Source organism: Kitasatospora sp. NPDC056327 (genome assembly GCF_042261735.1).
In the GTDB taxonomy this organism is placed as follows: Bacteria; Actinomycetota; Actinomycetes; order Streptomycetales; family Streptomycetaceae; genus Kitasatospora.
Genome location: NZ_JBHJRC010000035.1, coordinates 1 through 40,524, shown reverse-complemented (window position 1 = coordinate 40,524; position 40,524 = coordinate 1). Strand labels below are relative to the sequence as shown.

36 protein-coding genes are annotated in these 40,524 nt (G+C 71.7%); 27 read left to right on the top strand and 9 right to left on the bottom strand.

What is annotated here, in order from left to right:
* Nucleotides 1-60: 60 nt before the first annotated feature.
* Both ACFCX4_RS08160 and ACFCX4_RS08155 read right to left on the bottom strand, forming a co-directional pair.
* Entirely contained in the window at nt 61-1,572 is a 1,512-nt protein-coding gene (locus ACFCX4_RS08160) for an MDR family MFS transporter (protein WP_376139803.1), read from the bottom strand.
* Nucleotides 1,573-1,720: 148 nt separating this feature from the next.
* Nucleotides 1,721-2,317, bottom strand: coding sequence for an NADPH-dependent FMN reductase (locus ACFCX4_RS08155; RefSeq protein ID WP_376139802.1), 597 nt, complete (start codon nt 2,315-2,317; stop codon nt 1,721-1,723).
* 116 nt (nt 2,318-2,433) lie between these two features.
* Here ACFCX4_RS08155 and ACFCX4_RS08150 point away from each other — a divergent pair, with 116 nt between their 5' ends.
* The 22 genes from ACFCX4_RS08150 to ACFCX4_RS08045 all read left to right on the top strand — a co-directional run bounded on the left by ACFCX4_RS08150 (nt 2,434) and on the right by ACFCX4_RS08045 (nt 26,690).
* Nucleotides 2,434-3,213: a TetR/AcrR family transcriptional regulator gene (locus ACFCX4_RS08150; protein WP_376139801.1), complete on the top strand. Its 780-nt coding sequence runs from the start codon at nt 2,434-2,436 to the stop codon at nt 3,211-3,213.
* 264 nt (nt 3,214-3,477) lie between these two features.
* The gene (locus tag ACFCX4_RS08145) at nt 3,478-4,263 is read left to right on the top strand and encodes a hypothetical protein (protein ID WP_376139800.1); all 786 of its coding nucleotides are present in this window, start codon (nt 3,478-3,480) and stop codon (nt 4,261-4,263) included.
* Nucleotides 4,264-4,648: 385 nt separating this feature from the next.
* Nucleotides 4,649-6,130 carry an FAD-dependent monooxygenase gene (locus ACFCX4_RS08140; protein ID WP_376139804.1) on the top strand — a complete coding sequence of 494 codons (1,482 nt, stop codon included), beginning with the start codon at nt 4,649-4,651 and terminating at the stop codon, nt 6,128-6,130.
* A gap of 19 nt (nt 6,131-6,149) precedes the next feature.
* Entirely contained in the window at nt 6,150-6,476 is a 327-nt protein-coding gene (locus ACFCX4_RS08135) for a TcmI family type II polyketide cyclase (RefSeq protein WP_376139799.1), read from the top strand.
* Nucleotides 6,473-7,753 (top strand): beta-ketoacyl-[acyl-carrier-protein] synthase family protein, encoded by a 1,281-nt coding sequence (locus ACFCX4_RS08130; RefSeq protein ID WP_376139798.1) that lies wholly within the window; start codon nt 6,473-6,475, stop codon nt 7,751-7,753. Before ACFCX4_RS08135 ends, ACFCX4_RS08130 begins: the two co-directional genes overlap by 4 nt.
* Nucleotides 7,750-8,970: a ketosynthase chain-length factor gene (locus tag ACFCX4_RS08125; protein ID WP_376139797.1), complete on the top strand. Its 1,221-nt coding sequence runs from the start codon at nt 7,750-7,752 to the stop codon at nt 8,968-8,970. The genes ACFCX4_RS08130 and ACFCX4_RS08125 overlap by 4 nt, the downstream gene beginning before the upstream one ends.
* Nucleotides 8,971-9,053: 83 nt before the next feature.
* On the top strand, nt 9,054-9,323 hold the full coding sequence (locus tag ACFCX4_RS08120; RefSeq protein ID WP_376139796.1) for an acyl carrier protein: 270 nt from the start codon (nt 9,054-9,056) through the stop codon (nt 9,321-9,323).
* 96 nt (nt 9,324-9,419) lie between these two features.
* Nucleotides 9,420-10,205: a 3-oxoacyl-ACP reductase FabG gene (gene fabG, locus ACFCX4_RS08115; protein ID WP_376139795.1), complete on the top strand. Its 786-nt coding sequence runs from the start codon at nt 9,420-9,422 to the stop codon at nt 10,203-10,205.
* Between the two features lie 19 nt (nt 10,206-10,224).
* Complete coding sequence (locus ACFCX4_RS08110) at nt 10,225-11,160, top strand: aromatase/cyclase (RefSeq protein WP_376139794.1); 936 nt, start codon at nt 10,225-10,227, stop codon at nt 11,158-11,160.
* Nucleotides 11,161-11,162: 2 nt separating this feature from the next.
* A complete protein-coding gene (locus ACFCX4_RS08105; protein WP_376139793.1) occupies nt 11,163-13,211 on the top strand; it encodes an SDR family oxidoreductase in 2,049 nt (682 codons plus the stop codon).
* Between the two features lie 4 nt (nt 13,212-13,215).
* Complete coding sequence (locus ACFCX4_RS08100; RefSeq protein ID WP_376139792.1) at nt 13,216-14,448, top strand: MFS transporter; 1,233 nt, start codon at nt 13,216-13,218, stop codon at nt 14,446-14,448.
* 91 nt (nt 14,449-14,539) lie between these two features.
* Nucleotides 14,540-15,112 carry a dTDP-4-dehydrorhamnose 3,5-epimerase family protein gene (locus ACFCX4_RS08095; protein WP_376139791.1) on the top strand — a complete coding sequence of 191 codons (573 nt, stop codon included), beginning with the start codon at nt 14,540-14,542 and terminating at the stop codon, nt 15,110-15,112.
* 81 nt (nt 15,113-15,193) lie between these two features.
* Complete coding sequence (locus tag ACFCX4_RS08090; RefSeq protein WP_376139790.1) at nt 15,194-16,330, top strand: nucleotide disphospho-sugar-binding domain-containing protein; 1,137 nt, start codon at nt 15,194-15,196, stop codon at nt 16,328-16,330.
* Nucleotides 16,331-16,354: 24 nt separating this feature from the next.
* Nucleotides 16,355-17,422 carry a glucose-1-phosphate thymidylyltransferase gene (locus ACFCX4_RS08085; RefSeq protein WP_376139789.1) on the top strand — a complete coding sequence of 356 codons (1,068 nt, stop codon included), beginning with the start codon at nt 16,355-16,357 and terminating at the stop codon, nt 17,420-17,422.
* Complete coding sequence (gene rfbB, locus ACFCX4_RS08080) at nt 17,419-18,405, top strand: dTDP-glucose 4,6-dehydratase (protein ID WP_376139788.1); 987 nt, start codon at nt 17,419-17,421, stop codon at nt 18,403-18,405. The genes ACFCX4_RS08085 and rfbB overlap by 4 nt, the downstream gene beginning before the upstream one ends.
* Nucleotides 18,392-19,444, top strand: a complete 1,053-nt coding sequence (locus ACFCX4_RS08075) for an NAD-dependent epimerase/dehydratase family protein (protein ID WP_376139787.1) — start codon at nt 18,392-18,394, stop codon at nt 19,442-19,444. Before rfbB ends, ACFCX4_RS08075 begins: the two co-directional genes overlap by 14 nt.
* Nucleotides 19,441-20,745, top strand: a complete 1,305-nt coding sequence (gene rfbH / locus ACFCX4_RS08070) for a lipopolysaccharide biosynthesis protein RfbH (protein WP_376139786.1) — start codon at nt 19,441-19,443, stop codon at nt 20,743-20,745. The genes ACFCX4_RS08075 and rfbH overlap by 4 nt, the downstream gene beginning before the upstream one ends.
* Nucleotides 20,746-20,777: 32 nt before the next feature.
* A complete protein-coding gene (locus tag ACFCX4_RS08065) occupies nt 20,778-21,560 on the top strand; it encodes an NAD-dependent epimerase/dehydratase family protein (RefSeq protein ID WP_376139785.1) in 783 nt (260 codons plus the stop codon).
* Complete coding sequence (locus tag ACFCX4_RS08060) at nt 21,560-22,969, top strand: NDP-hexose 2,3-dehydratase family protein (protein WP_376139784.1); 1,410 nt, start codon at nt 21,560-21,562, stop codon at nt 22,967-22,969. The genes ACFCX4_RS08065 and ACFCX4_RS08060 overlap by 1 nt, the downstream gene beginning before the upstream one ends.
* Nucleotides 22,966-23,925: a Gfo/Idh/MocA family protein gene (locus ACFCX4_RS08055; protein WP_376139783.1), complete on the top strand. Its 960-nt coding sequence runs from the start codon at nt 22,966-22,968 to the stop codon at nt 23,923-23,925. Before ACFCX4_RS08060 ends, ACFCX4_RS08055 begins: the two co-directional genes overlap by 4 nt.
* 111 nt (nt 23,926-24,036) lie before the next feature.
* A complete protein-coding gene (locus tag ACFCX4_RS08050) occupies nt 24,037-25,197 on the top strand; it encodes a nucleotide disphospho-sugar-binding domain-containing protein (RefSeq protein ID WP_376139782.1) in 1,161 nt (386 codons plus the stop codon).
* Nucleotides 25,198-25,409: 212 nt separating this feature from the next.
* Complete coding sequence (locus ACFCX4_RS08045) at nt 25,410-26,690, top strand: activator-dependent family glycosyltransferase (protein ID WP_376139781.1); 1,281 nt, start codon at nt 25,410-25,412, stop codon at nt 26,688-26,690.
* An 80-nt stretch (nt 26,691-26,770) separates the two neighbouring features.
* Here ACFCX4_RS08045 and ACFCX4_RS08040 read toward each other — a convergent pair whose 3' ends face one another.
* Complete coding sequence (locus ACFCX4_RS08040) at nt 26,771-27,574, bottom strand: response regulator transcription factor (RefSeq protein ID WP_376139780.1); 804 nt, start codon at nt 27,572-27,574, stop codon at nt 26,771-26,773.
* Nucleotides 27,575-28,807: 1,233 nt separating this feature from the next.
* On the opposite strand from ACFCX4_RS08040, the gene ACFCX4_RS08035 reads away from it, so the two are divergent.
* The 3 genes from ACFCX4_RS08035 to ACFCX4_RS08025 all read left to right on the top strand — a co-directional run bounded on the left by ACFCX4_RS08035 (nt 28,808) and on the right by ACFCX4_RS08025 (nt 32,689).
* Nucleotides 28,808-29,704, top strand: coding sequence for an NgoMIV family type II restriction endonuclease (locus ACFCX4_RS08035; protein ID WP_376139779.1), 897 nt, complete (start codon nt 28,808-28,810; stop codon nt 29,702-29,704).
* Nucleotides 29,705-29,866: 162 nt separating this feature from the next.
* Nucleotides 29,867-30,883: a DNA cytosine methyltransferase gene (locus ACFCX4_RS08030; RefSeq protein ID WP_376139778.1), complete on the top strand. Its 1,017-nt coding sequence runs from the start codon at nt 29,867-29,869 to the stop codon at nt 30,881-30,883.
* Between the two features lie 528 nt (nt 30,884-31,411).
* Nucleotides 31,412-32,689 carry a DNA cytosine methyltransferase gene (locus tag ACFCX4_RS08025; RefSeq protein ID WP_376139777.1) on the top strand — a complete coding sequence of 426 codons (1,278 nt, stop codon included), beginning with the start codon at nt 31,412-31,414 and terminating at the stop codon, nt 32,687-32,689.
* A gap of 58 nt (nt 32,690-32,747) precedes the next feature.
* On the opposite strand, the gene ACFCX4_RS08020 is transcribed toward ACFCX4_RS08025, so the two are convergent.
* From ACFCX4_RS08020 to ACFCX4_RS08005, 4 genes are all read right to left on the bottom strand, one after another.
* Nucleotides 32,748-33,164: a very short patch repair endonuclease gene (locus tag ACFCX4_RS08020; RefSeq protein ID WP_376139776.1), complete on the bottom strand. Its 417-nt coding sequence runs from the start codon at nt 33,162-33,164 to the stop codon at nt 32,748-32,750.
* Between the two features lie 387 nt (nt 33,165-33,551).
* Nucleotides 33,552-35,393 carry a DEAD/DEAH box helicase gene (locus tag ACFCX4_RS08015; protein WP_376139775.1) on the bottom strand — a complete coding sequence of 614 codons (1,842 nt, stop codon included), beginning with the start codon at nt 35,391-35,393 and terminating at the stop codon, nt 33,552-33,554.
* A complete protein-coding gene (locus ACFCX4_RS08010; protein ID WP_376139774.1) occupies nt 35,390-36,805 on the bottom strand; it encodes a transcriptional regulator in 1,416 nt (471 codons plus the stop codon). The genes ACFCX4_RS08015 and ACFCX4_RS08010 overlap by 4 nt, the downstream gene beginning before the upstream one ends.
* A gap of 98 nt (nt 36,806-36,903) precedes the next feature.
* Nucleotides 36,904-37,584 carry a hypothetical protein gene (locus ACFCX4_RS08005; protein ID WP_376139773.1) on the bottom strand — a complete coding sequence of 227 codons (681 nt, stop codon included), beginning with the start codon at nt 37,582-37,584 and terminating at the stop codon, nt 36,904-36,906.
* A 313-nt stretch (nt 37,585-37,897) separates the two neighbouring features.
* On the opposite strand from ACFCX4_RS08005, the gene ACFCX4_RS08000 reads away from it, so the two are divergent.
* On the top strand, nt 37,898-38,587 hold the full coding sequence (locus ACFCX4_RS08000; RefSeq protein ID WP_376139772.1) for a hypothetical protein: 690 nt from the start codon (nt 37,898-37,900) through the stop codon (nt 38,585-38,587).
* Here the strand turns inward: ACFCX4_RS08000 and ACFCX4_RS07995 are convergent.
* Nucleotides 38,550-38,687 carry a hypothetical protein gene (locus tag ACFCX4_RS07995; RefSeq protein ID WP_376139771.1) on the bottom strand — a complete coding sequence of 46 codons (138 nt, stop codon included), beginning with the start codon at nt 38,685-38,687 and terminating at the stop codon, nt 38,550-38,552. The genes ACFCX4_RS08000 and ACFCX4_RS07995 overlap by 38 nt on opposite strands.
* A 3-nt stretch (nt 38,688-38,690) precedes the next feature.
* Nucleotides 38,691-39,203, bottom strand: a complete 513-nt coding sequence (locus ACFCX4_RS07990; protein WP_376139770.1) for an FkbM family methyltransferase — start codon at nt 39,201-39,203, stop codon at nt 38,691-38,693.
* A 567-nt stretch (nt 39,204-39,770) separates the two neighbouring features.
* Between ACFCX4_RS07990 and ACFCX4_RS07985 the strand changes: the two genes are divergently transcribed.
* Nucleotides 39,771-40,490, top strand: coding sequence for a GPR1/FUN34/YaaH family transporter (locus tag ACFCX4_RS07985; RefSeq protein ID WP_376139769.1), 720 nt, complete (start codon nt 39,771-39,773; stop codon nt 40,488-40,490).
* Nucleotides 40,491-40,524 lie beyond the last annotated feature (34 nt).

The window sequence follows — 40,524 nt, the reverse complement described above, 5'->3', positions numbered from 1 at the left end:
GGGCCGGACAGTGTCCGGCCCGGGCCCGTCGGTTGCCGCCGCCGTTCGCGGGGGAGGTGCTCAGCCGGCGGGCGGGGTTCGTGCGGGCGCCGTTCCTGCCGGGGCCGGGTCCGGCGTGTCGTCCACTGCGGCGGGCGGGGCGGCCCGGACGAACAGGGCGACGACGAAGGTGAGGACGGCCAGCACCGAGGCGCTGACGACGACCCCGTGCAGCCCGCTGGTGACGGCCGCCTCGACGGCGTCCCGCACGGACGCCGTCATGTCCTTCAGCATCGCGGGGGTGAGCTGCCCGCCCGAGGTGAGGCCCCGCTCGGCGTCGGCCCCGAGCCGGTCGGCGAGCACCGCGCTCATCCGGTCGGCCTGCACCGCCCCGAGGACGGCGACGCCGAGCGAGCCGCCGATGGTGCGGGCGAGGGTGACCGTTCCGGTGGCGGCACCCATGTGGCGTTTCGGGGCGTTGTTCATCGTGGTGAGCATGGTGCTCTGCATCAGGACGCCGACGCCCAGACCCATGACGAGGGTGAGGCCCGAGGCGAGGGCGACCGGCGTCCCGGTGCCGAGCAGGAGGAGCACCAGCGCACCGATGAGCGTGACGGCGCTGCCCGCGATCGGCACCACCCGGTCGAGGCCGCCGCGGTCGATCAGACGCCCGGTCAGCAACTGGGCGGACAGCATCCCGATCATCATCGGGAGGATCAGCATGCCGCTCGTCATGGGCGAGGCGCCCTGGACGAACTGCATGTACTGCGGGAGGTAGTTGAGTACCGAGACCATGGTGGCGCCGACCAGGAAGCTGATCACCTGGGCGAGGCCGAACTCCCGGTTGCGGAACAGTACGAGCGGCGTGATCGGTTCGGCCGCCCGCCGTTCCACCCGGAGGAACCAGGCGAGCGCGAGCACAGCCAGCGCACCGAGCCCGAGGACCTGGGGCGACAGCCAGGCGTAGCTGTTGCCGGCCCAGGTGCCCACCAGCGTGATCGCCAGGATGCCGGTGGTCAGCAGGATCGTGCCGAGGTAGTCGATGCGGCCGCCTGCGCCGCCCGTGCCGCGCTCGCGGCCCGCCCGTACGCCGCCGGCGACGGCCAGCAGGGCGACCAGGCCGACGGGGATGTTCACGTAGAACGTCCACCGCCAGTGCAGGTAGTCGGTGAGAAAGCCGCCGAGCAGGGGGCCTCCGACGAAGGCCACCGGGAGCATCACGCCGATCAGCGACTGGATGCGTCCGCGTTCCTCGGCGGCGGCCAGGGCGCCGATGATCGAGAGCGCCCCGACCATCAGGCCGCCCGCGCCGAGGCCCTGGAGGGCGCGGAAGGCGATGAGCTGTGCCATGTCCTGGGCCGTGCCGCACAGGACCGACCCGAGCAGGAACAGTCCCACGGACGCCATGAAGGCGCCCTTGCGGTTGTAGAGGTCTCCCAGCTTGCCCCAGATCGGGGTGGCGGCGGACATCGCCAGGAGGTACGCCGTCACCACCCAGGAGAAGTGGTTCAGGCCGCCGAGGTCGCCCACGATGGTGGGCAGGGCGGTACTGACGATCTGTCCGTCGAGCGTCGCCAGTACGATCCCGAGCATCAGCCCGAAGAGCCCGGGCCGTGACAACGGTCGGTCGGCGGAGCCGGCCGGCTCCGCCGGTCCTGCGGTTCCTGCCGGTCCTGCAGGTCGGGCCGGTCCGGCCCGGTGGTCCTTCATCGCTGCCCCCCAAGGCACGCGTGGTGGTGCGTCAGACGGTGTACGGGTTGGTGACCTTGGCGTCCCGCAGGATCCCGCCCCACCAGGACAGCTGGTCGAGCAGGCCCTTGGCGGCGATGTCGGCTCCGGGGTCGGTCGGCCGGCCCTCGCCGTCGAAGACCTGGCCGAAGTTGTGGAAGCTCACGGTGTTGCGGACGGTGACCGAGTGCACCTCGGCGAGCACGACCCGCAGGTGCTCGACGGCGCGCAGACCGCCGGAGAGGCCGCCGTAGGAGACGAAGCCGACCGGCTTGGCGTGCCACTGCTCGTTGTGCCAGTCGATCAGGTTCTTCAGCGAGGCCGGGAAGCTGTGGTTGTACTCCGGGGTCACAATGACGAAGGCGTCCGCGGCCGCGAGCCGGGTGGCCACCGCTCCGACCTGGGTGGCGACCTCCTCGGGCAGCGGCTTGGTGAAGTCCGGGAAAACCGCCGGAAGGGGGGTTTCGACGAGGTCGACGCGGTCCGCCGCCATGTCGTCGCGCCGGGCGATGTGCGAGATCACCCAGTCCGCGACGACGGGCCCGAACCGCCCGCCCCGGGTGCTGCCGATGATCACCGCGACCTGCAGGGGGTTGTTCTGTGCACTCATGGACCTCTCCCTGGTGTTGTGTGCGTCACGCCGGTAACGTACAACGTACACAACGAGCTGTACGCTGTCTACCCAAGATACGACGTACACCAGTACTGACTGTGAGGAGCCTGCCGATGTCTGCTGGGGACAGGGTGGAACGGAGCAAGGCCAAGGAGAGGGAGAAGGGCAAGGAGAACCTCACTCTGTGGGAGCGGCTCGAACGGCCGTCACCGACGGCCCGCACCCCGTTGAACCCGCGGCGCATCGCCGAGGCTGCGGTGGAGATCGCCGACCAGGAGGGGCTCGACGCCGTCACCATGCGCCGTCTGGCCACCGCGCTCGGTGTGGCGCCGATGGCCGCGTACCGGTACGTCTCCTCCAAGGACGAACTCCTGGAGCTGATGGTCGACCACGTGTACGGAGAGGTGGACCTCTCCCCGGCGCGCTCCGGTTGGCGACAGGTCATGCGGGAACTCGCCGTGCACCTGCTGGAGGTCGGACGCAGGCACCCGTGGGTCACCCGGGTCGGCTGGTTCGGCCTGACCCCCAACCAGATCGCAGTACCGGAGGCCGCGCTCGCCGCGCTCGGCGCCGAGGACCTCGACGCCGACACCGCGATGGCCGTCTACAGCACCGTCACCTCGTACGTCTCGGGTGCCCTCGACGCGGAGATCGGCCTGACCCGGATGCTGGAGTCGCGGGGCTGGGCCAGCTACGACGAGGCCCGCTCCGGTCTCGCCCCGCAGATGGCCTGGCTGGTGAGCACCGGCCGCTACCCGATGTACGCCCGCTACCTCGGCGAGGCCACCCGCAAGGGCGACCTGCAGTGGCAGTTCGAGATCGGCCTCGACTGCGTCCTCGACGGTGTCGCCACCCGGCTGAAGATCGCCGACGGAGCGACGGAGGACCAATAGGATCCGCGGGACCGGCCGGTCCCGCGGGCCCTGTTGGCGGCTCCCGGAAAAATTCGTCAGAAGAACTGAAGCGCCACTACAGATAAATTACACGGACCCGCCCCTTCCTTGTCCCCGAAGAATTCGCGAAATACATTGGCCACCTCCGAGGCGGTGGGGAATATGACACGCGAATCCAGTGGTGCGAATCGGACGGTCGGCCCGTCGGCGGGCCCCGTGAGATGCGAGGGCGCCGGGTGCCGCGCCCGTGAGGCGGCGGGCGGCGTGAGAGGCCGCGCCGTGGCCGGGGCCAGGCTCTGTCCGCTCTGCCGCCGCCGGCTCGTCGACGGCCTGACGCGGTTGCCCCGGCTGTACCACGACTGCGCTCTGCTGCTGGTCGGGGCCGACCGGCCACGTGACCGGGTGTCCGGCGGCGCGCTGCCCGGAATGCCGTTCAACACGGCGGTGGCCGAGGTCCGTTCCCTGATCCTCGGGATGCTGCGGGCCTGGTCGGGACTGGTGGTCGGGCAGCGGTTCTGTGCCGCTCCGCGCGGCACCGCGGCCGGCACGGCGGAGTTCCTGCTGCGCCACGCCGGGTGGCTGGCCGCCCACGAGGCCGCGGGCGAGTTGTCGCGGGAGGTGGCGCTCGCGGAGCGGCGGGCCCGCCGGGTGATCGATCCGGACCGGCGTTCCCGGGTGCGGGTCGGGGCCTGCCGTGAGGCGGACTGTGCGGGGACCCTGACGGCCGAGGTGCCCGCGGACCGGCCGCGGCGGGCCGTGGAGGTCGCCTGCGACGCGGATCCCGCGCATCGTTGGTCCGCCCAGGAGTGGATGTGGTCGGGCCAGGCGGCGCCGACGGGCAGGCCCGCGCAGTCCGGGGCGCAGTCCGGGCAGGCGGCCGTGCAGTGGCTGGGGGTCCAGGACGTCGCCCTGCTCTGGGGGATCGCCGCCGGGAGCGTCTACCGGTACGCCAGCCAGCACGGATGGCGGCGCCGTACCGACGGCGGGCGGGTCTCCTACTGCGCGGCGGACGTCCGGCGCTCGCTCGGCGCGCGGCGCGGTGGCGGCTGACCGGCGCAGTCGGGAGGGTGGCACGGCGGGCGCGGCCACGGGGCCGCGCCCGCCTCGTTTCCCCGTACCGGGCGCGGCCCCGTGCCGGGGTCCGGGGCGCCGCCTGATCTGCGGGAACGCCGCGCCCGCCCGCCCGGTCTGACAATTCCCTGACCCGCTCCTGTCGTTCCTGCGGAAAACTGACGTTGACATCCCGGGCTTCCTCGAAGAAGCTTCTGGATAACTTCCTCAGTTCTGTGCCGACCGGCCGCCGGGTGTTCCGCAAAAAAGGAGTCCCTGGTTGGTTCGGTACGAACTCCCTATTCCGTGACGGTGCGCCGGTGAGATGTCCCGGCGCACCGTTCGCACGTCCATCCCCATGTCGAAGTCCTCGGAGGGCCTGTCCATGGACGCACCCGTCATCGTCGCCGGAGCCGGTCCCACCGGCCTCATGCTCGCCGGGGAGCTGCGACTCGCCGGCGTGGACGTCATCGTGCTGGAGCGGTTGGCGAGACCGACCGGCGAATCCCGTGGACTGGGTTTCACCACCCGGACGATGGAGGTCTTCGACCAGCGCGGCCTGCTCCCGCGGTTCGGCGGGATCGGCACCAGCAACGCCGGCCACTTCGGCGGCCTGCCGGTGGACTTCGGTGTCCTCGACAGCGTCCACCAGGCGGCGAAGACCGTGCCGCAGTCCGACACCGAGGCGGTGCTCGACGGCTGGGCCCGAGAGCTGGGTGCCGATCTGCGGCGGGACCACGAGCTGCTCTCCCTGCAGGACCGGGGGGAGCACGTCGAGGTCACGGTGCGGATGCCGGGGGGCCGGGAGACCCGCTTGACGGCCTCCTACCTGATCGGCTGCGACGGGGGCCGCAGCGTGGTGCGCAAGGCGGCCGGCTTCGACTTCCCCGGCACCGCCGCCACCCTGGAGATGTACCTGGCCGACATCAAGGGGGTGGACCTCGAACCGCGGCTGATCGGTGAGACCTTCCCCGGTGGCATGGTCATGTGCGGCCCGCTCGGCGACCGCGGTGTCACCCGCATCATCGTCTGCGAACTCGGGACCCCGCCCCGCCGCCGCACCGAGCCGCCGTCCTACGCCGAGGTCGCGGCCGCCTGGCAGCGGATCACCGGTATCGACATCTCGCACGCCGAGCACGAGTGGGTCAGCGCGTTCGGCGACGCGACCCGGCTCGTCACCGAGTACCGCCGGGGACGGGTCCTGCTGGCAGGCGACGCCGCACACATCCATCTGCCGGCCGGCGGCCAGGGCATGAACACCGGGATCCAGGACGCGGTCAACCTGGGCTGGAAGCTGGCCGCGGTGGCCCGCGGCACCGCCCCGCCGGCGCTCCTCGACACCTACCACGCGGAACGGCACGCCGTCGGCGAGCGGCTGATGCTCAACACCAGGGCCCAGGGCCTGCTGTTCCTCGGCGGCCAGGAGGTGCAGCCGCTGCGTGACGTCCTGGCCGAGCTCATCCGGTACGAGGAGGTCGGCCGCCACCTGGCCGGCATGGTGAGCGGCCTGGAGATCCGCTACAGCGTCGGTACCGGGAGCCACCCCCTGCTGGGGCTGCGCATGCCGCACCTGGAGCTGGTGGGCGAGCACCGGAAGACCAGCAGCACCGGGGAACTGCGCGCGGGGCGGGGGGTCCTGTTCGACCTGGCGGACAACGCGGTGCTGCGCGGCAGGGCGGCTGACTGGTCCGACCGGGTCGACATCGTGACCGCGGCCCCGCACGGCGTGGCCGCCGGGAGCCCACTCGCCGGGACGTCGGCCCTCCTCGTCCGCCCCGACGGGCACGTGGCCTGGGCCGCGCCCGGGAGCCACCACGACCTGCCCTCGGCACTGGAGCGCTGGTTCGGCCCTTCCCGCAACCGCTAGTCCCGACAAGGAGATGCGAATGCACAGCACACTGATCGTCGCCCGGATGGAAGCCCACGCGGCCACCGATGTCGCCCGCCTGTTCGCGGCGTTCGACGACACGGAGATGCCCCACCGGATGGGGACCGCGCGCCGGCAGCTCTTCTCGTACCGCGGCCTCTACTTCCACCTGCAGGACTTCGCGGACGAGGACGGCGGCGAGCGCATCGAGGCCGCGCGGACGGACCCCCGGTTCATCGGCATCAGCGAGGACCTCAAGCCGTTCATCACCGCCTACGACCCGGTCAGCTGGCGTTCGCCCGCCGACGCCATGGCCCGGCGCTTCTACCACTGGAGCCCGCGGTGAGCGGTGACGGGGCGCGGCGGGTCGTCATCACCGGCATCGGGGTCACCGCGCCCGGCGGCATCGGCACCAAGAACTTCTGGACCCTGCTCACCGACGGCCGGACGGCGACCCGGCGGATCAGCTTCTTCGACGCCGGCCAGTTCCGCTCCCGGATCGCGGCGGAGGTGGACTTCGACGCCGAGCACCTGGGGCTGAGCGCCCAGGAGATCCGCCGGATGGACCGGGCCGCGCAGTTCGCCGTCGTCACGGCGCGCGAGGCGGTGGCGGACAGCGGGCTGAACTTCACCGCCCTCGAACCGCACCGCACCGGGGTGACGATAGGCAGCGCGGTCGGTGCCACGACGGGCCTGGACGAGGAGTACCGCACCGTCAGCGACAGCGGCCGGCTCTCCCTCGTTGACCACAACTACGCCGTTCCGCACCTCTACAACTATCTGGTGCCCAGCTCCTTCGCCGCGGAGGTGGCCTGGGCCGTGGGTGCCGAGGGCCCCGCCACCGTGGTCTCCACCGGCTGCACCTCGGGGATCGACGCCGTGGGCTACGCCACCGAGCTGATCCGCGAGGGGTCGGTCGACGTCATGGTGGCCGGCGCGACCGACGCCCCCATCTCGCCGATCACCGTGGCGTGCTTCGACGCCATCAAGGCGACCACGCCCCGCAACGACGATCCGGAGCACGCCTCACGCCCCTTCGACGGCACCCGCAACGGTTTCGTCCTGGGTGAGGGGGCGGCCGTCTTCGTCCTGGAGGAACTGGCGAGCGCCCGGCGCCGGGGCGCCCGGATCTACGCCGAGATCGCCGGCTACGCCACCCGCAGCAACGCCTTCCACATGACCGGTCTGCGCCCCGACGGACGGGAGATGGCCGAGGCGATCCGGGTCGCCATGGACGAGGCGCGGCTCGGCCCGGGCGACCTCGACTACATCAACGCGCACGGTTCGGGCACCAAGCAGAACGACCGCCACGAGACCGCGGCGTTCAAACGCAGCCTCGGTCACCACGCCCACCGGGTGCCGATCAGCTCGATCAAGTCGATGGTCGGCCATTCGCTGGGCGCGATCGGCTCGATCGAGATCGCGGCCAGCGCGCTGGCGATGGAGCACGGCGTCGTCCCGCCGACCGCCAACCTCCACGTGCCGGACCCCGAGTGCGACCTGGACTACGTGCCGCTGACGGCCCGGGACTGGCGGACCGACGCGGTGCTCTCGGTGGGCAGCGGCTTCGGCGGCTTCCAGAGCGCGATCGTGCTGGCCCGCCCGGAACGGAGCGCGGTATGACCGGCACCGAGAGAACCGTCGTCACCGGGTTGGGGGTGGCCGCCCCCAACGGCATCGGCACGGCCGGGTACTGGGCGGCGACCCGGAGCGGCACCAGCGGCATCGGCCGCGTCACCCGGTTCGACCCCTCCTCCTACCCGGCCACCCTGGCGGGCGAGATCGCCGGGTTCGTCGCGAAGGAGCACCTGCCGGGGCGGCTGCTGCCGCAGACCGACCGGATGACGCAGCTCGCCCTGACGAGTGCCGACTGGGCCTTCGAGGACGCCGGTGTCGACCCGGGTGAACTCCCCGAGTACAGCATGGGGGTGATCACGGCCAGTTCCTCGGGCGGCTTCGAGTTCGGCCAGCGCGAGCTGGAGGCACTGTGGAGCAAGGGCAGCCGCCACGTCAGCGCCTATCAGTCCTTCGCCTGGTTCTACGCCGTCAACAGCGGTCAGATCTCGATCCGGCACGGGATGCGCGGACCGAGCGGGGTGGTCGTCAGCGACCAGGCCGGCGGTCTGGACGCGCTAGCCCAGGCCAGGCGCCAGATCCGTAAGGGCACCGGACTGGTGGTGTCGGGCGGCATGGACGCCTCGATCTGCCCCTGGGGCTGGGTGGCCCAGATGGCCGGCGACCGGCTGAGCACCAGCGACGACCCGGAGCAGGCGTACCTGCCCTTCGACGCGGCGGCCCGGGGTCATGTGCCCGGCGAGGGCGGCGCACTGCTCGTCCTGGAGGAACTGGGGCACGCCAGGGCCCGCGGGGCCCGCCAGGTGTACGGCGAGATCGCGGGGTACGGCTCCACCCTGGACCCCCGGCCGGGCAGCGGACGGCCCCCGGGGCTGCGCAAGGCCGTCGAACTGGCCCTGGCCGACGCGGGCACGGCGCCGGAGGAGATCGACGTGGTGTTCGCGGACGCCGCCGCCGTCCCGGAGCTCGACCGGATCGAGGCCGAGACGATCACCGGTGTGTTCGGCGCCCGGGGGGTGGCGGTCACCGCGCCCAAGACGATGACCGGACGCCTGTACTCCGGCGCGGCACCGCTGGACGTGGCCGCCGCGCTCCTCGCCATCAGGGACGGGGTCGTTCCGCCGTCCATCGGTGTCACTCCGCTGGAGGAGTACGGCCTCGACCTGGTGGTCGGGACGGAGCGCACCGCCGAGATCCGGTCGGCCCTGGTGATCGCGCGGGGGCAGGGCGGTTTCAACAGCGCGCTGGTGGTCCGCGCCGTCTAGGCCGCCCCGATCACCGTGCGGCGCACCGCCGAACCGCACGGCCACTCCCACCTCCCCCACCAAGAGCAAAGGACAGCCGAACCATGTCTGCACAGAAGTTCACCGAGGCCGACCTGAAACGCATCCTGCGTGAGGGCGCGGGCACGGAGGAGGGCGTCGACCTCGACGGCGACATCCTGGACGACGAGTTCGCCGCGCTGGGCTACGAGTCGCTGGCGATGCTGGAGACCGGCGGCCGGATCGAGCGCGAGTTCGGGGTGACCCTGGACGACGACGTGCTCATCGAGGCCAGGACGCCGCGCGCGCTGATAGACGCCGTCAACGTCCTGCTGGTCCCCGCCGGCTCCGTCTGAGGCCGGTCCCCCCGAACACACGCCGCCGCCCCGGACGCCGACCCCTCGGTGCCCGGGGCGGCGGCGTGCCGTCCACGAACCGTTCAGGAGTTACACATGACGGAACAGAGTCCCAGGGTCGCGGTCGTCACCGGGGCGACCAGCGGCATCGGCCTGGAGACGGCCCGGCTGCTGGCCCGGCAGGGGCACCGGGTGTTCGTCTGCGCCCGCACCGAGGAGAACGTGGTCCGCACCGTCGAGAAGCTGACGGCCGAAGGGCTGGAGGTGGACGGCGAGCCGTGCGACGTCAGGTCCGGAGCGGACGTCCGGCGCTTCGTGGGCCGGGCGGTCGAGCGCTTCGGCGCGATCGACGTCCTGGTCAACAACGCCGGCCGGTCCGGCGGAGGAGTCACCGCCGACCTTTCGGACGAACTCTGGCTCGACGTCATCCACACCAATCTCACCAGTGTCTTCACGGTGACCAGGGAGGTGCTGAACACCGGCGGGATGCGGAACAGGGACCGCGGCCGGATCATCAGCATCGCCTCGACCGCAGGGAAGCAGGGCGTGGTGCTCGGTGCGCCCTACTCGGCCTCCAAGCATGGCGTCGTCGGCTTCACCAAGGCGCTCGGCAACGAGCTCGCCCCGACCGGCATCACCGTCAACGCGGTCTGCCCCGGGTACGTGGAGACGCCGATGGCCCAGCGCGTGCGGCAGGGCTACGCGGCGGCCTACGGCACCGATGAGGAGGCCATCCTCCAGAAGTTCCGGTCGAAGATCCCGCTTGGCCGCTACTCGACCCCCGAGGAGGTCGCCGGCCTGGTCGGCTACCTGGCCTCCGACCTCGCCGCCTCCATCACCGCCCAGGCACTCAACGTCTGCGGCGGACTGGGCAACTTCTGACACCTCCGAGGAGCAACAGATGACGCACCGACAGGTCGAGCACGAGATCACCGTCGAGGCCCCGGCCGAGGCCGTCTACCGGCTGATCGCCGAGGTGGAGAACTGGCCCCTGATCTTCCCGCCCACCGTCTTCGTCGACCACCTGGAGCGCGGTGAGGGCGAGGAGCGGATCCGGATCTGGGCCACCGCCAACGGCGAGGCCAAGCAGTGGACCTCGCGCCGCACCCTGGACCCGGCCGCGCTGCGGATCACCTTCCGGCAGGAGGTGTCCACCCCGCCCGTCGCGTCCATGGGCGGCGCGTGGATCGTCGAACCGCTCTCCGGGACGCTGTCCCGGGTCCGGCTGCTGCACGACTACCGGGCGGTCGACGACGCCCCGGAAGGCCTGCGGTGGATCGAGGAGGCCGTCGACCGCAACTCCCGCACCGAACTCGCCGCGCTGAAGCGGAACGTCGAACTGGCCCACCTCGCCGCGGACGTCACCTTCTCGTTCGAGGACACCGTCCAGATCGACGGCCGTGCCGAGGACGTCTTCGCGTTCATCAACGAGGCCGGGCTGTGGGCGCAACGGCTGCCGCACGTGGCGAGCGTCCGGCTGACGGAGGAGACTCCGGGGCTCCAGGAGCTGGAGATGGAGACCCGGGCCGGGGACGGCTCCACGCACACGACCAAGTCGTACCGGGTCACCTTCCCGCACTGGCGGATCGCCTACAAGCAGGTGACCCTGCCAGCGCTGATGACACTGCACACCGGCTGCTGGAGCTTCACGGCGAACGAGCGGGGGGTGGCCGCGACCTCGCAGCACACGGTGGTGGTCAACACCGGGAACGTCGCCGCGGTGCTGGGCGCCCGGGCGAGCGTGGCGGACGCCAGGCAGTACGTCCGCACCGCGCTGAGCACCAACAGCCGGGCCACCCTCGGCCTGGCGAAGGACTACGCGGAGAACAAGCGCTGACCATGGCCCCGGAACCCCTGGACAGCACAGCGACCGATACCGATGTGATCGTCGTGGGCGCGGGGCCGGTCGGGCTGATGCTCGCCGGGGAGCTGCGCACCGGCGGGGCGCGGGTGACCGTGCTGGAGCGCCTCGCCCGGCCCACCACGGTGTCCCGTGCCTCGATCCTGCACGCCCGCACGATGGAGATCCTGGCCGAACGGGGCCTGCTGGAGCGGCTCGGTCCGCCGCCGGATGCCGGACCGGGGCACTTCGGCGGGATCCGGCTCGATCTGACGGTGGCCGGGCCGAGCCCGTTCGCGGGTCAGTGGGTGGCCCCGCAGACCCGCGTCGAGGCGGTGCTGCAGGACCGGGCGGAGGGCCTCGGGGCCGAGATCCGGCGCGGTTGCACGGTGACCGGAGTGGAACCGGGCGAGGACCGGGTGCGGGTCACCGCCCGCGGGCCCGCGGGCGAGTGCCTGCGGCTCGACACCCGGTACCTCGTCGGCTGCGACGGCGAGAACAGCGCCGTCCGGCGGCTCGCCGGCTTCGAACTCGGCGGACCGGGCCCCACCATGGAACTGCTGCATGCGGACCTGGCGGGGATCGACATCCCCGACCGGCGCTTCGAACGGCACCCGAACGGGGTGGCCAGCGCCCGCCGGGGCGCCAACGGCGTCACCCGGATCATGGTGCACGAGTTCGGCCGCACGCCCGGGGACGGGCGGGATCCGGGCTTCCCCGAGATCCGCGAGGTCTGGCAGCGGGTGACCGGCGAGAACCTCGGCGGTGCGCGGTCGTCCTGGACCCACGCCCTCCACAATTCCCGCCGCCAGGCGACCCAGTACCGCCGGGGCCGGGTGTTCCTGGCGGGCGACGCTGCCCATGTGCAGCTGCCGGTCGGCGGCCAGGCGCTGAACCTCGGGCTCCAGGACGCCGCCGACCTCGGTCCCAGACTCGCCGCCGGGCTCGCCGGACGGGGCGGCGAGGAGCTGCTCGACGGGTACCACGCCACGCGTCACGCGCTGGGTGCACGGGTGCTGGGGAACATCGACGCGCAGACGCTGCTGCTGTTCGGAGGTTCGCGCACGGAGGCGCTGCGCACCGTGTTCGAGGAACTGCTCGCGCTCGGTCCGGTCCGCGCGCACATCGCCGCCATGATCAGCGGGCTCGACCGCGGTGGCCCCGCGGCGGCGGCCGGCCCGCCGCCCCCGGACGTTCGTCCGGCGGCCGGCCCGGTCACCGGTCCGGGCTCCGGCGGATCCGACCCGACGGAACCACGACAGACCCCCCACAGGAGGAGGACGGCCATGGGCCGATTCACCGGAAAGACCGCACTCGTCACGGGCTCCACCCGGGGCATCGGCCGGGCGACCGCCCTCCGGCTGGCCCGGGAGGGAGCACTGGTCGTGGTGCACGGCTCGCGCAGCCGGGAGGCCGCCGCGGACACCGTGGCCGCCATCGAGAAGGACGGCGGCCGGGCCTTCGCGGTGACGGCCGAACTGGGCCTGCCCGGTGATGTCCACGAACTCTTCCTCGCCCTGGAACGGGGCCTCAAGGAGCGCACCGGCACGACGACGCTCGACATCCTGGTGAACAACGCCGGGGTCATGGGCGGCATCGCCCCCGAGGACGTCACCCCCGAGCAGTTCGACCGGTTGTTTGCCGTCAACGCCAAGGCCCCGTTCTTCATCGTCCAGCGGGCCCTGCAGCTGATCCCCGACGGCGGGCGCATCATCAACATCTCCTCTGGGCTCACCCGGATCGCCAACCCGCAGGAAGTGGCGTACGCCATGACCAAGGGCGCCGTCGACCAGCTCACCCTGCACTACGCCAAGCACCTGGGCCCCCGCGGCATCACCGTGAACAGCGTGGGCCCCGGCATCACCGACAACGGGACGCCGGTCTTCGACGACCCCGGGGCGGTGGCGCAGATGGCGGCCTACTCGGTGTTCAACCGGGTCGGCCGGACCGGGGACGTCGCCGACGTGGTGGCCTTCCTCGCCGGCGACGACTCCCGTTGGATCACCGGCTCCTACCTCGATGCCAGCGGTGGCACCCTGGTCGGCTGAGCCGATGGCGACCCTCGTGACCCCGCCGCGCCACCGGGCGCTGCTGTTGGTGCTCGCCGGGAACATGCTGCTCGACGCCATGGAGGTGTCGGTCCTGCTGGTCGCGCTTCCGGTGCTCGGCGGAGAGTCCGGCAGGTCCCCCTGGCAGACCCAGTGGGTGATGAGCGGGTTCGCCCTCGGCTTCGCGGCCCTGCTGGTGCTGGGCCCGCGGCTGACCGCCCGTTGGGGCCGCCGCCGCGTCTACCTCGCCGCGCTGCTGGTCTTCGTCGTGGCGTCGGTGGCGGGCGGACTCGTCGATGACGGCGTACCGCTGGTGCTCACCCGCGCGGTCAAGGGCATGTGCGCCGCGCTCACCGCCCCGACCGGGCTCGCTCTCATCGCTGCGACCTTCCGCGAGGGGGCCGAGCAGCGACGGGCGGTCTCCACGTACTCCCTGTTCGGTGCCGCCGGGTTCACCGCCGGCCTGCTGGCGTCCGGGGCGCTCACCGGTCTGAGCTGGCGCTGGGACCTCGTGCTCCCCGCGCCGGCCGCGCTGCTTCTGCTCGTCGCCGGGGCGCGGCTCCTCCCGGACGACGGGCCCCGGCCGGGGAAGACCCGGCAGGACCCCGGTCCAGCGGCCGGGAGCTCCGCCGTCCCCTTGCTGCGCAACGGTCCGCTGGTCCGCAGCGCGGTGTGCGCGGCGTGCCTGAACGGGTCCTACCTGGGCCTGCTGCTGGTCCTGAGCCACCAGTTGCAGGAGGAGCGCGGCTGGGGCCCCTGGGCGACCGCGGCCGGATTCCTGCCCGCGTGCGTGCCGCTGGCCGTCTCGCTGCCGTTCGCCGGGCGGATGACCGGACGCTTCGGTTCCGACCGGTTGATCGTGGCCGGCGCGGTGGCGGCGGGCCTCGGTTGTGCGCTCTACGCACTGCGGGGCGCGCCGGGGCAGTACCCGCTCGGGGTGCTGCCGACCCTGCTGCTGGTCGAGGCGGGCTTCGTGTTCGCCTTCGCCGCGCTGAACATGCGGGCCGTCGCCGCGGTGGCGCCCGCGCGGCGCGCGACGGCGGTGCGGTTCTACCAGACGGCGGTGCAACTGGGGGCGGCGCTGGTGCTGCCGCTGGCCGCCGTGCCGATCGGTCCTCCGGCGGGCGCCGACGGGTACCGGACCGCGGCGCTGCTGCTGACGGCCGTGGCGGGGGCCGGGGTGCTGGCCGCCCTCGGCGGGTCCGCGGCGCGGCCGGCCGCGGACCTCCACCGCTGATCCGACCGTCCGGGCCCGGTCCGGACCCGGACCGACCGACCCGTCCGGACCAGACCGGACGGCAGCCAACCAACAGAGAGGCGGACCGAGCATGCGCATCGAGGAGCTGGACATCCCCGGGACCTTCCTGATCACCCCTGAACAGCTGCCGGACCAGCGGGGCGCGTTCTACGAGTCGCTGCGCTGCGACCGGCTGGAGAGCGCGACGGGTGTGCCCTTCCAGCCGCGCCAGATCAACTACTCGGTGTCGAAGCGCCACACGCTGCGCGGCATTCACAGCGTCACCATCCCGCCCGGCCAGGCCAAGTACGTCACCTGTGTCCGGGGCGCGCTCCGCGACATCGTGGTGGACCTGCGGATCGGCTCCCCGACCTTCGGCCGGCACCGGGTGAACGAGCTCGACGCTGGCTCCGCGCGGGCCGTCTACATTCCGGAAGGGGTCGGGCACGCGTTCCTCGCCCTCACCGACGACATGTGCGTCGGCTACGCGGTCTCCAGCACCTACGTGCCCGGCACCCAGATCGACATCGACCCGCTGGACCCCGATCTCGCCCTGCCGTGGAACTGCCCGCAGGAACCACTGATGTCGGTCAAGGACGCGACGGCCCAGAGCCTGGCGCAGGCGCTGGCCGACGGCATCCTCCCGAAGTACCAGGAACGTTGATCCGGGACCGTCCGGCCCGAACAGCCCTCGTCCCACCTCCCGCACCTCCCGTACGGATCGCCAGAGAGAGGCCGAGAGACCGTGAGAATCCTTTTCGTTGCCGCCGGCAGCCCGGCGACGGTGTTCGCCCTGGCCCCGCTGGCCACCGCCGCCCGCAACGCCGGGCACCAGGTGGTCATGGCCGCCACCGCGGACATGGCGTCCGTGGTCACCTCCGCCGGACTGGCCGGCATCGCCACCACCGAGCTGCCGATCCGGCACTTCATCACCACCGACCGCGACGGCAACCCCGAGGAGATCCCCGCCGACGGCTCCGAGGCGGCCAGGTTCACCGGTCGGTGGTTCGCCAGGATGGCGGCCGCCTCGCTGCCCCGGATGCTGGAGTTCTGCCGGGAGTGGCGGCCGGACCTCCTGGTCGGCGGGACCATGTGCTACGTCGCCCCGCTGCTCGCTCTGCACCTGGGCGTCCCGCACGTGCGGCAGGCCTGGGACGCCGTCGAGGCGGACCGCATCCACCCCGGCGCCGACACCGAACTCCGGCCCGAGCTCGCGGAGTTCGGCCTGACCGAGCTGCCCGCTCCGGACCTCTTCATCGACATCTGTCCACCGGCTCTGCGGCCCGCCGACGGCCCGCCGCACCTGCCGATGCGCTACGTGCCGGCCAACGCGCAGCGCCCGCTGGAACCGTGGATGTACCGGCGCGGGGAGCGCCGCCGGGTGCTGGTCACCTCCGGCAGCCGGGTCGCCAAGGACAGCTACGACCGGAACTTCGACTTTCTGCGCGGGCTCGCCAAGGACATCGCCGGGTGGGACGTCGAACTGGTCGTCGCCGCGCCGGAGCCGGTGGCACAGGCGCTGCGGGCCGACCTGCCGGACATCCGGGCCGGCTGGGTGCCGCTGGACGTCGTGGCGCCCACCTGCGACGTGCTCGTCCACCACGCCGGCGGCGTCAGCACCCTCACCGGGCTGAACGCGGGCGTGCCCCAACTGCTCATTCCCAAGGGCGCCGTCCTGGAGCGACCGGCCGGGCGCGTCGCCGACTTCGGTGCGGCCGTCACCCTGCTACCGGGCGAGGACGTGCCGGAAGCCGTCGCGGACTCCTGCCGGGACCTGCTGGAGGACGGCCGGTACCGCGAACGGGCCCGGGCGCTCGCCGAGGAGATCGCCCGCATGCCGCTCCCCGCGGCCCTGGTCACCGAGCTCGAACAGCTGGCCTGAACAACCGAATCGAGAGGACCTCCCATGAAGGCTCTGGTACTCGCAGGCGGATCCGGCACCCGGCTGCGACCCTTCAGCTACTCGATGCCCAAACAGCTCATCCCCATCGCCAACGAACCCGTCCTCGGCCATGTGCTCCGCTCCGTGCGGGACACCGGGGTGACCGAGGTGGGCCTGATCGTCGGAACCCGCAGGAGCGAGATCGAGGCGGTGCTCGGCGACGGCACGCGCTACGGGGTCCGGCTCACCTACCTCCCCCAGGACGCGCCGCTCGGTCTGGCTCACACCGTCTCCGTCGCCCGGGACTTCCTGGGTGACGACGACTTCGTCATGTACCTCGGCGACAACGTGCTGCCCGACGGGGTCGTCGACATCGCCCGGGAGTTCACGGCGAGCCGGCCTGCCGCCCAGGTCGTGGTGCAGAAGGTGGCGGACCCCCGGGCCTTCGGCGTCGCCGAACTCGGCCCGGGCGGCGAGGTGCTGCGGCTGGTGGAGAAGCCCCGCGAGCCGCGCAGCGACCTGGCCTTGATCGGGGTGTACTTCTTCACCCCGGCGGTCCACGAGGCGGTGGCGGCCATCCGGCCCAGCGCCCGCGGGGAGCTGGAGATCACCGACGCGATCCAGTGGCTGGTCGCCTCCGGCGCGGAGGTCCGCGCCAGTGCGTACGAGGGCTACTGGAAGGACACGGGGAACGTCGAGGACGTCCTGGCGTGCAACCGGCACCTCCTGGACGGCGTGGTCGCGCGGAACGACGGCGAGGTCGATCCGGACAGCGTCCTGGTGGGCGCCGTCCGGGTCGAGCAGGGCGCCCGGGTGCTGCGCTCCCGGATCGAGGGACCGGCGATCATCGGTGCGGGCACGGTCGTCGCGGACAGCGAGATCGGGCCGTACACCGCGGTCGGGCGGGGCTGCGTGGTCGTCGGCAGCGGGTTGGCGGACTCGATCGCCCTCGACCGGGCGTCGATCACCGGAGTCCACGGCCTGAAGGGTTCCCTCATCGGCCGGTCCGCCATGGTCGGCACCAGCGGCCGCGGCGCGGACCACCACCGCCTGGTCGTCGGGGACCACGCCCGGGTGGAGGTCGCGGCATGAGGATCCTGGTCACCGGCGCCGCCGGCTTCATCGGTTCGCACTTCGTCCGCGGCCTGCTGGCCGGACGGTACACCGGCTGGGAGGAGGCCCGGGTCACCGCGCTGGACAAGCTGACCTACGCGGGCAACCGGGCCAACCTGCCGGCCGACCACCCCCGGCTGCAGTTCGTCCGGGGCGACATCGGCGACCGGGCGCTGCTGCGCGAACTCGTCCCCGGCCACGACGCCGTGGTCCACTTCGCCGCCGAGTCGCACGTCGACCGCTCCCTGGAGGGCGCCGGCGAGTTCTTCCGGACCAACGTCCTGGGCACCCAGGTCCTTCTCGACGCCGCGCTGGACGGCGGCGTGGAACGGGTGGTGCACGTCTCCACGGACGAGGTGTACGGCTCCGTTGCGGAGGGCTCCTGGACCGAGGAGTCGCCGCTGCTGCCCAACTCCCCCTACGCCGCCTCGAAGGCCGGCTCGGACCTCGTCGCACGGTCCTACTGGCGCACCCACGGACTGAACGTGTCGATCACTCGCTGCTCCAACAACTACGGGCCTTACCAGCACCCGGAGAAGGTCGTTCCGCTGTTCGTCACGAACCTGATCGAAGGGCGGCAGGTCCCGCTCTACGGTGACGGCCGCAACGTCCGCGAGTGGCTGCACGTGGACGACCACTGCCGCGGCATCCACCTCGTGCTCGACGGCGGCCGGGCGGGCGAGATCTACAACATCGGCGGCGGCAACGAGCACACCAACCGCGCCCTGACCGAGAAGCTGCTGGAACTCACCGGCGCGGGTCCGGAGATGGTCCGCCGGGTCGCCGACCGCAAGGGGCACGACCTGCGCTACTCCATCGACGACTCCAAGATCCGCGAGCAGCTGGGTTACGAACCCCGGACCGGCTTCGAGCAGGGCCTGGCGGACACCGTCGCGTGGTACCGCGACAACCCGGACTGGTGGAAGGCGACGAAGCACGGAGCGGGCCGTGACGGGAACTGAGGCCAGGAGCCCGGAGGGACTGCCGGTGGTCGTCCTCGGCGGCGGCTTCCTGGGACGGCACCTCGGGGCGGCGTTCGCGGCCCGGGGCGCGGAGGTGCACCTGCTCACCCGCCGGGGAACCGCGGGGCCTGCGGGCGCGGTCCCGGCGGAACCGCCCGAGATCGCCGGCTTCGACCTGCTCGCCGCCGCGCCGCGGGAGATCGCCGAGGTGATCCGGTCGGTCCGCGCCGAGGTCGTCGTCAACGCCGCGGGCCGGGCCTGGCAGGCCGACGAGGCGGAGATGACGGCCGGCAACGCCGTCCTGGTCGAGCGGCTGGTCGACGCTCTCTCCCTGTTGCCCGGGCCGCCGGTCCGGCTGGTGCAACTCGGCAGCGTCCACGAGTACGGAGCCGGGGCGCCGGACGGCGCCACCACCGAGGAGCACGAGCCGGAGCCGGTCACCGCCTACGGCCGCAGCAAGCTCCTCGGCTCGCACGAGGTCCTGTACGCCACCGAGCACCGCAGTGTCGACGGGGTGGTACTGCGCCTCGCCAATGTGATCGGAGCCGGGGTCCCGGCGGGCAGCCTGTTCGGGCAGGTGGCCGCACACCTCGCCAGGGCTGCCCGTGCCGACGCCCGCGGGGACGGGGCGGCCGAACTGCGGCTGCCCCCGCTGCGGGCCGCCCGTGACGTGGTGGACGCGGTCGACGCCGCCGCGGCCGTGGTGGCCGCGGCGACCGCGCCCGGAGCCCGGGTCACCGGCAGGGTGATCAACGTGGGCCGGGGCGAGGCCGTTCCGGTCCGCGGGCTGATCGACCGGCTGGTCGAGCTCAGCGGGCTGGACGTCCCAGTCGTCGAGGACGAGGCACCCGGCACCGCACGCACCGACGTGGCCCGGCTGCTGCTCGACATCTCCCGGGCCCGTGACCTCCTCGGCTGGCGTCCCGAGCGGAGCCTCGACCGCTCGCTGCGGGACCTGCTCGCCGCCGTGCTCCCCCCGACCGGTGCACCGCCGGGAACGGAAACCGACACACCCGCCTACGAAAGGGTACGACCATGACCGACCGCAAGGAACGGGTCCTGGACGAGGTCCGCCAGTACCATCGGGACACCTCTGTCCCGAGGGAGTTCGTCCCCGGCACCACCGAGATCTGGCCCTCCGGCGCGGTGCTGGACGAGACCGACCGGGTGGCCCTGGTGGAGGCCGCGCTGGACCTGCGCATCGCCGCCGGGACCAGCTCCCGCAAGTTCGAGCTGGCCTTCGCCCGTCGGTTGAAGCGCCGCAAGGCCCATCTGACCAACTCCGGCTCCTCGGCGAACCTGCTGGCGGTGTCGGCCCTCACCTCGCCCGTCCTGGCGGACCGCCGGCTGAGGCCGGGCGACGAGGTGATCACTGTGGCGGCGGGATTCCCCACCACCGTCAACCCGATCCTGCAGAACGGCCTCGTCCCGGTGTTCGTCGACGTGGACCTGCGGACGTACAACACGACCGCCGACCGGGTGGCGCGGGCGATCGGTCCCAAGACCCGGGCGATCATCATCGCACATGCCCTCGGTAACCCCTTCGAGGTCGCGGAGATCGCCCAACTCGCGGTGGAACACGAGCTGTTCCTCATCGAGGACAACTGCGACGCGGTGGGTGCCGGCTACGACGGACGGCTCACCGGCACCTTCGGCGACCTGGCCACGGTGAGCTTCTACCCCGCCCACCACCTGACGATGGGCGAAGGCGGCTGCGTGCTCACCTCGGACCTTGGCCTGGCCCGGATCGTGGAGTCGCTGCGCGACTGGGGCCGGGACTGCTGGTGCGAGCCCGGCGAGAGCGACAAGTGCCTCAAGCGCTTCAAGTACCAGATGGGCACCCTGCCCGCCGGGTACGACCACAAGTACATCTTCTCGCACGTCGGTTACAACCTGAAGGCCACCGACATCCAGGCGGCCCTCGGGCTGACCCAGCTCGCCAGGCTCGACGACTTCGTCGAGGCCCGGCGGAGGAACTGGCGGCGGTTGCGTGAGGGCCTGGACGGGGTTCCCGGTCTGCTGCTCCCGGAGCCGACCCCCCGCTCGGAGCCCAGCTGGTTCGGCTTCGCGATCACCGTCCGGCCCGACGCCCCGTTCAGCCGCGCCGAGCTGTGCGACTTCCTGGAGGGCCGCAGGATCGGCACCCGACGGCTGTTCGCCGGCAACCTCACCCGGCACCCGGCCTACGTGGACCAGCCGCACCGGGTCGTCGGCGACCTCACCAACAGCGACATCATCACCGAGCAGACGTTCTGGATCGGCGTCTACCCGGCCCTCACCGACGAGATGCTCGACTACGTGACCTCGTCCGTCAAGGAGTTCGTGGCGGCGCGCGGCTGACGCGCCGCGCGCTCCTCCGGAGAGGACGACGCATGGACATTGTGGGAAACGGATTCCTGGCACGGAGCCTGCGGCCGCTGGCCGGCCGGCACCCCGACGTGGTGGCCCTCGCGGCGGGCGTCTCCTGGGCGAGCGGTACCTCGGAGGCCGATTTCGCCCGGGAGGCGACGCTGCTGCGGGACACCGCCAAGCAGTGCCTGGCGGACGGGCGGCGACTGCTGTTCTTCTCGACCGCCGCCACCGGGATGTACGGGCTCGCCGAGGGGCCGGGCCGGGAGGACGTCCCGGTGACGCCGTGCACCGCGTACGGAGCGCACAAACTGGGCCTGGAGGAGCTGCTTCGCGACTCCGGTGCCGACCACCTGATCCTTCGGCTCGGCCACCTGGTCGGGCCCGGTCAGCCGGATCACCAGCTGCTGCCGTCGCTGGTGCGGCAGTTGCGCGAGGGCGAGGTGCGCGTTCACCGGGGCGCCGCCCGCGACCTCATCGACGTCAGGGACGTGGTCGCCGTCATCGACCGGCTGCTCGGTCTCGGCCTGCGGTCCGGCACGGTCAACGTGGCCTCTGGGTGCGCCATGCCGGTGACGGAGATCGTCGACCGGCTGCGCGCCGGGCTCGGACTGCGGGCCGCCTACCGGTTCCAGGAGGCGGGCGGCCAGCACGTCATCTCCATCGAGAAGCTGCGGGCCCTGGTGCCGTACGTCGAGAGCCTGTCCTTCGGGCCCGGCTACCACCGGCGGATCCTCGCCGACTTCACCCGAACCGTCGTTCCCGGCCGCGAAGCCGCGGCAGACGTGACCAAGGGGGTCCTCTGATGCTTTCCCCGTCCCTCACCCGCACGCTCCAGCCCCGTGCCGACGCCCTGGTGCCGGTCGGCCTCGTCCGGTCCGCGGCGGCCGCCGACGGCGTGCAGCTGCGCACCCGGGACTTCGCCGGCTGGCTGGCCGGGCGCGCCCGGGCCAACGAGTTCCGGGTGGACCGGATCCCGTTCGCGGAGCTGGACGGCTGGTCCTTCGACCCGGTGTCCGGCAACCTCGCGCACCACAGCGGCCGCTTCTTCACGGTCGAGGGGCTGCATGTCACCGAGCAGGGGCCGCCCTACGGGGACGGGCCTCACGCCGACTGGTACCAGCCCGTCATCAAACAGCCCGAAGTGGGCATCCTCGGCATCCTGGTCAAGGAGTTCGACGGGGTGCCGCACTTCCTCATGCAGGCGAAGATGGAGCCGGGCAACCCCAACCTGCTCCAGCTGTCACCCACGGTCCAGGCGACCCGCAGCAACTACACCAAGGTCCACCGGGGCGGCGACGTGAGGTACATCGAGTACTTCGTCGACCGGCGGCGCGGCCGGGTGGTCGCCGACGTGCTGCAGTCCGAACACGGCTCGTGGTTCTTCCGGAAGTCCAACCGCAACATGGTCGTGGAGGCGCTTGGCGACGTGCCGCTGCACGACGACTTCTGCTGGCTCACGCTCGGCCAGATCAACGAGCTGCTCCACCGGGACAACGTGGTCAACATGGACTCGCGCACCGTGCTGTCCTGCCTGCCGCATCCGGACCGTGCGGCGGGCGCGCTGCTCAGCGACGTCCAGCTGCGTTCCTGGATCACCGGCGAACGCGCCAGGCACGACGTGCGGGCGGAGCGCGTCCCGCTCGCCGGAATACCCAGCTGGAAGCGCGGTGAGGATGCCGTCGAGCACGAGGACGGCCGGTACTTCAAGGTGGTGGCGGTGTCCGTCCGGGCCGGCAGCCGCGAGGTCAGCGGGTGGACCCAGCCGCTCTTCGCACCGGTGGGCCGGGGCGTCACCGCCTTCCTCCTCCGGGAGTTCGACGGTGTGCCGCACGTCCTGGTGCACGCCCGGGTCGAGGGAGGGTTCGTCGACACCATCGAGCTGGGGCCCACCGTTCAGTACACACCCGGCAACTACGCCCACCTCACGGCGGAGGAACGGCCACTCTTCCTCGACACGGTGCTCCGGGCGCGCGGCGGCCGGGTCCGGTACGAGGCCGTGCACTCGGAGGAGGGCGGGCGCTTCCTCGACGCGGAGAGCCGCTACCTGATCGTGGAGGCTGACGAGGCCGACGCCCCGCAGGACCCGCCGCCCGGCTACGCCTGGGCCACCCCGGCGCAGCTCACCTCCCTGGTCCAGCACGGTCACTACGTCAACGTGCAGGGCCGCACCCTGCTGGCGTGCCTCAACGCCGTCGGGGTGGGGCAGGGATGAGCGACCACGTTCGGATCGGGGTGCTCGGTTGCTCGGCGTTCGCCGTGCGCCGGATGCTCCCCGCCTTCGCGGCCGGTCCCGGCCTGGAGGTCGTCGCGATCGCCAGCCGCAGCCCGGAGCGGGCGGAGCCGGTCGCGCGGCGCTTCGGCGGCGACCCGGTCCAGGGGTACGCGGCGCTGCTGGAGCGGGACGACGTGGACGCCGTCTACGTGCCGCTGCCGGCGGCTCTGCACGCGGAGTGGGTCGAGGCCGCGCTCGACGCGGGCAAGCACGTGCTGGCGGAGAAGCCGCTGAGCGCGGACGCGGCGCAGACCGGACGGCTCCTGGCGCTGGCTCGCCAGCGCGGGCTGGCACTGGTGGAGAACGTGCTGTTCGTCCACCACCCGCAGCACGAGGCGGTCCGGCGCCTGGTGACTGACGGTGCGATCGGCGAACTCCGATCGCTGAGCGCGGAGTTCGGTATTCCGGCGCCGACGGACACGGACATCCGTCACCGGGCGGAGCTCGGCGGCGGCTCGCTGGCGGATGTCGGGATCTATCCGCTCCGGTCCGCCCTGCACTTCCTCGGTCCCGGTATCGAGGTGGTCGGCGCCCGGCTGGTCCGGGGCCGCGGCCGCGAGGTGGAGACGTCGGGGGCCGTGCTGCTGACCTCTCCGGAAGGGGTCGTCGCGCAGCTGACCTTCGGGATGGATCACGGCTATCTGTCGCGGTACGAGCTGTGGGGCAGCGAGGGCCGGATCACGGTGGACCGGGCCTACACCCCGCCTGCCGACTTCCCGCCCGCGGTCGTCCTGCACCGTGACGGAGGCCGCGAGGACATCCGGCTGGAACCCTTCGACCAGGTCGCCGCCGCGGTGGCCGGCTTCGTCGCCGCAGTGCGCACCGGCACCGTCGGGCACGAGGCGACGCTGCGCCAGGCCGAACTGCTGGACGACATCCGCCGGCGGGCCGGATGAGTGTGCCGTGGCCGTCCCGCACACCGGCGGCGCCCCGCCGGGAGAGTCCCGTCGTCCGTTGTCACCAAACCTTGGAGCAGGCCCGTGCGTGTCCTGATGATGTCCTCCCCGGTGTCTTCGCACTTCAGTCCGCTGGTCCCGCTGGGCTGGGCCCTGCGGGCCGCCGGGAACGAGGTGCTGGCCGCCGTCCAGCCCGACGTGCTGGGCGCGGTCGCGGCGGGCGGGCTCAACGCCGTGGGCATCGGCGACTGGTACCACGTCAATGAACTGCTGATAGCGGGGGTGCCCGAGGGCAGGCGCCCGCTGGAGGTGAGGCCCCGTCCGGTCCCGGAGACGGTGGCCGGATACGGCCACCACTGGATGGTGCACGCCCGGTACACGGTCGCGCAGTTCCTCGACTTCGCCCGGTCCTACCGGCCCGACCTGATCGTGTCGGATCCGATGGAATACGCCTCGCTGCTGGTCGGCGGGATCCTCGGAGTGCCGGTGGTCCAGCAGCGCTGGGGCGTCGACATGATCTCCGGGCCGGCCCGCCGGGACGTGCGGCCGAAGGCCAGGCCGCTGGCCGAGCGGTTCGGGCTGCCCGAGCTGCCCGATCCGGACCTGCTCCTCGACCCCTGCCCGCCGTCGCTGCAGTGGCCGGGTGCCGACCCGGGACGGCCGATGCGGTTCGTGCCGTTCAACGGCAACGGGGCGCTGCCGCCCTGGCTGCGGGCCTCGCCGGGCGGTGACCGTCCGCGCGTCGTGGTCAGCCTGGGCAGCCAGACGCTGGCGCTCAACGGGGTGCCGCTGATGCGGACCATCCTCCGGGCGTTCGAGGCCCTGCCGCAGGTCGAGGTGGTGGCCACGGTGGAGGCGGCGTTCCGGGAGCGGCTCGGCCCGGTGGCGCCGAACGTGCGCGTCGTCGACCCGGTCCCGCTCCACCTGCTGCTCGACGGCTGTGCGGCCGTGGTGCACCACGGTGGCGCGGGCACCACGCTGACCGCCTGCACCTTCGGGGTGCCCCAGTTGGTGCTTCCGCAACTGGCCGACATGTTCGCGATGGGCGACCGGGTGGCCGCGACCGGGGCCGGCATCACGCTGGAGGACGCGGAGAGCCAGAACGACACCGACCGGCTGGCCGCGGAACTGGCGCGGCTGCTGGAGGACCCGGGCTTCGCCAAGGCGACCCGGGTGCTGGCGGACGAGATCGAGGAGATGCCCGTCCCGGCCCAGGTCGTGGGCGAGCTGACCGAACTGGTCCGCCGGCCGGGCCGGCCGCCGCGCGGCTGAGCGACGGCTCCGGAAGCGCCCTGTCCTTCCCGTCCTTCCCGTCCTTCCCGTCCTTCCTGTCCTTCCTGTCCTTCCCGTGCGTCCTGACCGTCCTGACCGTCCTGACCGTCCTGACCGGCCGTCCGGCCGGCCCCGTGTGCCACCGGCACGCGCGGGTCGGCCGGACGGCCCGTCCGCGGTGGGGCTCGCACGGCCGCAGATCGGAGACCCTGATGCGCGTCCTGTTCACCGTCATGCCGGCTGCCGCCCATCTGCAGCCAGTCGTTCCGCTCGCCTGGGCCCTGCGGGCGGCCGGTCACGAGGTGTGCGTGGCCAGCCACCCCAACATGGCCGAGCCGATCAACGCGGCGGGCCTCACCGCCGTCCCGGTGGGCCGGGTCGAGGACCTGGGGGCCCTCATGCGGTCCGCGGCCGAGGACCCGGTGCTTGAGGCGATCACCACTTCGTTGCGCACCGACCCGGAGGACCTCAACCTCCGCAACGCCTTCCGCTACTACCAGCTGGCCGCCTTCTCGCTGTACTACCCGACCCGCCCGCAGGAGGACGGCGTCCGGCCGATGGTCGACGACCTGGTCGAGTTCGCCCGGGCCTGGCGTCCCGACCTGGTGCTGTGGGACCCGCTGAGTTTTCCCGGGCCTGTCGCGGCGCGCGCCTGCGGCGCCGCGCACGCCCGGATCCAGTACGGCCTGGACTACACGGCCTGGGCCAGGCAACGGCTCCACGAGCTGAACTCCGTCCCCGGCGGGCCCGTCGTGGAGGACCTGATGGCCGCCGCGATGGGTCCCGAACTCGAACGGGTCGGCGAAGTGTTCGACGAGGAGCTGATCCGGGGACAGTGGACGGTGGACCTCGTCCCTCCCGGGCTGCAGCTGCCGCTCGACCTGCCGTACGTCCCGCTGCGGCGGGTGCCGTACGACGGCGCGCACGTCTTCCCGGAGTGGTTGCGCCGCCGGCCGGAGAGGCCGAGGGTGTGCCTCACCCTCGGCCTGAGCACCAGGAAGTTCCTGGCTGTCGACAGCGCGGCCCTCATCAGGGACCTGTTGGCGATGGCGGCGGAGACCGATGCGGACTTCGTGGCCACGCTGGACGCGTCACAGCTGCGGTCGGTCGGCACCGTTCCGCCGAATGTGTCCGCGCTCGACTACGTGCCACTGGAACTGCTGCTGCCCACCTGCTCGGCGATCGTCCATCACGGGGGCGGCGGCACTTTCGCGAGCGCCGTCGCCCACCGGGTCCCGCAGCTGGTCCCCGGCCCGGGTGAGGGCGGGGACCGGCTGGCCTTCGCCGCCTACATCCACGAGCGCGGCGCCGGACTCATGATCGAACGCGAGGACGTCTCGGCGGACACGCTGCGCGAGAGCATGGCGCGCCTGCTGCACGACCCCGGGTTGCGGCGGGGGACCGACCGTCTGCACGACGACCTGCTGGCCGTCCCGGCGCCGCGGGAGGTCGTGCCGGTCCTGGAGAGGCTCACCGCCGATCACCGGGGCTGATGCCCGCCGCACCGCACCGGAGACCAGGTCGGGGGTCCGGCCAGGAAGACCCTGCGCGCCGGACCCCCGGCCCGGTTCCGCTACGCGGAGTCGGCGATCCGCTCCAGCCGACCGTGCTGCTGGGGCGTTCCCAGGCGGAAGCCGACCCCGCGCACCGTGGTGATCCAGTGGCTGGACCCGAGCTTCCCCCGCAGACTGCTGACGTGGGTGTCGATGGTGCGCCCAGGCTTCGACCGGGAGTCGTGCCACACGTGGGCCATGATCTGCCGGCGGGAGACGACGCCGTCCGGCTGCGAGGCGAGCAAATGCAGCAGATCGAACTCCTTCCTGGTCACCTCCACCGGCATTCCGCCGAGCCGAATCTCGCGGGCGTGCAGATCGATGTGCAGCGCGCCGACGGTAATGGACTTCTCGGGGCCCGGCGGCTGATACCGGGACCGGCGCATGACGGCCTCGATGCGGGCGGTCAATTCGGTCAGACAGTACGGTTTGGCCACATAGTCATCCGATCCGGCACGCAGGCTGAGAATGTGGTCGAGTTTCGATTCGTTCGCGGCCGTGACGATGATGGGAATGTTGCAGGAGGAACGGATGAGGCGGCACAGCTCCATGCCGTCTATATCCGGAAGATCGAGATCCACCAGGAGCAGATCGGCCTTCCGGAAGTGCTTCAGCAACTCGGCGCCGGTCTCGACCGAAGTGGCCTGGTAACCGTGTCGGCGTAGTTCCTTCGCGAGTGATTCCGCATCCCGGCGCTCGCTCTGGACGGCCAGTACGTGGGTGGCCACGCAGATCGTCCGGGCTGTGGTGTCGGTGGACAGGACCGCTCCGCACACGTCATGCGGAATGTCGGGTTCCATTAGTCTGGTTGACTGGTAGTCCATGCCGATGTACTCTGCGCTTTCGTCCGGGGGAGGGGTGCTTTCGTCAGTTTCTCCGTATGCGGGGCAGTGTGTGCCGGACCTCGGTCGTCGGGTTCGGCCCGGCTGAGATCATTTGCGGCCCCGGGAGCTTTCTAGATGCCGGTCGGCGAATGCGCTGGAAGTGTCCGATTGAATGGAAGCATCCCCCACCTCTCTCGGGTCGAATAATGAGTGATCACTGTGCGCCGACCGCCGACAAATAAAAAGCCATGTCTGTCCGAACAGTGTACAGGCAGAAGGTACGTTGTACACAAGCAGCTTGGTTGAGAATTCGACAGCGTGGCCGAATCGGCGATTTCCGTCACGAGCCCGAAACGAAACGTGAGGGTGCGCCGGCGATGGGACCGGTTCGGGGCCGCGTCCGATGGCCGCCGGGAGCGCTGATGGGCGGAAGCGGACGCGTGCGCTCCCGGCGCGCGTCTGCTCCAGAGGCTCGGGGCGACGTGCGAACGGGTGCTCGCGCTCAGCGGAAGGGCGCGTACTGACGGGCACCACCGCCATTGCCCGCTTCGGTCACCCTGCTGGCAGGAGTACCGAGCGCGAGCGTCCTCAGCATGGTCTCCCCCGGCACCGGCATCGCCGGGTTCGGGGTCGGTTCCGCTCCCGCCGCGGGCGGGCTCCCCGGCGGTGCCGGGCGGAGTCTGTCCCGACTCGCCACCCGGACCGGCGGCCGCTCCGCGCCGACGGAGGAGGAGATCGCAACCGGGAAGGGAGGGGCCGCCCGCCGGCGGCACCTCAGCTCGCTCCCGGAGAACAGGTTCGCTGGAGGGGGCGGACGACCACGCCGGTCGGGAAGGCCCGCCCGCCGGACGCCGAGGGCGGAACCGCTCAGCTGCCGGCCCGTGTGACGCGGTTCCACCGCACGATGGTGGAGAACGGGCAGAGCATCGTCCTGACGAAGCGGCTGAGCGTCTCCGCCGCAGGGGCCGGGGGAAACCACATGAGGTATGGCTCAGGGATCTGTCTCACGTCCGCGGATCCGAACGGGCACTGCCCGCGAGACCCGGCACGCGCACTCACGGGCAACGACGCGCGAGGGATCACGGTCCGGTTTGCCTGGGTCCTGGAGATCGGCCTGACCGGCCGGGTCGCGGACCTGCACCAGTCGGGACCGATCGGGGCGCCTGCGGTGGCGGGTGGCTGCTTTTGTACACTGTACGCGCGAATGTCCCTCCCGCCGCAAAAGCGGCAGGATTGATCAAACCGGATGATCTGGGTGGTTTCCGCATGGCGGCGGCTCTTACTGCGGCACGGGTGAATTTCCACAGGAAGCTCGTGGAGGAGGAAACTCTGTCGCTGTCACCCGGTGGCGTGGCTTCGAATGCTGACGGCAGCCAGAACACCAGCAGGTCGATCGCGTTCGGCATCGCGCAGGACCTCGGTGCCGGGACTGTCCAGGAGAAGCTCGCGGGCCAGCGGGTGGGCAAGCAGTTCGAAGGGGCCGTGGAGTCCTTCCTGGTGGAGACCTTCCCGGTGTTCCAGTCGATTCGCCCGGGTGACTGGATCGTCGAGAACGTCGGGGGATCGCGCTCCGAGTACCGGATCTCGAAGTATGAGCCCTTCTCTCACCTGGCCTCCCTTGCGTCTGCGATTGAGAGGGACCGGACCCTGGCCTCGGTACTGGGGAACTCGTATGAGATCAGTCCCGACATTCTGGTGCTGCGGAAGCCCGAGCCGGATGCGGTGATCAACCGGGAGCTCGAACTCGTGGACGCGCAATCCGGTCAGCGTGCTGATATCAGGAGTGCAAACCAGGGGCGCCCTATTGTCCACGCGATAGTTTCGTGCAAGTGGACCCTGCGCAGTGACCGCGCCCAGAACGCCCGTTCTGAGGCGTTGAACGTGATCCGGAACCGCAAGGGGCGCACGCCGCACATCGTGGTCGTCACGGGTGAGCCGTCGCCCGCCAGGCTCGCGTCCCTCGCTCTGGGGACCGGTGACATCGACATGGTCTACCACTTCGCCCTTCCGGAGCTGATCAGGGCCGTGGGGAAGGCCTCCAACGATGAGGCGAGTGCAATGCTTCAGACCCTGGTCGACGGAAACCGCCTCCGCGACATCAGTGACCTGCCGCTGGACCTGGCCGTCTGAGGGGATGCCCGCGCGTGGGCCCGGCCGTGGCAGCCGGTCTGTCGGTCCGCGCCTGTATGGTCGTGTGGGCTGGCCGGCCGCTGTCTGTGCCAGGCGGGCAGGGCGCAGCCAGCGCCACCTGACCGAGCCACGTTCACCGTTCCGACCTGTCCCGGAGGCCTGATGCCTGCCCCCGTCGCTCCTGACACCCTGGACCTGTTCGCCGGGCCCGGCGGCTGGTCCGAGGGCTTGCGCGGCTACCACGGGATCACTGACATCGGGATCGAGTGGGATGCTGCGGCCTGCCGGACGCGGGCTGCCGCGGGCCACCCCACCGTTCGTGCGGACGTTTCCCAGATCGCCACGGAGCCCATGGACGGCCGGATCCGCCGCTTCATCGCGTCTCCGCCGTGTCAGGCCTGGTCCAGGGCGGGAAAGCAGCTGGGGCTGGTGGACCAGCCGCTGGTCCACCAGGCGATCGATGACCTCGCCAGGGGCCGGGACACCCGGCCGCAGCTTCTCGCCGCGTGCCAGGATCCCCGATCCCTGCTCGCGGCCGAGCCGATGCGCTACCTCCACGCCCTGCGGCCGGAGGACGCCGTCATGGAGGAGGTTCCCGATGCCCTTCCCCTGTTCCGCCATTACGCGGAGGTGCTGAGGGGCTGGGGCTACAGCACCTGGTGCGGCAACCTGAACTCCGCCGACTTCGGTGTTCCGCAGAGCCGGCGCCGGGCGATCCTGATCGCCTCGCGCCAGCGGACCGCCCAGCCTCCCGAGCCGACGCACACCGAGTTCGGCGAGGACGGCAACCTCTTCGGGGAATCCCGGGTGCGCTGGGTGTCCATGGCGGAAGGTATCGGCTGGGGTGCCACCGACCGGCCTTCGCCCACGGTGACCGCCGGCGGTGGCAAGACGGGCGGCGCCGAGCCTTTTCCGACCCAGGCCCGCCGTGCCCTTGCCGAGTCCCGCGACCGCGGATGCTGGAAGGACCGCGGCGGCGCCTCCGACACGGCGCGGATCACCGTCCGCGAAGCGGGGCTGCTGCAGTCCTTCCCCGGGGACTACCCGTGGCAGGGAACCCAGACGAAGCAGTACGAGCAGGCCGGAAACGCCGTGCCGCCACTTCTGGCCGCACACGTAGCCGCGGCGGCATTCGGCCTGCCCCAGCCGTGGGCTGTGCCAGTGGTGACGGCAGTCTGAGGCGGTGGCCCGCAGGGCCCGGAGGCGGGGGCGGGGTGCCGCACAGGTCCTGGGTGTGGCGGGTGCGAGCGGCCGGGCAGGTTCTGCGGGGCACAGGAGCTGGCATCATTGGCGGAAGCGGTGGGCCCTGGTGCTCCCGTCCGCCGCCGGTGTCAGGCGCCTGATGAGGCCGCGCAGCCTCCGGGATACCGCGGACGGGTCGGCCTTCCGTCTCTCCCCGGGGCTGGTCTCCTGCTGTCGGACGCTGTGGGGAGTGCGCCGCGTGTCCTCGTTCACATCAGCACGTTGTGCACGGGCGTGGTCCGTGCCAGGCCGGCTGGTGTGTCCGGGCTCGCAACTACACTGGCCGGTCCACACAGGTCGTCTGTCCCTGGCGCCCTGCGGATGAGGTTTGGGCTGGGCGGGGACGCAGTGGCAAGGTCACACCTGAAGGGGAGGTAGCCGGTTTGTTCGACATCGGGACTGTTTCCAGTCCGCTGCCCGGTGCCTCCCGTCCCGAAGGTTCGGTGCGTGTTGTACGGAGGATGAATGTCTGCCCTTGAGGTTGTCGAAATCTGCGCAGGAGCAGGGGGGCAGGCCCTCGGACTTGAAAGGGCGGGATTCGAGCACCGGCTCGCTGTCGAGCTCGACCCGAACGCGTGCAAGACCCTCAGGCTCAACCGGCCGGAGTGGAAGGTCGTGGAGGGCGATGTCGCCGACGAGTCGGTCTGGAACCCCGACGAGTACCACGGCGTCCCGCTTCTGGCGGGTGGCGTTCCGTGCCCTCCGTTCACCATCGCCGGCAAACAGCTCGGTGCCACTGATGAACGTGATCTGTTCGCCTGGGCGGTTCATCTGGCAGGCCGCATCAAGCCCAGGGCACTCATGCTGGAGAACGTGCGCGGACTGAGTGCCAACCGCTTCTCGGCTTACCGCCAGCACGTGCTGGACACTCTCCGTGACTACGGCTACGCAGGTGAGTGGCGGCTGCTCCAGGCATCCCAGTTCGGCGTGCCGCAGCTGCGGCCCAGGTTCGTCCTGGTGGCGCTCCAGGATGAGTTCGCCGACTACTTCCACTGGCCGGAGCCCAGGGACGAACCCGCGCCTACCGTTGGTGAGACTCTGGGGGACCTCATGGCGGCAAACGGTTGGGGTGGTGCCAAGGCATGGGCCGCCAGGGCCGATGGCATCGCACCCACCATCGTCGGCGGTTCCAAGAAGCACGGCGGGGCCGATCTCGGCCCTTCACGGGCCAAGGCTGCGTGGGAGGCGCTGGGAGTGGACGCGTGGGGCCTCTCCAACGAAGCCCCGAAGCCGGACTTCACGCCGGCCGTGAGCAAGAAGGGCGAGGTCAGGGGCGGTCCCAAGCTGACCAGTCGGATGGCCGCGCGGATCCAGGGCTTCAGCGACGACTGGCAGTTCGCCGGAGCGAAGACCACGGGGTACCGCCAGATCGGTAACGCCTTCCCTCCGCCGGTCGCCGAGGCGGTCGGGCTATCGATCGCCAGGGCACTCCGGAAGGAAGGCACCCCGCGCGAGCGGACCGAGACCACCCACGACCCGGTCTACCGGCTCCTTCGCGGCAAGAGCGAACCGATGACCGCGGAGCAGATCGTCACCGCGCTGGACAGGACCGGTGTTGTCCTGGGGATGAACGACATCGAGCGGCGCCTTTCCCACCTCGGCCGGGACTTCTCCATCGAGGAGACCGAGGCGGGCCAGGACGGCGCCATGGCTTATCTGCTCCGTGAATTCAAGGCTTTCGTCGGCCAGGAGGACCACGGTCGGCACGAGCTCTTCAAAGCCAACAAGGCCAGGATCAGCTGAGTCCGCCGACGGGCCGCCCGCTGGCACCTGACCGCGGGCGGCCCCGTAGCGGGCGGCCCTATTCCTCCGCCGCCCGCTGCCGTTTCCGTTCGGCGAGCTCTGCTCTCCGCGCCACGACGGCTGTCACCACCGCGTCCGCACACTCCGCGGGCGGCTGATGTGCCCAGAACCGCAGCACGAGCCACCCTTCGCCGGCGAGGCGCTCGTCGGTGTCCCGGTCCCGGCTGACGTTCCCACCGATCTTCGACTCCCAGTACGAGGGATTCGTCTTGGGCGCAACGAAGTGCTCCGGGCATCCGTGCCAGAAGCACCCGTCGACAAAAACGGCTACCCGGGTGGGACGGAACAGCAGATCGGCTGTCCGCCGCATGCCGGGCAGCGGCTTTGCCGCGACCCGGTACCGGAGTCCTTCGGCATGGACGAGAGAACGCAGCGCGAGCTCGGGGGACGTGTCCCGGCTCCGGATCGCCTGCATGTTGCGGCGCCTGGCGGCCGAGGAGGCCCACGACCCTTCCGGGGCAACCCATGCGGTGGTGTCCGCCCCCACTGCCCCCGCGGTTCCAGCAGCAGCGGTGTCCCGGTGCCCGGACCGCTTTCCTGCGCTACCACCCACTTGGTGCACTCCAGTTCCACCCATCGTGCGTCTTCATGCTCCTGAGTCCAGGGTGCCAGGCGGACACCTTCGGTCGCGCTGGTACCCGGTGCGGGCAGACCGGGGACCTGTGCGGCTGCCTGGTGGCTCCGGTCGGCCGTGAGCCACGGGTGCCCGGGCCGGAGTGCCGGCCGGGAGCCGGTGCCGTTCCCGGTGATCCGTACGGCGCGCCGGGCCCGTCACGGCTGCTGGTCCCGGCTCTCTCCGCGGTCATCGGCCGGCCGGAACGGGGGGGTCGAGATGGCGCAGGAGTTCACGGATGTCCGCCAGGTCCAGGCCAGCGCTGCCGACGGGCTCCTCGGCGAGGTCAGCGAGCTGGCGCACCTCAGGGTCGTCCAGGATGCTGCCCATGAACGCCAGCTTCGCCTCAAGGCGCAGCTGGACCACCTCGTCGATGGTGCCCTCCGCGACGAGAACGGTGACCCGTGTCTCCGTGCCGGGGGCGAGGCCCAGACGGTGGATCCGGTCGAGGCTCTGCAGGAACCGGCCAGCCATGAAGTCGCGGTCGACGTAGACCGCGTCGTGGCACGCCTGGTGCAGGCTTATGCCTTCGCCCAGGGTGGCCGGATTGGAGAGCAGCACCATGCAGTCGGGGTCTTCACGGAACCGGCGGATCTCCTCCTCCCGGTCAGCCGTGCCACCGTGGACGATGGCCGGCGAGTGCGGGGCGAGAAGCACGCCCAGAGTGGTGATGCTGCGTACGAACGTGGTCCAGACGATCGTCTTGCGGCCCGCCGCCGCGTTGGAGGCGACGATCCGGACCGCCTCCTGGAACTTGGGGGAGAGCTCGTAGCTGGGCAGGTCGCGAAGGAGCGTGTGGAGGGACTCTCCGGGTGCTGCCTCAAGAGCCGGTACCCGGTAGGCGAGCGGCTCGTGCGGGCTGCTGCCCTCGACCAGGAGGGCCGGGCTGGTCGCGGCCATGAGCAGGCGCAGTGCTGCCCGCCCGAGGGCTTCGATGTCGGTGCGGGACGCCTCGGCCCGGGGCGAGAAGTTGCCCTTGAGGGCCTCGTACAACTCCCGGTGGATCGGAGGGAGGCTGACGTACCGGACCTTCGGTTCAAAGGGGGGCAGGCCGAGCTCCCGCTTGGTGGTGCGGGTGAACAGCGGACGGAGCACTGTGCTGGCGTAGGCGAGGTCGCCGCCGCGGACGGCGTCGGAGACGACGCGCTTGCCGTGGCCGGGCCAGACGAACGACAGCAGATTCTCCAGGTCCCGGGCCCCATTGGGGGCCGGAGTGCCGGTGAGGATGAGCCTGCGGGTGGCGGTGGGCCCGAGTGCCAGGCAGGCGGAGCCGTAGGTCCCGTTGGCGCCGAGCTTCATGCGGTGGGCCTCGTCGAGGACCAGCATCGAGGGCGCCGCGCCCAGCCACGAGGCGAGGCCGGGTACGGCCCGGGACAGGCGCTCGTAGTTGACCAGCAGTACCTCCGCGCCGTAGTCGGGCGTGCGGCCCATGACGGCTACCCGGGGTGGTGTCCGGAAGCAGAGCTGAGGCTCCGTCTGCCATGCCTCGTAAGCCGACTTGGGGCCGACGACCAGGAGCCGCTTGGCCAGGCCCTGTTCACGCATGGCGGCGTAAACGGCGAGCGAGACGCGGGTCTTGCCGGCACCGGGAACGCTGAAGTTCGCACCGTGCCCGAGTGACAGCAGCTGGGCTGCGTCGCGGAGCTGGAACGGGGTGAGGTCTCCGGTCCAGTCATCGCCCAGAAGACCGGTCACGTCCTCCGGGGAGACCCTGCCCTGGCCGGTGTCCGCACCGCTGTGGAGGGCGCGCTGAGCCCGGTCGGCGTCGTCGAGGACGCCGGCGACGAGCCGGACCAGCGGCTCCTCCCACTCGACGCCGTCGTGGTGCCAGGAACCGAGCTCGATGATGCGGTCGAGGAAGTCATCGAGCTCGAACTCGCCGATCAGCGGGCCGCGCTGGCCGCCCGGGGCGATGCGGGCGGCCAGGTCCGCGAAGTCCTGTTCGTGGCCCGGTGCGCCGCGCAGGACGACGCGGGTCCGGGACACATCGAATGCGATCCGCAGCGAGGGATCGGCCTGGGTGTCCGTCACTGCTGCTTCCTCACGGCCGTGTTGAGCCACTCAAGGCCCTCACCCGGCAGCGGCACGCTCTTGCGGGCCTCGGCGGCGACGCGCCCCATGATGGTGCGCAGCTGCAGCAGGGCGTCGTCGAACGCTCCTTCGTCCAGGCTTCCGTTGCCGCGGGCGAGGACGAGGTCGGTGACGCACTGTTCCAGGTCCTTGCAGGCATCGGTGACGCGGTCGGGAGCGGCGAGGCGCTTCTTCCTGAGCCGGAAGTCCTTGCCGGCGAACTCCAGAGCCTCGTTGAAGACGATCCTGGTCCGGTCGAGGACAGCGGCGGCTGCCGTCTGCTCCTCGGGGGTCGCCGCGGCGCCGGCCGCTCTGACGGCCTTGGCCCGGAGCAGCGAGTCGGTGAGCGCCTTGGCCGCGGCGACGTTCGCGCCGGCGGCCTGGATGGTGCGGCCGAGACCGGGAATGGCCACCGCCGGGGCCGCCTGGGCAGGGACGGGCCTGAGATCTGCGGGAAGCCGCTGGTCCAGGAACCGTTCCTGGAAATCGGGCTGGATGAACCGGACGTCGGTCTTGGCGAACTCCAGCACGATGGCCGCGAGCCGTCCCTCCTTCAGCAGGTCGGCACGCTCCCGGTTGCGCGCCGACTCCGTGTTGTACGCGCGGTAGAGCTCGAAGAACCGCTCCTTTGCTTCTTCGAAGTCCATCAGCCGCAGGGAAGCGGCTCCGGTGGCACTGCGGCCGATGAGGTCCCGGAGCTGTGCCAGGATCCACAGGTCGCGGTCGCAGGCCGGCTTCGTGGTGTGGAAGCTGCGGGCGATCTCCGGCAGCGGCTTGCCGAGCGTCACCTGCTCCTCCAGAGCGAGCAGGTGATTGATGTAGGAGTAGTCCCGCCGGGTGTCCGGGCGCAGCTGGAGGGAGAGCTCGACGGCGTGGATGTCACTCCACTCGCAGCTCTCCGGCAGGACTCCGACCCGCATGCTGGTGCGCCCGAGCTCCTTGAGGGCCGCCCGGCGGGTGTTGCCGTTGACGAGGATGCCCTCGTGCGTGATCAGGCCGGGCTCGTTCTGCTGGTACTCGCGCAGGCTCTCGGCCAGGTCCTCGAAGGCCTTGTCGGTCCTGGAGGGGTCGGCCGGCAGAGCCTTCAGCAGGTGGTGGAGGTACTCCTGGCTCGCGGGGCTCCAGGGGTCATCGGTCAGCAAGCCGTCCCGGACCTGGTCGTAGGCGCGCTGGGCACGGATGCGATGAGTACCGGGGTTGTAGCGCAGGACTTCGACGGGCATGTCGATGACCTCGATGTGGATGGGCTTCCCGCGCCACTCGACGGTCAGCGTTTCCGGGACCCCGTTCCCGTTCCGCAGCTCCTTCAGCCGGTGGGCCACGAGCTCGCGGTTCCCAGCGGCTTCGTGGGGCTGGCCGAAGTCGATCAACACGGGTGTGCTCCTTCGTGTGCGTGAAAGCGGTTCGGAAACTGCGAGGGCTGGTGGCACGGGCGGCCCGGGTGATGCGGGGCCGGCCCCGGGGGAGCGGACTACAGCAGCATGTCGCGGACTTCTGCGCGCGCCGCCGCCGGCAGCGTGCGGTAGACCCCCCAGAGCTTCTCCACCTCGTTGAAGCCGCGGGCGTCCTGGCCCACCCAGGCAGAGAGCATCTTGCGCTCGTAGGCCGACAGCTGGGCCAGCGCCGACGCGAAGGCGCTGAGGTCGGCGCCGGCGTCGCGGCCGCCGACGCGGCACCGGGTGCACTCGGTGACCAGTTGCACCTCGGTGCTGCCGCCGGGCAGGGTGACCGAACGCCGCGCGATGTCCAGGTGAGAGGTGGCGCCGTGTCCGTCGCCGTAGGGCTCGCCGTTGCCGATGCCGCAGGTCCGGCACAGATAGTTGTCCTGAAGGAGCACGGCGCGGCGCTGGACGGCTCCCACGGACTCGGTCGCTTTGCGGCCCCCCATACCGGGCTCCCACACCGGGATTCCCTGCTTCACGAACCGGTGCTCGCTGGGGTCGAGGGCCGGATCCTCCCGGTTGGTGTCGATCTGCCACTCGTGGTCGCGGAGCTCCCTCATGCGGCGGTCGACCTGGCTGACCCCCTCGAAGGCCGTCCGGAGCTGCTCCTTGGTGAACACGCTGCCGAGTCCGACCTCGGTCACCAGCCACAGTGCGACGCGCTTCTTGGTGCCGAGTTCCTCGTCCGTCCAGGACGGATTTGCCACCATGCTCCTCGGATCCTCTCATGCTCCAGCGCCGTGGGCTCAGCCGGGCTGTCAGCGGCCGGTTCCGCCTGTTCCTCAAGCGAAGCGCACACGGCAGGACTTGAGAAGGGCTCCCTGTCCCCGGGTGTCCCTCCTCGCGCCGGAGCCCGGAACCGTCCCTGCGGTGCCGCAGAGCTTCCCGGCTGTCACAGGCGTTTGCGAAGATGGGCTCACTCTTCGTCGCTCCTACCTCCGGGGAGTTCCTTTGCCTCCGCGCGGACACCTGAAGGCCCTTTCGCCATCCCTTCCCCCGGCCCGCCGCGACCTCGCCCAGGCGGTGCGCACCCTGCTGGGCGCCACTGGCGGGTCGCTGCGCAGTGCCGCAGGTCAGATCCACAGTTCCCGCTCGGTCCTCAACCGCCTCGCGTCGGGGAAGGTTATGCACCCCGACACCGACACGGTCCTCAAGCTCCACCGGCTTGCGGAGCGCAGGTCCACGGCTGGAGTGGTCGCTCTGGCAGAACTCAAGCGCCTGATGCAGCGCGTTTCGGAGGAGTACGAGACCGCTGCCGACGGCAGCGGCCCTGCCACGGCGGTCAAGCCGGCCGCTGACACCGCTGACAGCATGCGCGGCGGGGCCGTGACGGCACTCGCAGGGGGGACCGGCGCCGCGGCCGCAGCGCCGGTCCCCCCTGCCGAGGGGGACCGGCGCCGCGGTTCGGCCGCGGATCTGCACTGGCCGGTCGACGAGCTGTTGCTGCACCTGGACAGCGGCCGCTTCGAGCACGCCGTCGGCATGCTTGACCATGCCGGCGACGAGGCGGCTGCTGCGGAGTCCGCCGCCGCGATCCATGCGTGCCGCAGCCGGGGCCTCAGCGAGGCTGCGGAGGCACTCCTGAGGAAGGTCGGGAGCCGGCCCGAGGCGGTTGTGCTCACCGTGGTCGGACACCTCCTGGACGCCGGTAACCCCGCGGACGCCCGGGCACTGATCAGCCGCAGCGCCCAGGTGCGAGCCGTCCCCGGCTGACCGCGGCTGGGTCGAAGCGTTTCGTCATGGCGTGGACGAAGGTCTCGATGCCGCCCTGGCGGGGCGGGAAGTCGTTGGTGACGACGAGGGTGCGGGGCATGGGTCAGGCCTCCGGCGGGGTGGTGGTGAAGAGGTAGTTGCGGTGGGCCCCGGTGACGTGGTCGACGGGGTGCCAGTGGTCGCGGCGCCAGACGTACATCGCGTAGCCGAGGGCGGACAGCCGGGCGACGAGGCGGTCCGGGCGCTCGCCGTACTTGGCGAGGTGCCTGGCCTCGATCTCCAGCAGCAGGGCGGGGCGGTTCCGCAGCAGGGTCTCCCGGGCGCCCTCGACGACCAGAGGCTCGGCGCCCTCGACGTCGGCCTTGACGAAGTCGACGCGTTCCGGCAGCGGTCCGCCGGTGCGGGCGTCGGTGAGCGCGTCGAGCGTCCGGACCGGGACCATCAGCCGCCGCTCCGTGGGGAACTCGGAGTTCGGGCCGAGTCCGTGCGCGCCGTCGGTGACGAAGGCGCGCCCGTGCACCGGCAGGCCGGTGCGGTAGGGGAGGCTCATCGGGTGGGTGCCGGTGGCGCGGCCCAGGGCGAGCCGGTGGGTCCTGACGGTCCGGCAGCCGAGCACCCGGAGCAGTGCGTAGGTCCATCCGAGCCGGCGCGGGGGCTGTGGAGGCCGGGGGAGCTTTGTTGGGGAACGGCGGCGGTGCGCATGTGTTCTCCTGATCTGAGGGAATCCGGGCGGAGCCGGACCCAGCCGACCAGGACGAACGGCACCGGGGGGTAGCCGAACCGGGTGGCCGGGGCCAGACAGATGGCGAGGGCCAGCCCGAGGGCTAGCCGGTCGGAGGCGGCGGTGACGGTACGCGGCGGGCGGAGCAGGAACCAGACGCCCACCGCGGCCACGGTCAGGGCCAGCAGGACGAGGGCGAAGGCCCGGCCGCCGGGCACGTGGGTAGCCAGGAGGCGGCCGGGCAGCGCGCTGTCCGTGAGGGAGGCGGTGAGCCGGGCGGCGCGGATGCCGGGATGGTGGGCGGTGGTGCGCGGTGGTGCGCTGTGGTGTCAGGGGCCGGGCGCAGGGGGTACAGCGGGTGGGGCGGGGCGGTCGTAGGTTCGGGAAGTGCCTGCCGTCGGGTGGTGGGTGCGGATGCCGGCGTTCCGTCATCCGGGTAGGAACCACGAAGGACGCCGCACCTTGAGCTCAAGCCCCGCCCCCTCCGCCGCCGGCCACGACGACCCGGCGGCCCGCCGGTTCGAGCCGGACCTCCGGGCGATGACCCGGATCAACCTGAGGCCCATCGCCTCGCCCATGCCGCTGGGCTTCTTCACGGTGGCGATCGCCTCGGTGCTGACGGGATGCCTGCAGCTCGGGATCCTCGGGCCGGGGGCGCGGGCGGCGGTCGCGCTGTGCGTGCTGCCCGCGTTCTTCCTCCAGATCCTGGTGAGCGTGCTGGCGTTCGGGGCCCGTGACGTGATCGCCGCGACGCTCATGGGGGTGTTCGCCGGCAGCTGGCTGGCCTACTCGCTGGTGCTGTTCAGCGGCGCGGCCGACGGGCTCCGGGTGCTGGGCGTGTTCAACCTGGCGTTCCTCTGCTTCGGGGCGCTGATGGCCTCGGTGACCGGGCCCAAGCGCGCGCTCTGGTTCGTCCTGGTGGCCTCGCTGCCCCGCTGGGCGGCCACCGGCCTCGCGGGTCTGACCGGCTCCGAGTGGCTCACCCGGACCTCGGGGGTGCTCGGTCTGCTGGTGGCGGTCGTCGCGGGGTACGCGGCGTTCGCGCTGATGCTGGAGGACATGCGCAGCGAGGAGGTGCTGCCGATCGGCCGCAGCGGCCCCGCGCACACCGCGGTGGAGGGCGATCTGGCCGTCCAGCTCCGCAACCTGGAGCGCCAGGCGGGCGTGCGCCGGACGCTCTGAGCACGGCGGGGACGGGCGGGGCCGGGGCCGGTCC

Coding starts and splice junctions, on each gene's coding strand:
- ACFCX4_RS08040 (WP_376139780.1), bottom strand. CDS start 27,574: ATGGACTACCAGTCAACCAGACTAATGGAACCCGACATTCCGCATGAC.
- ACFCX4_RS08045 (WP_376139781.1), top strand. CDS start 25,410: ATGCGCGTCCTGTTCACCGTCATGCCGGCTGCCGCCCATCTGCAGCCA.
- ACFCX4_RS08135 (WP_376139799.1), top strand. CDS start 6,150: ATGCACAGCACACTGATCGTCGCCCGGATGGAAGCCCACGCGGCCACC.
- ACFCX4_RS08125 (WP_376139797.1), top strand. CDS start 7,750: ATGACCGGCACCGAGAGAACCGTCGTCACCGGGTTGGGGGTGGCCGCC.
- ACFCX4_RS08065 (WP_376139785.1), top strand. CDS start 20,778: ATGGACATTGTGGGAAACGGATTCCTGGCACGGAGCCTGCGGCCGCTG.
- ACFCX4_RS08020 (WP_376139776.1), bottom strand. CDS start 33,164: ATGCAGGCGATCCGGAGCCGGGACACGTCCCCCGAGCTCGCGCTGCGT.
- ACFCX4_RS08030 (WP_376139778.1), top strand. CDS start 29,867: ATGCCTGCCCCCGTCGCTCCTGACACCCTGGACCTGTTCGCCGGGCCC.
- rfbB (WP_376139788.1), top strand. CDS start 17,419: ATGAGGATCCTGGTCACCGGCGCCGCCGGCTTCATCGGTTCGCACTTC.
- ACFCX4_RS08055 (WP_376139783.1), top strand. CDS start 22,966: ATGAGCGACCACGTTCGGATCGGGGTGCTCGGTTGCTCGGCGTTCGCC.
- ACFCX4_RS08025 (WP_376139777.1), top strand. CDS start 31,412: ATGTCTGCCCTTGAGGTTGTCGAAATCTGCGCAGGAGCAGGGGGGCAG.
- ACFCX4_RS08120 (WP_376139796.1), top strand. CDS start 9,054: ATGTCTGCACAGAAGTTCACCGAGGCCGACCTGAAACGCATCCTGCGT.
- ACFCX4_RS08100 (WP_376139792.1), top strand. CDS start 13,216: ATGGCGACCCTCGTGACCCCGCCGCGCCACCGGGCGCTGCTGTTGGTG.
- ACFCX4_RS08105 (WP_376139793.1), top strand. CDS start 11,163: ATGGCCCCGGAACCCCTGGACAGCACAGCGACCGATACCGATGTGATC.
- ACFCX4_RS08095 (WP_376139791.1), top strand. CDS start 14,540: ATGCGCATCGAGGAGCTGGACATCCCCGGGACCTTCCTGATCACCCCT.
- rfbH (WP_376139786.1), top strand. CDS start 19,441: ATGACCGACCGCAAGGAACGGGTCCTGGACGAGGTCCGCCAGTACCAT.
- ACFCX4_RS08005 (WP_376139773.1), bottom strand. CDS start 37,584: ATGGTGGCAAATCCGTCCTGGACGGACGAGGAACTCGGCACCAAGAAG.
- ACFCX4_RS08155 (WP_376139802.1), bottom strand. CDS start 2,317: ATGAGTGCACAGAACAACCCCCTGCAGGTCGCGGTGATCATCGGCAGC.
- ACFCX4_RS08140 (WP_376139804.1), top strand. CDS start 4,649: ATGGACGCACCCGTCATCGTCGCCGGAGCCGGTCCCACCGGCCTCATG.
- ACFCX4_RS07995 (WP_376139771.1), bottom strand. CDS start 38,687: ATGCCCCGCACCCTCGTCGTCACCAACGACTTCCCGCCCCGCCAGGGC.
- ACFCX4_RS08085 (WP_376139789.1), top strand. CDS start 16,355: ATGAAGGCTCTGGTACTCGCAGGCGGATCCGGCACCCGGCTGCGACCC.
- ACFCX4_RS08150 (WP_376139801.1), top strand. CDS start 2,434: ATGTCTGCTGGGGACAGGGTGGAACGGAGCAAGGCCAAGGAGAGGGAG.
- ACFCX4_RS08160 (WP_376139803.1), bottom strand. CDS start 1,572: ATGCTCGGGATCGTACTGGCGACGCTCGACGGACAGATCGTCAGTACC.
- ACFCX4_RS08060 (WP_376139784.1), top strand. CDS start 21,560: ATGCTTTCCCCGTCCCTCACCCGCACGCTCCAGCCCCGTGCCGACGCC.
- fabG (WP_376139795.1), top strand. CDS start 9,420: ATGACGGAACAGAGTCCCAGGGTCGCGGTCGTCACCGGGGCGACCAGC.
- ACFCX4_RS08110 (WP_376139794.1), top strand. CDS start 10,225: ATGACGCACCGACAGGTCGAGCACGAGATCACCGTCGAGGCCCCGGCC.